Source organism: Lysobacter antibioticus HS124, assembly GCF_000336385.2.
Lineage (GTDB): Bacteria > Pseudomonadota > Gammaproteobacteria > Xanthomonadales > Xanthomonadaceae > Lysobacter > Lysobacter firmicutimachus.
In genome coordinates this window covers 5,193-61,986 of the sequence record NZ_HG424442.1, presented here as the reverse complement: position 1 = coordinate 61,986, position 56,794 = coordinate 5,193, and the positions used below count along the sequence as shown (strand labels likewise).

General features: G+C 70.2%; 47 protein-coding genes (1 of these 47 running past the window's edge). 22 read left to right on the top strand and 25 right to left on the bottom strand.

Annotation, left to right across the window (positions count from 1 at the left end; translation table 11 throughout):
* The 7 genes from TX83_RS00645 to TX83_RS00615 form a co-directional block, all read right to left on the bottom strand.
* A protein-coding gene (locus TX83_RS00645) for a V4R domain-containing protein (RefSeq protein ID WP_064745977.1) crosses the window boundary here: on the bottom strand, positions 1-33 show its start. Its footprint begins 774 nt before the window's first position; 33 of the gene's 807 nt are visible here — the first part of the coding sequence; the start codon lies at positions 31-33; its stop codon lies off the left edge, out of view.
* A 219-nt stretch (positions 34-252) separates the two neighbouring features.
* The gene (locus TX83_RS00640) at positions 253-1,260 is read right to left on the bottom strand and encodes a pyridoxal-phosphate dependent enzyme (RefSeq protein ID WP_064745976.1); all 1,008 of its coding nucleotides are present in this window, start codon (positions 1,258-1,260) and stop codon (positions 253-255) included.
* A gap of 107 nt (positions 1,261-1,367) precedes the next feature.
* Positions 1,368-2,618 carry an ABC transporter permease gene (locus tag TX83_RS00635; protein ID WP_064745975.1) on the bottom strand — a complete coding sequence of 417 codons (1,251 nt, stop codon included), beginning with the start codon at positions 2,616-2,618 and terminating at the stop codon, positions 1,368-1,370.
* Positions 2,615-3,964 (bottom strand): efflux RND transporter periplasmic adaptor subunit, encoded by a 1,350-nt coding sequence (locus tag TX83_RS00630; RefSeq protein WP_186442480.1) that lies wholly within the window; start codon positions 3,962-3,964, stop codon positions 2,615-2,617. Before TX83_RS00630 ends, TX83_RS00635 begins: the two co-directional genes overlap by 4 nt.
* Positions 3,961-4,935 (bottom strand): HlyD family secretion protein, encoded by a 975-nt coding sequence (locus TX83_RS00625; protein WP_064745973.1) that lies wholly within the window; start codon positions 4,933-4,935, stop codon positions 3,961-3,963. The genes TX83_RS00630 and TX83_RS00625 overlap by 4 nt, the downstream gene beginning before the upstream one ends.
* Positions 4,932-5,906, bottom strand: coding sequence for an HlyD family secretion protein (locus tag TX83_RS00620; RefSeq protein ID WP_064745972.1), 975 nt, complete (start codon positions 5,904-5,906; stop codon positions 4,932-4,934). Before TX83_RS00620 ends, TX83_RS00625 begins: the two co-directional genes overlap by 4 nt.
* Entirely contained in the window at positions 5,890-6,564 is a 675-nt protein-coding gene (locus tag TX83_RS00615) for an ABC transporter ATP-binding protein (RefSeq protein ID WP_064745971.1), read from the bottom strand. Before TX83_RS00615 ends, TX83_RS00620 begins: the two co-directional genes overlap by 17 nt.
* 613 nt (positions 6,565-7,177) lie before the next feature.
* Between TX83_RS00615 and TX83_RS00610 the strand changes: the two genes are divergently transcribed.
* Together TX83_RS00610 and mnmG are read left to right on the top strand one after the other, a co-directional pair.
* A complete protein-coding gene (locus TX83_RS00610) occupies positions 7,178-7,681 on the top strand; it encodes a hypothetical protein (protein WP_064745970.1) in 504 nt (167 codons plus the stop codon).
* A gap of 600 nt (positions 7,682-8,281) precedes the next feature.
* Positions 8,282-10,171, top strand: a complete 1,890-nt coding sequence (gene mnmG, locus TX83_RS00605) for a tRNA uridine-5-carboxymethylaminomethyl(34) synthesis enzyme MnmG (RefSeq protein WP_064745969.1) — start codon at positions 8,282-8,284, stop codon at positions 10,169-10,171.
* A 442-nt stretch (positions 10,172-10,613) separates the two neighbouring features.
* On the opposite strand, the gene TX83_RS00600 is transcribed toward mnmG, so the two are convergent.
* Positions 10,614-12,203 (bottom strand): glucan biosynthesis protein, encoded by a 1,590-nt coding sequence (locus tag TX83_RS00600; protein WP_064745968.1) that lies wholly within the window; start codon positions 12,201-12,203, stop codon positions 10,614-10,616.
* A 308-nt stretch (positions 12,204-12,511) separates the two neighbouring features.
* On the opposite strand from TX83_RS00600, the gene TX83_RS00595 reads away from it, so the two are divergent.
* From TX83_RS00595 to TX83_RS00585, 3 genes are all read left to right on the top strand, one after another.
* Positions 12,512-14,203 carry an NAD(P)/FAD-dependent oxidoreductase gene (locus TX83_RS00595; RefSeq protein WP_064745967.1) on the top strand — a complete coding sequence of 564 codons (1,692 nt, stop codon included), beginning with the start codon at positions 12,512-12,514 and terminating at the stop codon, positions 14,201-14,203.
* Between the two features lie 395 nt (positions 14,204-14,598).
* Entirely contained in the window at positions 14,599-16,500 is a 1,902-nt protein-coding gene (locus tag TX83_RS00590; protein ID WP_064745966.1) for a M61 family metallopeptidase, read from the top strand.
* 235 nt (positions 16,501-16,735) lie between these two features.
* On the top strand, positions 16,736-17,038 hold the full coding sequence (locus TX83_RS00585; RefSeq protein ID WP_064745965.1) for a putative quinol monooxygenase: 303 nt from the start codon (positions 16,736-16,738) through the stop codon (positions 17,036-17,038).
* Between the two features lie 156 nt (positions 17,039-17,194).
* Here the strand turns inward: TX83_RS00585 and TX83_RS00580 are convergent, their stop codons facing one another.
* Both TX83_RS00580 and TX83_RS00575 read right to left on the bottom strand, forming a co-directional pair.
* A complete protein-coding gene (locus TX83_RS00580) occupies positions 17,195-17,767 on the bottom strand; it encodes a cytochrome b (protein WP_064745964.1) in 573 nt (190 codons plus the stop codon).
* Complete coding sequence (locus TX83_RS00575) at positions 17,764-18,840, bottom strand: catalase family peroxidase (protein WP_064745963.1); 1,077 nt, start codon at positions 18,838-18,840, stop codon at positions 17,764-17,766. Before TX83_RS00575 ends, TX83_RS00580 begins: the two co-directional genes overlap by 4 nt.
* Before the next feature lie 273 nt (positions 18,841-19,113).
* On the opposite strand from TX83_RS00575, the gene TX83_RS00570 reads away from it, so the two are divergent.
* From TX83_RS00570 to TX83_RS00560, 3 genes are read left to right on the top strand one after another with little or no spacing between them, the layout of a single operon-like run.
* On the top strand, positions 19,114-19,629 hold the full coding sequence (locus TX83_RS00570) for a sigma-70 family RNA polymerase sigma factor (protein WP_064745962.1): 516 nt from the start codon (positions 19,114-19,116) through the stop codon (positions 19,627-19,629).
* A 58-nt stretch (positions 19,630-19,687) separates the two neighbouring features.
* Positions 19,688-20,443: an anti-sigma factor family protein gene (locus TX83_RS00565; RefSeq protein ID WP_064745961.1), complete on the top strand. Its 756-nt coding sequence runs from the start codon at positions 19,688-19,690 to the stop codon at positions 20,441-20,443.
* 23 nt (positions 20,444-20,466) lie between these two features.
* Positions 20,467-20,709: a hypothetical protein gene (locus TX83_RS00560; RefSeq protein WP_064745960.1), complete on the top strand. Its 243-nt coding sequence runs from the start codon at positions 20,467-20,469 to the stop codon at positions 20,707-20,709.
* A gap of 67 nt (positions 20,710-20,776) precedes the next feature.
* Here the strand turns inward: TX83_RS00560 and TX83_RS00555 are convergent, their stop codons facing one another.
* Positions 20,777-24,472 (bottom strand): indolepyruvate ferredoxin oxidoreductase family protein, encoded by a 3,696-nt coding sequence (locus TX83_RS00555; protein WP_064745959.1) that lies wholly within the window; start codon positions 24,470-24,472, stop codon positions 20,777-20,779.
* Between the two features lie 335 nt (positions 24,473-24,807).
* On the opposite strand from TX83_RS00555, the gene TX83_RS00550 reads away from it, so the two are divergent.
* The 4 genes from TX83_RS00550 to TX83_RS00535 all read left to right on the top strand — a co-directional run bounded on the left by TX83_RS00550 (position 24,808) and on the right by TX83_RS00535 (position 26,682).
* Entirely contained in the window at positions 24,808-25,173 is a 366-nt protein-coding gene (locus TX83_RS00550) for a hypothetical protein (protein ID WP_064745958.1), read from the top strand.
* Between the two features lie 34 nt (positions 25,174-25,207).
* Positions 25,208-25,795 (top strand): GNAT family N-acetyltransferase, encoded by a 588-nt coding sequence (locus tag TX83_RS00545; protein WP_261369968.1) that lies wholly within the window; start codon positions 25,208-25,210, stop codon positions 25,793-25,795.
* A gap of 207 nt (positions 25,796-26,002) precedes the next feature.
* The gene (locus TX83_RS00540; protein ID WP_064745956.1) at positions 26,003-26,299 is read left to right on the top strand and encodes a cyclic-phosphate processing receiver domain-containing protein; all 297 of its coding nucleotides are present in this window, start codon (positions 26,003-26,005) and stop codon (positions 26,297-26,299) included.
* A gap of 44 nt (positions 26,300-26,343) precedes the next feature.
* Entirely contained in the window at positions 26,344-26,682 is a 339-nt protein-coding gene (locus tag TX83_RS00535) for a hypothetical protein (protein ID WP_075574913.1), read from the top strand.
* A 13-nt stretch (positions 26,683-26,695) separates the two neighbouring features.
* On the opposite strand, the gene nagA is transcribed toward TX83_RS00535, so the two are convergent.
* From nagA to TX83_RS00520, 3 genes are read right to left on the bottom strand one after another with little or no spacing between them, the layout of a single operon-like run.
* On the bottom strand, positions 26,696-27,829 hold the full coding sequence (gene nagA, locus TX83_RS00530; RefSeq protein ID WP_064745952.1) for an N-acetylglucosamine-6-phosphate deacetylase: 1,134 nt from the start codon (positions 27,827-27,829) through the stop codon (positions 26,696-26,698).
* Positions 27,830-27,839: 10 nt separating this feature from the next.
* On the bottom strand, positions 27,840-28,850 hold the full coding sequence (locus TX83_RS00525; protein ID WP_064745981.1) for an SIS domain-containing protein: 1,011 nt from the start codon (positions 28,848-28,850) through the stop codon (positions 27,840-27,842).
* Between the two features lie 35 nt (positions 28,851-28,885).
* Positions 28,886-29,638 carry a GntR family transcriptional regulator gene (locus tag TX83_RS00520; RefSeq protein ID WP_064745950.1) on the bottom strand — a complete coding sequence of 251 codons (753 nt, stop codon included), beginning with the start codon at positions 29,636-29,638 and terminating at the stop codon, positions 28,886-28,888.
* 150 nt (positions 29,639-29,788) lie between these two features.
* Here TX83_RS00520 and zwf point away from each other — a divergent pair, with 150 nt between their 5' ends.
* From zwf to eda, 5 genes are all read left to right on the top strand, one after another.
* Entirely contained in the window at positions 29,789-31,306 is a 1,518-nt protein-coding gene (gene zwf / locus TX83_RS00515; protein ID WP_064745948.1) for a glucose-6-phosphate dehydrogenase, read from the top strand.
* On the top strand, positions 31,290-32,045 hold the full coding sequence (gene pgl, locus TX83_RS00510; RefSeq protein ID WP_186442479.1) for a 6-phosphogluconolactonase: 756 nt from the start codon (positions 31,290-31,292) through the stop codon (positions 32,043-32,045). Before zwf ends, pgl begins: the two co-directional genes overlap by 17 nt.
* A gap of 333 nt (positions 32,046-32,378) precedes the next feature.
* Positions 32,379-34,211: a phosphogluconate dehydratase gene (gene edd, locus TX83_RS00505; protein ID WP_064745946.1), complete on the top strand. Its 1,833-nt coding sequence runs from the start codon at positions 32,379-32,381 to the stop codon at positions 34,209-34,211.
* 54 nt (positions 34,212-34,265) lie between these two features.
* Positions 34,266-34,946: an HAD family hydrolase gene (locus TX83_RS00500; protein ID WP_064745944.1), complete on the top strand. Its 681-nt coding sequence runs from the start codon at positions 34,266-34,268 to the stop codon at positions 34,944-34,946.
* A 32-nt stretch (positions 34,947-34,978) separates the two neighbouring features.
* Positions 34,979-35,623, top strand: a complete 645-nt coding sequence (gene eda, locus TX83_RS00495; protein ID WP_064745943.1) for a bifunctional 4-hydroxy-2-oxoglutarate aldolase/2-dehydro-3-deoxy-phosphogluconate aldolase — start codon at positions 34,979-34,981, stop codon at positions 35,621-35,623.
* Between the two features lie 152 nt (positions 35,624-35,775).
* Here the strand turns inward: eda and TX83_RS00490 are convergent, their stop codons facing one another.
* From TX83_RS00490 to TX83_RS00480, 3 genes are all read right to left on the bottom strand, one after another.
* Positions 35,776-36,831, bottom strand: a complete 1,056-nt coding sequence (locus TX83_RS00490; protein WP_064745942.1) for a LacI family DNA-binding transcriptional regulator — start codon at positions 36,829-36,831, stop codon at positions 35,776-35,778.
* 64 nt (positions 36,832-36,895) lie between these two features.
* A complete protein-coding gene (locus TX83_RS00485) occupies positions 36,896-37,348 on the bottom strand; it encodes a hotdog fold thioesterase (RefSeq protein WP_064745941.1) in 453 nt (150 codons plus the stop codon).
* A gap of 215 nt (positions 37,349-37,563) precedes the next feature.
* Positions 37,564-37,749, bottom strand: coding sequence for a hypothetical protein (locus TX83_RS00480; RefSeq protein WP_064745940.1), 186 nt, complete (start codon positions 37,747-37,749; stop codon positions 37,564-37,566).
* A gap of 728 nt (positions 37,750-38,477) precedes the next feature.
* On the opposite strand from TX83_RS00480, the gene TX83_RS00475 reads away from it, so the two are divergent.
* Positions 38,478-41,336 (top strand): hypothetical protein, encoded by a 2,859-nt coding sequence (locus TX83_RS00475; RefSeq protein WP_141233294.1) that lies wholly within the window; start codon positions 38,478-38,480, stop codon positions 41,334-41,336.
* Positions 41,337-41,389: 53 nt separating this feature from the next.
* Positions 41,390-41,902 (top strand): hypothetical protein, encoded by a 513-nt coding sequence (locus TX83_RS00470; RefSeq protein ID WP_141233293.1) that lies wholly within the window; start codon positions 41,390-41,392, stop codon positions 41,900-41,902.
* 130 nt (positions 41,903-42,032) lie between these two features.
* On the opposite strand, the gene TX83_RS00465 is transcribed toward TX83_RS00470, so the two are convergent.
* The 5 genes from TX83_RS00465 to TX83_RS00445 form a co-directional block, all read right to left on the bottom strand.
* Complete coding sequence (locus TX83_RS00465) at positions 42,033-44,027, bottom strand: phospholipase D family protein (RefSeq protein WP_064745937.1); 1,995 nt, start codon at positions 44,025-44,027, stop codon at positions 42,033-42,035.
* Positions 44,024-44,731, bottom strand: a complete 708-nt coding sequence (locus TX83_RS00460; protein WP_261369967.1) for a YceI family protein — start codon at positions 44,729-44,731, stop codon at positions 44,024-44,026. Before TX83_RS00460 ends, TX83_RS00465 begins: the two co-directional genes overlap by 4 nt.
* The gene (locus TX83_RS00455; RefSeq protein ID WP_064745936.1) at positions 44,728-45,204 is read right to left on the bottom strand and encodes a SixA phosphatase family protein; all 477 of its coding nucleotides are present in this window, start codon (positions 45,202-45,204) and stop codon (positions 44,728-44,730) included. Before TX83_RS00455 ends, TX83_RS00460 begins: the two co-directional genes overlap by 4 nt.
* Before the next feature lie 157 nt (positions 45,205-45,361).
* On the bottom strand, positions 45,362-45,991 hold the full coding sequence (locus TX83_RS00450; protein ID WP_064745935.1) for a ParA family protein: 630 nt from the start codon (positions 45,989-45,991) through the stop codon (positions 45,362-45,364).
* 105 nt (positions 45,992-46,096) lie between these two features.
* A complete protein-coding gene (locus TX83_RS00445; RefSeq protein WP_064745934.1) occupies positions 46,097-47,005 on the bottom strand; it encodes an AEC family transporter in 909 nt (302 codons plus the stop codon).
* Positions 47,006-47,305: 300 nt separating this feature from the next.
* Between TX83_RS00445 and TX83_RS00440 the strand changes: the two genes are divergently transcribed.
* Positions 47,306-48,793, top strand: a complete 1,488-nt coding sequence (locus tag TX83_RS00440; RefSeq protein WP_064745933.1) for an AAA family ATPase — start codon at positions 47,306-47,308, stop codon at positions 48,791-48,793.
* A 130-nt stretch (positions 48,794-48,923) separates the two neighbouring features.
* On the opposite strand, the gene TX83_RS00435 is transcribed toward TX83_RS00440, so the two are convergent.
* Both TX83_RS00435 and ggt read right to left on the bottom strand, forming a co-directional pair.
* The gene (locus tag TX83_RS00435) at positions 48,924-49,277 is read right to left on the bottom strand and encodes a gamma-glutamylcyclotransferase family protein (protein ID WP_064745932.1); all 354 of its coding nucleotides are present in this window, start codon (positions 49,275-49,277) and stop codon (positions 48,924-48,926) included.
* A 49-nt stretch (positions 49,278-49,326) separates the two neighbouring features.
* Positions 49,327-51,066, bottom strand: a complete 1,740-nt coding sequence (gene ggt, locus TX83_RS00430) for a gamma-glutamyltransferase (protein WP_087960643.1) — start codon at positions 51,064-51,066, stop codon at positions 49,327-49,329.
* A gap of 235 nt (positions 51,067-51,301) precedes the next feature.
* Here ggt and TX83_RS23100 point away from each other — a divergent pair, with 235 nt between their 5' ends.
* Positions 51,302-52,807 carry a hypothetical protein gene (locus TX83_RS23100; protein ID WP_064745931.1) on the top strand — a complete coding sequence of 502 codons (1,506 nt, stop codon included), beginning with the start codon at positions 51,302-51,304 and terminating at the stop codon, positions 52,805-52,807.
* A gap of 356 nt (positions 52,808-53,163) precedes the next feature.
* Positions 53,164-53,826 (top strand): ankyrin repeat domain-containing protein, encoded by a 663-nt coding sequence (locus TX83_RS00420; RefSeq protein ID WP_064745930.1) that lies wholly within the window; start codon positions 53,164-53,166, stop codon positions 53,824-53,826.
* Positions 53,827-54,291: 465 nt separating this feature from the next.
* Here TX83_RS00420 and TX83_RS00415 read toward each other — a convergent pair.
* The coding region (locus TX83_RS00415) for an ATP-binding protein (RefSeq protein ID WP_186442478.1) at positions 54,292-56,794 on the bottom strand (2,503 nt) is incomplete at its 5' end.

Sequence of the window (56,794 nt, the reverse complement as noted above, 5' to 3'; positions counted from 1 at the left end):
GTCGGACACCACGCGGAATTCGACATCCACCATGTGTAACTCCCCTGGCCTGTGCATGTTCCTGAAGACGCTCGCTGTCCGAGCGGCGCGTCATGACAGGGACTGGCGCGCGATGGCGCAGCGTGCCAGCTGCGTTCACAAAAAACGCAAACCAAGATCACAGATGAAGGGAGTTTTTCCGCGTTTTATGCGGCCGTACGCGTCCGTAGAAAACGCTGCCGCATAACAAACGCGAAACCGTTCGCGAACCGGTCAGGAGGCGTCGGCGAACCAGGCGGACGCCAATCCCAGATCGACATTGCCGCCGGACACGATCAGCCCGACCCGGCGTCCGGCGAAGCGTTCGCGCTGGGCCAGGACCACCGCCAGCGGCACCGCGCCGGAGGGCTCGACCACCAGCTTCATGCGTTCCCAGATCAGCCGCATCGCCGCGATCACCTGGGCGTCGTCGACCAGCAGGATCTCGCGCACGTGCCGGCTCAGGATAGGAAAGGTGAGCGTGCCCAGCTCGGCGCGCAGGCCGTCGCAGATCGTGTCCGGGGTGCGGCCGGTGATCCTGCGCCCTTCGCGCAGCGAATCGTGCGCATCGCGGGCGCCTTGCGGTTCGGCGCCGTAGACCTCGATCGCCGGATCGACGCCGTGCGCCGCGATCGCGGTGCCGGACAGCAATCCGCCACCGCTGACCGGGGCGATCACCGCGTCCAGCTGCGGTGCATGGCCGAGCAGTTCCAGGGTCGCGGTGCCCTGGCCGGCGATCACCTTGGGATCGTTGAACGGATGCACCAGCACCCCGCCGGTGTCGGCCAGCACCTGGGCGGTGACCGCGTCGCGCGAGGATTGCAGCGGCTCGCAGGGCACGATGCGCGCGCCGTAGGCGCGGATCGCGGCGAGCTTGACCTGCGGCGTGTTGTGCGGCGCGACCACGGTCGCGGTGGTGCCGCGCAGGCGCGCGGCCAGCGCGATCGCGCCGCCGTGATTGCCCGAGCTTTGAGTGACGATGCCGCGTGCGGCGTCTTCGTCGCTGAGGGCGAACACCGCATTGCAGGCGCCGCGGAACTTGAACGCGCCGCCGCGCTGCAGGTTCTCGCATTTGAAGTGCAGCTCGCAGCCGGCCAATTCGTCGATCGCGCGCGAGCGCAGCACCGGCGTGGCGTGCGCGTGCGGCGCGATGCGCGCGGCGGCGGCGAGGATGTCGGCGAATTCCGGCGCGGCCGGGGCGAGGGCGGCATCGGCCGCGGGGGAGACGGTCAGGTCGTTCATGGCCCAAGCGTAGCGCAGGGGCGGCGAACGCAGCGTGCGGGGCGTGGCGGGTGCGTCGGGACGGCTGCGAAGTGTGTGCCGGGTCCGGCGCCGGGCCCGGCGGAGGATCAATCGTGGCGCAGGGCGGCGATCGGGTCCAGGCGCGCCGCCTGGCGCGCGGGGTAGACGCCGAAGGCCAGGCCGACGGCGGCGCAGAACAGCGCCGAGGACAGCACCGGCAGCGGCGCCCAGGCCACCTGCCAGCCGGCGAAGAAGGCGATCAGATAGGCCAGCGCGATGCCGAACAGCAATCCCAGCGCGGCGCCGGCGACGCAGATCACCGTGGCCTCGCGCAGGAACTGCGCGATCACGTCGCGCCGGCGCGCGCCGAGCGCCCGCAACAAGCCGATCTCGCGCCGGCGTTCGAGCACGTTGGCGAGCATGATGTTCATGATGCCGATGCCGCCGACCAGCAGGCTGACGCCGGCGATCGCCCCCATCACCACGCGGAAGATGCGCTGGGTCTTCTGGTGCTGCTGGAACAACTGCTGCGGCACCACCAGGCGGAAATCGGCCATGCCGGCGTGGCGCTGGGTCAGCACGGTCGACAGCACGCGCGCGCCGGCGGCGAGTTGCGACGGATCGCGCAGGCGCAGCAGGAAGCGGTCGACTTCGTCCTCTTGCGGCTGGAAGCGGAAGCGCGCGCGGGCGCTGGCCAGCGGCAGGTAGACGCGGTTGCTCTCCAGTCCCAACTGCACGCCTTCGAACTGGTCCTTGCTCAGGTCGCGGTCGGCCAGCACGCCGACCACTTCCAGCCAGACGTGATTGACCTTGAGCAACTGCCCGATCGGGTCCATGCCGGGAAACAGATCCGCCGCGGCCTGATGGCCGAGCACCGCGACCGCGGCCAGGCGCTGGTCGTCCTGGGCGCCGAGGGCGCGTCCGCGGGCGATGCGCAGCGAGGACAGGGCGAAGTAGTCCGGGCTCACGCCGCTGGTCTGGGCGTCGCTGCGGCCGTAGTCGCTGAACACCGAATGGGTGCGCACCGGCTTTTCCGCGGCGTAGCGTTCGGCGCCGGGCACCACCGCCAACGCGGCGTCGGCGTCGGCCAGGCTCAGGCCGAGGCTGCGCGCGCGGGTCTCGCGCAGGCTGTTTTCGTCCTGGGCCTTGGCTTCGGCGATGAGATTGTTGAGGCCTAGGCTCTCGACCAGACGCAGCGCTTCGCGCCGGCTGCCTTCGCCGACCGCCTGCATGGCGACGATGGCGCCGACGCCGAAGATCAGGCCGAGCAGGGTCAGCAGCGTGCGCAGGCGTCGCCGCCACAGCTCCTCGACCGCCTCGCGCCAGATCGGCGGCAACGCCTTCAACAGTGCGCTCATGGGTGGGCCTGGCGCGGACTGCGCGCCGCCGCGGCGGGAGCGTCGGCGGCCGTACTGGCCGGCGCCGCGTCGCCGCCGGCATCCGTGTCGTCGTCGCCGGCTCCGTCGTGACCGGCGACCGCGCCGGCCGCGGCCAGCAGCACTTCGTCGCCGTCGCGCAAGCCGGACAGCACCTGCGACCGCGCCGGCCCGCGCGCGCCCAGGCGCACCTCGCGGCGCAGGAAGTCGCCGCCCTGGCGCACCCTGACGTACTCCTTGCCGGCATCGCCCTCGATGGCGACGTTGGCGACGCTGAGCGTACGCGGCGCGTCGAACAGAATCACCCGCGCGCGCAGGCGTTGTCCCGGCACCAGCTTGTAGCGCGCGATCGCTTCGGCCGGGATCGGCGCCTTCATCGACAGATACTTCACCGGACTTTCCTGGCTGCGGACCTTGGCCGCACTGGCGACCCACGACAGCTTGGCGACGATGCGCTGCTCGGGGCGGCCGACCGGCGCCATCTCGACCGCGTCGCCGACCTCGACCCCCTGCGCCTCGATCTGCGGCAGGCTCAGTTCCAGTTCCATCGCCGAGGCGTCGGGCAGGCTGCCGTAGTCGAAGCCGGCGCGCAGGGTGGCGCCGACGCTGGGCTTGTCGCCGGACCAGTTGGCGCTGAGCATCAGCACGCCGTCGTTGGGCGCGCGCAGTTCCAGCGCGTCCAGGTCGGCCTGGCGCGCTTTGGCGGTGATGTCGAAGGTCGCGCGTTGCGCATCGAGCACCGCCAGCTCGGCGCCGCCTCGCACGCCGGCCTGGTCGCGCTGCCATTCCAAGGTGTCGCGCTTGGCGTGCAGGAAGCGTGCGTCCTCGACCGCGTCCAGCACCTCGTTGCGCGCCATCGTGCTCAAGTCGGCGCCGGCGTAGCGCTCGGCGATGCCCAGTTGCACCGCGACCTGGGCCAGGTCGACCGCGACCTTGCTTTGCGCGGTGTCGAGATCGCCCTGCTTGGCCGCGCGGGCGAGTTCGTTGCGCTGCAGGTCGATCAGGGTCTGGGCCAGTTCCTGTTGGCCTTGCGCAGCGGAAAAACGCGCGATCAGGTCGCCGCGCTTGACCGCGCTGCCCTCCGGCAACATCCACTCCAGTTGCCGCGCCGACCAATTGCGCCCGGGCACCTGCAAGGGCGTGGCTTTGGCCGGCTTGAGCTCGCCTTCGCCGGCGACACTGAGCCGCAGCGGCGCCGCGGCCACGATTTCGGTCGCCGCCGGGGCCTGCTCGGCGGTGCAACCGGTCGTCGATGCGACGCCCAAGCCGCCGGCCAGCGCCAGGCTCGCTGCCGCGACGGCGCGCAATCGAAGCCGGTACGCGCTCATGGCCGCGCGCTCCGCGTCGGCGCCGGAATCTCGACCCGCACCGCCTGGCCCGGACGCAACGGCGCGCGCGGATCGTCCAGGCGTACGTCCAGGTCCAGCACCGGCACCGGCTGTACTTGCGATTTGCTGCGCACCGCGCGTCCGACCGACTCGATCCGTCCGCGCAGCACGCTGCCGGCGCCGCCTTCGACCACGATCCGCACCGGCGCGCCGACCGCGACGCGCTGCAGCTCGCGCTCGGGCAGTTCGGCGCGCACCGCCAGCGTGCTCATGTCGGGAATCTCGGCCACCGTCTGGCCGACCCAGGCCTGCGAGCCGACGTCGTACTTTTCGCCTTCCCAATTGCTTCGGTGCATCATCAATCCGTCGCGCGGCGCGCGCACTTCCAGCGCCGCCAGCGAGCGCTGCAGGCGGTCGACGTCGGCCTGCAGCTGCGCGCGCTCGGCGGCGAGCAGGCGCCGCTCCTGCCGGCGTTGCTCGGCGGACAAGGTTTCGCGGCGCTGCGCCAGGGCCAGCTTGCGCTCGGCCTGGCTGCGTGCGATCAGCAGCTTGCGGTACTCGATGCCGGCGATCAGCTCGGCCGGTTGCTGGGTCTTGCGTTGCGCCTTGTCGAGCGCGGCGCGCGCCTCGTCGGTGGCCAGGCGTTCGGTGCGCTCGCGCTCGGCCAGTTCCAGGTCGAGTTTGTCCAGCTCGACCTGCTTTTCCTTGAGCCGGCTGCGCTTCTCCACAAGCTGCTTGACCACCTCGTTGCTGTCGAAGGCGATCACCGGCTGGCCGCGCTTGACCGGCGCGCCGTCGGGGGCGAGCTGGGTGATGTTGAACTGCCACATGCGCTCGACCGTCGGCGGCATCAGCGCCGACGTGCGGCGTGCATAGACTTCGCCGTCCACGCGCAACGGCGCGGCCGCGGCCGCGGCCGCGGTGGCGCCGGCGGCCAGCGCCAAGGCGAGGAAGCCGCGGCGCGGATTCATCGCGCCGCTCCGGGTGCGGCCAGGGGGCTGACCCGCACGCTCATGCCCGGCAGCAACTTGAGCGCATGCCGTTCGGGCAGGGCGATGTCGACGCTGAAGTAACGGCCTTCGCCCCATTCGGGTTTGCGGTCGGGTGCGCCGGCGATCGCGGTGATGCGTCCCTGCAGGCGTTGCCGCGGCAGAGCGTCGAAGGCCAGTTGCACCGGCTGGCCGACGCGCAAGCCGCGCCGGTCCGGCTCCAGCGCCCAGGCGCGGATTTGCATGCCGCTGCCGCCGCTGGCGATCTCGCCGGCTTTGCTGCCGGGCATGGTGGAGCTGCCTTCGTCGATGCGGCCACCGCTCCAACTGGTATTGAACCCGTGCAGGACGATGCCGTCGCGTTCGGCGCGCACCTCCGACTGGCGCAGCAGCAGGGCGTAGTAGTCGCGTTGGCCGCTCAGCTTGGCCAGCTCTAACCGCGCGTCCTCGCTCCGGCGCGCATGGGCGGCGCGCGCGGCGGCGAGTTGCTCGCGCTTGAGCTTGAGCTCGCGGGTGGTCTTGTCCAATTCGCCCTGATGGCGGTCGTAGTCGAGCTGCGAGATCAGGCCGCGCGGAATCGCCGCTTCGATCCTGGCGGTGGCCAGCGCGGCCTCGGCGTCGGCCAGCGCGACTTCGGCGTCGACCGTCTTGACCTCAAGTTCGACCAATTCCTTGGCGGCCTTGGCCCGGGTCTGTTCGAGCTTGGCGTCGAGCTCGGGAATCTGGGTGCCGGCCTGGCCGGGGTCGATGCGCAGCACCACTTCGCCGGCCTTGACCGCCTGGCCTTCGGGTACGAAGTAGCGGATCGTCACCGGCGCGGTGCTGGATTGCGGGGTGTAGATCGGCTGCGCGCCGACCGAGCGCACCTCGCCGGTCAGCACGGCCGCCGCCGCCGGCGCGCAGGCCAGCAGCGCCAGCGCCGCGGCGCCGTAGCGATCAGGCCGCCGAGTCATGTTCGATCCTGCCGTCGTGCAGACGCACCTCGCGCGGCGCGCGCGCGGCGAGGTCGCGGTCGTGGGTCACCAGCACCACGGTCTGGCCGCCGGCATGGACTTCGCCGATCAGGTCGAGCACGTCGGCGGCGCTTTTCGAGTCCAGGTTGCCGGTGGGCTCGTCGGCGAGCAGCAGCGCCGGCTGCAGCAGCAGGGCGCGGGCGATCGCCGCGCGTTGTTGCTGGCCGCCGGATAGCTCGCTGGGCCGATGCCCGCTGCGCGCGCCCAGGCCGACCCGGTCGAGCAAGTGCCGCGCCCGCTGCGCACTGTCGGCCGGCGGCGCGCGATGGAAGCGCAGCGGCAGCAGCACGTTCTCCAGCACGCTCAGCCGCGGCAGCAGATGGAAGCTTTGGAACACGAAGCCGATGCGGCGGTTGCGGATGTCGCTGGCGGCTTCGTCGTCGAGCGCGGCGACGTCGCGGCCTTCGATCAGATAGCGGCCGCGGGTGGGGCGGTCGAGGCAGCCGAGGATGTTGAGCAGGCTGGACTTGCCCGAGCCGGAGGCGCCGGTGATGGCGACGAATTCGCCGGCTTCGATGCTCAGGTCCACCCCATCCAATGCGTTTACCGCCTGCCCATTCATCTCGTAGCGACGATGGACCGCTTCCAATTCGATCATCGAGAACTGCCGGGCCAAAGATGAGGTGGTGCGCGACGGCGCCGCTCCCGGCGCCGCGATACAGGACCGGCCGCAGACGCGGAAGGTTCCCGCCGGCGGATCGCCTCCGCGCATCGCGCGGACGGGCCGGTCGACCGTGGCGGCAATCTACCTCAAGCCCAGGGGCGCGCGGCAAGTGTGCCGATCGCGGCCGCGCGCGGCACGGCCGCGCCATGCGAATCTGTGAGCCCGTACCGGAATTCGCGCCCGGCCGCGGCTAGTTTGGATCTCATCGTGCGCCGATCCGGTCACGGAACGACGCCGGAGTGCGGTTGGCTATACTCCGGGCGACGCGCCACGATGGCCCAAGCGAACCCACGGCGCGGTATTCCGTCGACGCCCAATAAAACAGGGGATGCATCATGCTCCGCAAATTATCGGTATGCCTGCTCGCGGTCCTGCTCGTCGGATGCATACCGCCCCGCCTCGACCCGACCATGGTGTCGGCCCCCAACGCCCAGGCCACGGCCGACGCCCAGGCCGCGGGCTGAACCGTACAGGCCGGGCCGGGCCGAATTAAGCCCGAGTTCAAAACGCCGGATCGAAGCTGGACCCCTGATACCGGGGGTCCGACATGATTCGCAAACTGCTATTGCCCTTGCTCGCAACCGCCCTGCTGGCGGGCTGCGTCACCGACTATTCCCTGCGCGGCGGCAGCGGCGGCGGTTCGTATTACTACGGCCGCCCGAGCGTCGATTATCGCTACTACGGCGCGCCGTACGGCTACGGCTATTACCCCTACGGCTACGGCAGCTCGTACTACCGCTACGGCGGCTACTACGGCAATCCCTACCGTTACGGCGGTTATGGCTATCCCTACGGCTATTACCCGTCGCCGTATCCGCGCCACTACTACCCGAACCGTCCGCACCGCCCGCCGACCACCCGGCCGTCGCTGCCGGACCATCCGCGCGGCATTCCGTGGCGCGACGCGCGTACGGACCGCGGCCAGCGCTGGAGCGGCCCGGGCCCCAGCGGCATCCCGCAACCGAGCAGCATCCCGCAGCCGCGGCCGCAGCCGTCGAGCCCGCCCGCCAGCGGCCGGCGCGGCGTGCCCTGGCGCGAGGTCCAACGCTGAACGGAGCCCTGCCGGGGTGCACGGTCGTGCGCCCCGGCACTGCAAAGTGGAACGGTGCGCACTTGCGTTCAGGCCGAAGTGACCGCAATCTACCGCTACTGACCGCTTACGTCGTATTTGGACGTTTTCGGTAAGCAAGACTTCTATGTCGGCGCCTGGCGAGGAATCACGGATCCCCCCTGTTCCGTCCCCGTCAGGCGTCGGCGCCCATTCCCCCGCAAGCCGGGGACACAGCCAAAGCGCACGCATCGGCGTGCGCTTTTGCTTTATGCGATTCAAGGACTTGCGCGTCGCGAGCGACTCGGCGGCGGCGGCCTCGCAGTGGCGGCGATGGCGCAGCGAGCGCGCCGCGCGCGCAAAAAACGCGCAATAAAAAAGGGGCCGAATGTCCCCCGACATTCGGCCCCCCGGCTTCCCCCGCGAGCGCTTGGCCAGCCCCTGTTCCAATTCCAGCCGGCGTCTAGCGCCTGCCCCGCAAGGTGCACTTCTATCCCAAGCATGAAGTGTGCCAACTCTGGGTGAAGCCCCGGGCCGCGCGCCTGGCCTAAAATTGCGACCGGGTCGTCCGCGGGCGACGACCGCAGCCACGACGACGATGCGATGAGCGACTCCTTCTACCAATACGACGTGATCGTGGTCGGCGGCGGCCACGCCGGCACCGAGGCCGCGCTGGCCGCGGCGCGTGCCGGCGCGCGCACGCTGCTGTTGACCCATTCGGTGGAGACGGTCGGCGCGATGAGCTGCAACCCGGCCATCGGCGGCATCGGCAAGGGCCATCTGGTCAAGGAGATCGACGCCCTCGGCGGGATCATGGGCCGCGCCGCCGACGCCGCCGGCATCCAGTGGCGCCGGCTCAACGCCAGCAAGGGCCCGGCGGTGCGCGCCACCCGCTGCCAGGCCGACCGCGCCCTGTACCGCAGCTTCATCCGCCGAGCGGTCGAGGCCCAGCCCGGCCTGACCCTGTTCCAGGCCGCGGTCGACGACATCGCATTCGACGCCGGCCGGGTGGTCGGCGTGCTGACCCAGACCGGCCTGCGCTTCCGCGCGCCGGCGGTGGTGCTGACCGCCGGCACCTTCCTCGCCGGCAAGGTCCATGTCGGCCAGACCACCTACGCCGCCGGCCGCGCCGGCGATCCGCCCGCGGTGGCCCTGGCGGCACGGCTGCGCGAAGGCCCGTTCGTGGTCGACCGGCTCAAGACCGGCACCCCGCCGCGCATCGACGGCCGCAGCCTGGACTACTCGGTGATGGAGGAGCAGCCGGGCGACGATCCGCGTCCGGTCATGTCCTTCCTCGGCACGCGTGCCGACCATCCGCGTCAGGTGTCGTGCTGGATCACCCACACCAGCGAGCGCACCCACGAGATCATCCGCGGCGCGCTCGACCGCTCGCCGCTGTACACCGGCCAGATCGAAGGCATCGGCCCGCGTTATTGCCCCTCGATCGAGGACAAGGTGGTGCGCTTCGCCGAGAAGGCCAGCCACCAGATCTTCGTCGAGCCCGAGGGCCTGGACGTGGCCGAGATCTACCCGAACGGGATCTCGACCTCGCTGCCGTTCGACGTGCAGTTGGACCTGGTGCGCTCGATTCGCGGCTTCGAGCGCGCCCACATCACCCGCCCGGGCTACGCCATCGAATACGACTTCTTCGATCCGCGCGGGCTCAAGAGCACGCTGGAGACCAAGTCGGTCGCCGGGCTGTTCTTCGCCGGCCAGATCAACGGCACCACCGGCTACGAAGAAGCCGCCGCGCAGGGCCTGTTGGCCGGCGTCAACGCCGCCGGCTTCGTGCTCGGCCGCGAAGGCTGGAGCCCGCGCCGCGACGAGGCCTACCTGGGCGTGCTGGTCGACGATCTGATCACCCACGGCACCAGCGAGCCGTACCGCATGTTCACCTCGCGCGCCGAGTACCGGCTGCAACTGCGCGAGGACAACGCCGACCTGCGCCTGACCCCGTTCGGGCGCGAGCTGGGCCTGGTCGACGACGCGCGCTGGGACGCGTTCGCGCGCAAGCGCGAGGCGATCGAGCGCGAGACCGCGCGCCTGGGCGCGATCTGGGCGGCGCCGAACAATGCGCTGGGGCGCGAGATCGCGCAGGCGCTCGGGGTCGAGGTCAGCCGCGAAAGCAGCGCGCGCGATCTGCTCAAGCGCCCCGAACTGGACTACGCCAAGCTGATGCAGGTGGCCTCGCTGGGGCCGGCGGTGGCCGACGACGAGGTCGCCGAGCAGGTGGAGATCGGGGTGAAGTACGCCGGTTACCTGGACCGCCAGCGCGACGAGATCGAGCGTCAGCAGCGCAACGAGAGCACGCCGATTCCGGACGGCTTCGACTACGCCGCGGTGCGCGGCCTGTCGGCGGAAGTGCAGCAGAAGCTGGATCGGGTGCGCCCGCAGACCGTCGGCCAGGCGCAGCGCATTCCCGGCATGACCCCGGCGGCGATTTCGCTGTTGCTGGTGCACCTGGCCCGAGCGCGGCGTACGCGAGTGGCTTGAGGGCGGGGATTAGGGAGCCGGGATTGGGGATTGGTTGAAGCGGAGCCGGGCTTGGCGAGGGCTTCGCTGCTGCGGGTTCGCCGCGTTGCGCGACTCAGGCAAATCCCCCAGCGCAGGCCGTGCGTCCGCATGCCGGGCCAGCGCGAGCGCCAGCCGCTTTTTTTCAAAGGGCGAACTGGCGCGCTCCGTCGAAGAGGCGAAACGGTATGGCTAACGGCTAACGGCTAACAGCCAACGGCCGGTCGCTCGCGGCCAAGCACCGATCGTCGACCGCCAACGGCAACCAAGCGCCCAGGCCAGCGGCTGACGGACAACGCAACGCGCTGCCAACGTCGGCGTCGCCGTGCCGCGGCATGTCTGCACGAGCGACGATGCTTGGCGTTGCACTTCCCCCCGTTGAAGACGGGGGATTCGTTCCTGCTCGTGCTGCGCGTTCCCGGCCTCAGTACAAGCGCCGCTCGCTCTTGCTCGGCGGCGACCACTGATACAGCCAGGTCTCGCTCAGCGCCCCGCTGGCGTCGCGCAGGAACAGGCGCAGATCGATCTGCTCGGTCGAGTCGTCCGGCGGCACCGCATCGAACATCGCCCGGTAGCCGCCGATCTCGTGCAGGGGCCGGCACGACACCGTTTCCAGTCGGCCGCCGCGGCCGATCTGCACCACCGGTTCGACGCTGGCGTTGCGCTTGGCCAACTCGGCCAGGCGGCCGCCGGCGAAGTCGACCGCGAAGCGCCAGGAAAAGTAATCGCGCTTGAAGCCGATGCGCCCGCCCAGACCGGTGCGGGTGGCGACGCAGCGCGCCAGGGGCGGCGTCGCCGGCGGTTGCGCGCCCCAGTACAGGCGATAGCCGTACAGCAGTTCCTGCCCAGGCTGCGGCTTCTCGCGCGGGTTCCAGAACGCGACGATGTTGTCGAAGGATTCGTCGACGGTCGGGATCTCGACCAACTGCACCGACCCGGCGCCCCAAGCCTGCTTGGGCTCGACCCACAGGCAGGGGCGCTTCTCGTAGAACACGCCGTCGTCCTGGTAATGATCGAAGTTGCGGTCGCGCTGCAGCAGGCCGAAACCGCGCGGGTTTTCGTCGGCGAACATGTTGAAGCGCAGTCGCTCGGGATTGCACAGCGGCCGCCAGATCCACTCGCCGCGGCCGGTCCACATCGCCAGGCCGTCGGTGTCGTGGATTTCCGGACGCCAGTCCCAGTCCATGCGGCGGTCGTTCTCGCCGACCTGGTACATGCTGGTGCACGGGCCCAGGCCCATGCGCTCGATGGTCTTGCGCGGATACAGCGCGCAGTCGATGTCCATCAGCAACACCTCGCCCGGGGTGATCGCGAAGCGATAGGCGCCGGCGATGCTGGGCGAGTCGAGCAGGGCGTAGACGATCAGCGTGTCCGAGCCCGGGGCGGGGCGCTCCAGCCAGAACGCGGTGAAGTCCGGGAATTCCTCGGGCCGGCCGGTGCCGGTGTCGATCGCCAGCCCGCGCGCGGACTGGCCGTACTGGCCTTCGCCGCCGACCGCGCGGAAATAGCTGGCGCCGAGGAAGGCGGCGAAATCGCGGTCCGGGTCGCGACGGGTGTTGAGGCGGAAGCCGGCGAAGCCCAGGTCGGCCGGCAGCGGCTTGCCGTCCAGGCCGCTGCGGCGGCGATCGAACATCGTCGGGTCGTAGCCGATCTCGCGCGCCTGGCCGTCGGCGACTTCGTACATGCGCACCGCCGACTTGAAGAACAGGCCGAGGTGGAAGAACTGGGCCAGGAACTTGCCGTCGTCCGCGCCCCACAAGGCATGGTCGCGCTGGAAGCGGATCGACTGGTACTGGTCCCAGTCCATCGCCGCCACCGGCGCCGGCAGGGTCGCGTTGCGGGCGACGTAAGCGCGCTCGGCCAGGGCCCGGGCCTGGCCCTTGAGCGCGGCGAAATCGAACGGTTGCGGCGGACCCAGCCGGGCCGAGGGCGCAGCGAAGGCCAACAGGGGCAGCGGCAGGCCGGCGGCGGCGAGAGCGCCGGCGGCGCGCTTGAGGAACTGGCGTCGGATCATGGGGCAGGCGACGTCGTGGCAACGGGACGCAGCATGCTAGCCAATCCCGCTGCGGCGATGGTTATGCGGGCGTTGAGAGCGGGGCATCCCGAGCCAATGGGCTTGAAGGGCCGGCCGTTCTTGCGCGAAGGGGGCAGGGACGTCGATGGCTTGCGACCGCTCCGACGATCGCTTCCGGCGCACGCTCCGCGTCGGCGATCGCAGGACGTGCGACGCCAAGAGGGCCGGGGCGGCCGCCCGGCGCCGCGAAAACCGGGTCCCGCGCCGCGGCAAAAACCGCTCGCGACCGAAGCCTCTAGAATATCGCCATGCTTCGACTCACCGACCTCCGACTGCCGCTGGACCATCCGACCAGCGCGCTCACCGACGCCATCCTCGCCCGCCTGGGCATCGCCGCGGCCGAACTGAGCGGCTACACCGTCGCCAAGCGCAGCTACGACGCGCGCAAGCGCGGCGGCATCGAGCTGATCTACTCGATCGACGTCGATACGCCGCGCGAGGCCGAGATCCTGCAGCGCGAACACGCCGCCGCGGCCGGGCCGTCCCCAGGCCCGCGCCAAGGCGCGGCCGGCGCCGACAAGGTCAAGGTCCTGCCGACGCCCGACACCGAATACAAGTTCGTCGCCCGCGCGCCGGCCTCGCTGCCGCTGCGGCCGATCGTGATCGGCATGGGCCCCTGCGGCCTGTTCGCCGGCCTGGTGCTGGCGCAGATGGGCTTCCGCCCGATCATCCTGGAACGCGGCAAGGCGGTGCGCGAGCGCACCGTCGACACCTTCGGCCTGTGGCGCAAGCGCGTGCTCAACCCGGAGTCGAACGTGCAGTTCGGCGAAGGCGGCGCCGGCACCTTTTCCGACGGCAAGCTCTACAGCCAGATCAGCGACAAGCAGCACCACGGCCGCAAGGTGCTGACCGAGTTCGTCAAGGCCGGCGCGCCGGAGGAAATCCTCTACGTCAGCAAGCCGCACATCGGCACCTTCCGCCTGGTGTCGATGGTCGAGAACATGCGCGAGACCATCCAATCGCTCGGCGGCGAGATCCGCTTCTCGCAGCGGGTCGACGACGTGCTGATCGAAGACGGGCAACTGCGTGGGGTGCAGCTCGCCGACGGCACGCAACTGCGCGCCGACCACGTGGTGTTCGCGCTCGGCCACAGCGCGCGCGATACCTTCGCCATGCTGCACGCGCGCGGCGTGTACATGGAGGCCAAGCCGTTCTCGATCGGATTCCGCATCGAGCACCCGCAATCGCTGATCGATCGCGCCCGCTTCGGGCCGCAGGCCGGCCACGAGATCCTCGGCGCGGCCGACTACAAGCTGGTCCATCACTGCCGCAACGGCCGCTCGGTGTACAGCTTCTGCATGTGCCCCGGCGGGACCGTGGTCGCGGCCGCGAGCGAGCCCGGGCGGGTGGTCACCAACGGCATGAGCCAATACTCGCGCAACGAACGCAACGCCAATGCGGCGATCGTGGTCGGGATCACGCCCGAGGACTATCGCGCCTACGACGACACCGCCGACCCAGGCGGCAGCCCGCTGGCCGGCATCGCCCTGCAGCGGCATTGGGAGGCGCAGGCCTTCGCCCTGGGCGGCGGCGAATACGAAGCGCCGGGGCAGACCGTCGGCGACTTTCTCGCCGGCCGGCCCTCCACCGCGCTCGGCGCGGTGCAGCCGTCGTACACGCCGGGCGTGCGCCTGACCGACCTGGGCAACTCGCTGCCCGAGTACGCGATCGCGGCGATCCGCGAAGCGCTGCCGGCGTTCGACAAGCAGATCAAGGGCTTCGCGATGCCCGATGCGATGTTGACCGGCGTCGAAACGCGCACGTCCTCGCCGGTGCGCATCGCCCGCGGCCCCGACGGCCACAGCCTCAATACCCGCGGCCTGTTCCCGGCCGGCGAAGGCGCGGGCTACGCCGGCGGCATCCTGTCGGCGGCGGTGGACGGGATCAAGACCGCCGAAGCGGTGGCGTTGAGCATTCTGGCGGGAGTGGCGCGCGGCTGAGGCCGCGCCCAGGCTCGAGCGGGCGTCGCCGGCGGCGCTGCCGCCGGGCCCTTCCAGTTCGCCCGGCTCCGCAGATCGGAGCGTCCGGCCGGAATGACCGCTGGGCTCCCGCCTTCGCGGGATCGACGCTGGATGGGCTTGATCGCATCGCGGCGAACCCGTCATGCCGGCGCAGACAGGGCATCCAGAGACTTCAGCGCCATGCTGGGATGAAGTCTCGATGTCCCGCCTTCGCGGGCACGACCGCAGGAGGCTCGCCTTGCGCCCTCGTTGCGCATGCCGTGTGCGCGATCGGGCCAAGCACGGCCCGGTCGGCGCGGTCATGCCGAATGGCAGGGGGCAGGGCGGGTGCGATGGGTAGGATGCGGGATCGTCTTCGTGCCACCGGACTCGCCATGCCCCGACTCGCCGCCGCCGCCTTGCCGCTGTTGATCGCCTCGGCCCTCGCCCCGGTTCCGTTCCCGACCGCCGCGCAAACTGCGCCGTCGACGGCGGCGGCCGCTGCCGACGTCATGCGCCTGGACGTCGACGCCAGCGACCTGTCGCGGCGCGTGCTGCACGCGCGCCAGCGCATTTCGGTACGGGCGGGCGCGCTGACCCTGCTGTATCCGCAATGGATCCAAGGCAACCATTCGCCGACCGGGCCGATCGAGAAGCTGGCCGGCCTGCGCATCCGCGGCAACGGCCAGGCCATCGCCTGGCAGCGCGATCCGCTCGACGTGTACGCGTTCAAGCTGGTCGTGCCCGAGGGCGTGAACGAGCTGGAGTTGAGCTTCGACGTGCTGACCCCGACCGCCGGCAACCAGGGCCGAGTGGTGATGACGCCGGACGTGCTCAACCTGCAGTGGAACCAGGTCGCGCTGTACCCGGCCGGCGTGCCGGCGCGCACGATCGAGGTCGCGCCGAGCCTGACCCTGCCGGCCGGCTGGCAGGCCGGCACCGCGCTCGAGCTGGAAGCGCGCGACGGCGACCGCCTGCGCTACCGCACGGTACCGCTGCATACCCTGCTGGATTCGCCGGTGTTCGCCGGCCGCCATTTCAAGCAGTTCGATCTGGCGCCGGGGGCCAAGATTCCGGTGCGGCTCAACGTGGTCGCCGACGCGGCCAAGTATCTGGAAGCCAAACCCGAACAGCTCAAGCCGCATCGCGAGCTGGTGGTGCAGGCCGGGCGTCTGTTCGGTTCGCAGCCCTACGATCGCTACGATTTCCTGTTGTCGTTGTCGGGCCAGCTCAGCGGCATCGGCCTGGAGCACCACCGCTCCAGCGAGAACGGCGTCGACACCGACTATTTCACCGGTTGGGATGGCGGCAGTGCGACCGGCCGCGACTTGCTCGCGCACGAATTCGTCCACGCCTGGAACGGCAAGTCGCGGCGCCCGGCCGGGCTGGTGGTCGACAACTTCAACCAGCCCTTGAACGACGAGCTGCTGTGGGTCTACGAAGGCCAGACCCAGTACTGGGGCTATGTGCTCGCCGCGCGCTCGGGCCTGTGGAAGCAGGAGTTCGCCCGCGACGCGCTGGCCCAGGTGGTGGCGCGCTACGCGCACGATCGGCCGGGCCTGGCCTGGCGCTCGCTGCAGGACACCACCTACGACCCGGTGATCGCCCAGCGCCGGCCCAAGCCCTACGGCAGTTACCAGCTCAGCGAGGACTACTACAGCGGCGGCCAACTGGTCTGGCTCGCGGTCGACGCCAAGCTGCGCGAACTCAGCGGCGACAAGCGTTCTCTCGACGATTTCGCGCGCGCCTTTTTCGGCGGCGAGAACGGCGACTACCGGGTCCGGCCGTACGCGTTCGAGGACGTGGTCGCGGCCTTGAACGGCGTCGTCGCGTTCGATTGGGCCGGCTTCCTGCGCGCGCGCCTGGACGCCCATGCGCCGCCGCTCGACGGCCTGGCCGCGAGCGGCTGGAAACTGAGTTTCGCCGACACCCCGAGCGAGTACCAGAAGCTCGCCGAGGGCGAACGCAAGGCGACCGACCTGACTTATTCGCTGGGCATGAGCGTGGCCAACAGCGACGCCAACGTGGTCTCGGTGCGCTGGGACGGGCCGGCGTTCAATGCCGGCATCGCTCCGGGCAGCCACCTGCTCGCGGTCAACGGCTATGCCGCCAACGGCGAACGGCTCAAGGACGCGGTGACCGCGGCCAAGGACGGCAAGCCGATCGAGTTGATCGTCAAGAACGCCGATGTGGTGCGCACGGTGCGGATCGATTACCGCGAAGGCCTGAAGTACCCGCGGCTGGAGCGCGTCCCCGGTACGCCGGATCGCCTGGGCAAGATCTTCGCGCCGAAGTGAACGGCGCCCGGCATGGCGACCTGCCGCGGGTCGCCGTCTCCCGACGCGCCGGGCTTGTCCGCGATCTGTCCTCGGTTCGGCGCTACAGTTCGGCGCGACAGTCGCGGCGGCCCCGGCCCACGCCGCGCGCGTCCGCTTCGGTTGCCGCGACCGGCCCGCAGATAACGCTTCCGCCGCACCGCCACGACCGGCGCACGCCGCCGACGTCGCCCCTTCCTCTTCGGATGCTCCCGCCATGTACGGACTGATCGGAAAAATGACCGCCGTCGCCGGCCAGCGCGACGCGCTGACGGCGATCCTGCTCGACGGCATCGAGGCGATGCCGGGTTGCCTCAGCTATGTCGTCGCGCGCGATCCCAAGGACGCCGATGCAATCTGGATCACCGAAGTCTGGGACAGCGCCGACAGCCACCGCGCCTCGTTGGCGTTGCCGCAGGTGCAGGCGGCGATCGCCCGGGCCCGGCCGCTGATCGCCGGCTTCGATTCGCACATCGAAACCGAACCGGTCGGCGGCCATGGGTGGGCGCCGACCGGTTAACGCCGGTGCGCCGCGTGTGGTTGCCGATGCCGGCGAATGCACCGGCACTGGGGTAGGAACGGCGCAAGCCGCGGCCGCGAAACCGCAGCGACGAGGCCGGCGCGGTTCGCGAACGCAGGCTCGCGGGAGCGTCCCGCGCTGCGCGAGCGCGATCTTTCAATCCGCATCGCCTTCGGCTGCCGCGACGGCATCGCGGCGTCGCCACAACATGCTGCGCAACACCCCGTCGCGTCGGATCAGTCCGTGATGCAGGGCCGCGCCGAGGTGCAGCAGCACCAGCGCGAACAGCGCATAGGCCAGAGTCCGATGCAGCCAACGCAGCGTCGCGAACCCGCTCGGGTCGAACGGCGCGATCGGCGGCAGCCGCCAGCCGCCGCCGAGCTCGACCGGGTACCCGCCGGCCGACAGCATCGCCCAGCCGATCAGCGGCATCGCCAGCATCAATGCGTACAGCAGCCAGTGCGAAGCCTGCGCCGCCAGCCGTTGCGCCGCGCCGAGTTCGCGCGGCAACGGCGGCGGCCGGCGCCACAGCCGCAGCGCCAGGCGCAACACCGCCAGCGCCAGGATCGCGATCCCCAGCGGCTTGTGCAGCGCCAACAGCCAGGCGTGCCGCTCCGACACGCTCGCCACCATGCCCGCGCCGACGAACAGCATGGCCAGGATCATGATCGCCATCAGCCAGTGCAGCACGCGCGCCGGCCACCAGAACATCGTCTCGTCGCGGTTCATCGTGCGCTCTCCTTGGGCGGACGGCCGCCGGCGCGCGCTTCCTCGAGGGTGCGGCGGCGATAGGACTCGGCATAGGCGGCCGAGCGCGCCGGCAGCAGCGGATCGGCCGAGGCGACGATGCCGTCGGGCAGCACCAGCGGGTCGTAATTGATGTCGCGGCATTCGCCGCTGTCCTGGTCCTGGGCGCGTTCGATCACCACTGTGCCGGCGTCGATCCGTTGGCGTTGCGCGGGCCAGGGGCGGGTGGCGTCGTCGATCGGATCGCCGGGCGCGGCCAAGGTCGCCCACAGGCGCCAGCGCAGCGGCCCTCGCGCCAGACGGCGCTCGAGCTCGCCGGCGAGCGCGTCGACGTCCTGCGCGCCCAGCGGCGCGGCGGCCGCGCCGTTGTCCGGTTCGACCTGCCAGCGCACCGCGTGGCGCGCGCCGTCGGCGGCGACGAAATAGAACGCGTTGAGGCCGTAGTAGGGTTCGGTCGCGTAGCTGGCCGACGGACGTTGGTCCTTGATCCAGGCGCGGAACGCGGCGGTTTCCGGGTGCGCCTGGAAGAACGCCTTCTGCCGGGCCGGATCGGGCTTGCCGGTGGCCGGATCGGGCGCGGTGGCCTGCAACTGTTCGAAGAAAGCCTGCGGCGTGGCCACCGGAAACACCGGCATGTTGTTCATGCCGGTCCGCCACTGTTGGCCGTCGGCCTGGGTCAGGCGCAGGGCGAAGCTGCGGATCGGCACGCCGCCGTCGGGCGCGTAGGGGTTGCCCCCGGGCAGGGCGAAGCGGCCGACCAGCGGCGTGCGCGCGCCGGCCGCGAACAGCGCGGCGCGCGAGTAGGGCGCCGCCGCGCCGCTGCTGTCGAAGCGGCCGATCACGCACACGCCCTTGGCGTGATTGCGGCGATAGCCCGGATGCGTGCCGCCGTTGGCCTGCAACCGGTCGACCAGGCGATGCGGCGTCAGCCGCTGCGGGTCGAGCGGGCCGGCGACGTAGGCGAAAGCGGTGCCGAGGCCGCCGACCGCGAGCGCGATCAGGGCCCAGCGGGCGAAGGGGAAGGGCGGTCGGGGCGGGGCGAGGGGCTGGTTCATGGCGAAGGCCGTGGCTGCGATACCGGGTAGGACGCGTACGGGCGCGGTTTATTCCCGCCGGGATCGGGGATGCGCGGGGATTGGCCAGGCGCGACGCGGCCCCGGTAGGGGCGGCGCAAGCCGCGGCCGCGTCGCCGCCGTCGGCGACGCTTCGATCCCCGCGCCGTCGGCCGGTCGCGAACGCGGACGTCGCCGGCGCGGCGAGCGCCGCGGGAATACACTGCGCTCGGCGGCGTCCTACGGACGAATCCCTTCCGAACCGGCCCTGCGCCCATGTCCCCGCACGAACTCGATCAGGCCTTGCGCGAACAGCTGCCCTCGCTGCGACGCTTCGCGCGTTGGCTGGCGCGCGACCCGCACGCCGCCGACGACCTGGTCCAGAGCGCGCTCGAACGCGCGATCGCCGGCTGGGGCCAGCGCCGCGACGAAGCCGCGCTGCGGCCGTGGCTGTTCTCGATCCTGTATCGCCAATTCCTCGACGGCCAGCGCCGCGCCCAGCGCTACGCCGGCCTGCTGGCGCGGATCGGGCTGGGCGCGACGGAAAGCCAGCCCTCGGCCGAACGCGAGTTCATGGCGCGTTCGGCGCTGGAAGCGTTGCAGCAGTTGCCGGTGGAGCAACGCAGCCTGCTGCTGTGGGTGTCGGTCGAAGGACTGAGCTATCAGGAGGTGGCCGACATCCTCGAGGTTCCGATCGGCACGGTGATGTCGCGCCTGTCGCGCGCGCGACAGGCGCTGCGCCGGCTCAGCGAAGGCGAGACCGCGGCGCCGCCGTTGAGGCTGTTGAAATGACCATCCCGTCCCGCCGTAACCCGCGCCGCCGCGCTCTGCTTCCGTTTGCGAGTTCCGTATGACGCCCCAAGCCCCCGACGAACACGACCTGCACGCCTACATCGACGGGCGCCTGGACCCCGAGCGCCGCGCCGAGGTCGAGGCCTGGCTGGCGCGCCAACCCGAGCGCCTGGCCGAACTGCAGGCCTGGCAACGCGACGCGCAGCAACTGCGCGCCGGACTCGCCGGCGCCGTGCCGCCCCCCGAGCCCATGCTCGACCCCGCGCGCCTGCGCAACGGTCTCGCGCGCAGGCGCAGCGCGCGCTACGCGGTCGCCGCGTCGGTGCTGCTGAGCCTCGGCGTGGGCGGCATCGGCGGCTGGCAAGCGCGCGAATGGAGCCGCCCTGCGCCGCGGTCGATGATCGCGGCCGCGCCGATGGCCGACGCGATCGCCGCACACCGATTGTTCGCTGCGCGCCGCGATCTGCGCACCGACGCGGCCGGCGGCGAGGTGCAGTCGTGGCTGGATGCGAATTTCCGCGAACCCATGCGCCTGCCCGATCTGAGTGCCGCGGGCTATCGCCCGGTCGGCGCGCGCGCCCTCGCCACCGACCAGGGCCCCGCGGCGCTGGTGCTTTACCAGGGGCCGGCCGGCGCGGCGATCAGCTTCTACATCCGCCCGCCGGGCCCGCGCCATTACCTGCTGCCGCGCGGCGACCGCCGCGACGGCGGCCTGCTGGCCCAGTATTGGTCGCGCGGCGCGTACAACTATGCAATGGTGAGCGACGGAGCGTCGGCGGCGGTCGTCAGGCGGGCGCTCGCCGGCGCCATCTGACGCATTCAGCCAAGGCCACGACGATGATCTCTGCGCACACCCCGGAAACGCGCGACGCGTTCGAAACGTTTTTGCGCTCGCTGGCGGAAGGCTCGGCGACGCAGCAGGACTGGCGCCGCTTCACGATCGCGCAGTATCAAGACCCGGCGCTGGAACTGGCCCGGGTCGCGCTGGTCCGCGCCTCGCAACACCAACCGCAGATGCCGACCGAGTCGGCCAAAGTGCAGGCGCTGGCGGACGAGATCGGCCGCCGCTTCAACGCCTGAGGCATCGCGCGCGTCCGGCGGCCAAAGAAAAAGCCCCGCGAGCGGGGCTTTTTCGCTGCCTGCGGGCTTACGCTGCCTGCACGATCCGCAGCGGATTGCGGAATTCCTTCAGCAGCTCCGCCTCGCGCGCCTTGGCCTTGTGCAGGTGGTCTTCCTTGACGTGGCCGTAGCCGCGGATGTGCTCGGGGATGCTGGCGATTTCCGCGGCCAGGTCGACGTTGCCGCCGTCCAGCGACGACAGCAGGTCGCCGACGGTCTTCTCGTAGTCGGCGATCAGGCGGCGCTCCATCTTGCGCTCTTCGGTGTAGCCGAAGAGGTCGAAGGTGCCGCCGCGCAGCTTGCGCAGCTTGGCCAGCCACTTGAACGCGGTGAACACCCAGGGACCGAACTCCTGCTTGATCAGCCGGCCCTGCGCGTCCTTCTTCGCCAACAGCGGCGGAGCGAGGTGGAACTTGAGCTTGTAGTCGCCGTCGAACTGCTGCTGCAGGCGGCGCTGGAACTCGCCGCTGGTGTACAGGCGCGCGACTTCGTACTCGTCCTTGTAGGCCATCAGCTTGAAGAAGTAGCGCGCCACCGCCTCGGCCAGATCGGTCGAGCCCGGCGCCTTGACCTGCTCGGCCTCGCGCACCTTGGCGACGAAATCGCTGTAGCGCTTGGCGTAGGCGGCGTCCTGGTAGTCGGTGAGGAAGGCGACGCGGCGCGCGATCAGTTCGTCGAGCGAGCGCGACAGGCGCAGGTCGTCGAGCGGCAGGAAGGCGACGCCGTCGCCGTCGGCGGCCTTCGCCGGCACGTGGCGCAGCTCGTCCTCGTTGCGGGTCGCGCGCGGCGCCGAGGTCGCGCCCCATTCGTTGCCCTCCCACTCGCCGGGCTTGAGGTGCGGCAGATCGTGCGGGGTGGCTTCGGCGGCGGTCGGCACCTTGCGGGTGACGCCGGCGGCTTCGGCCACCGCCAGCGGATCGATCGCGGCCAGGCGGCCCCAGGCGAAGGCGGTCTTGTTCATCTCGATTGCCGCGCCGTTGAGCTCGATCGCGCGCATCAGCGCGTCGAAGGCGATCGGCACCAGCGCGCGCTGCCAGGCGTAGCCCAGGATGAACAGGTTGGCGGCGATGGCGTCGCCGAGCAGGGCGGTGGCGAGCTGGGTCGCGTCGACCAGGTGCGGGTCCTGGTCGCCGAGCGCGAGCTTGATCGCGGCGACGATGTCGGTGGCCGGGAACTGCATGTCCGGACGGGTGGTGAAGGTGCCCGGCATCGCCTCGTAGCTGTTGAGCACGACCTGACTGCGGCCGGCGCGGATCTTCGACAGCGCCCAGTAGTCGTTGACCACGACCATGTCGCAGCCCAGCACCAGGTCGGCCTCGCCGGCGGCGATGCGCACGGCGTGGATGTCGTGCGGGGTCTTGGCGATGCGGATGTGGGTGGTCACCGCGCCGCCCTTCTGCGCCAGGCCGGTCTGGTCGAGCACGCTGGCGCCCTTGCCTTCCAGGTGGCCGGCCATGCCGAGCAGGGCGCCGATGGTGACCACGCCGGTGCCGCCGACGCCGGTGATGAGGATGTTCCAGGGCTGGTCCAGCGACGGCAGGACCGGCATCGGCAGATCGGACAAACGGTCCTTGGCCGAGGAACCCTTCTTCTTCTTCAGCCCGCCGCCCTCGACGGTGACGAAGCTGGGACAAAAACCATTCACGCAGGAATAGTCCTTGTTGCAGTTCGACTGGTCGATCTCGCGCTTGCGGCCGAACTCGGTTTCCTTCGGCAACACCGAGACGCAGAACGACTTCTTGCCGCAGTCGCCGCAGCCTTCGCAGACCAGGGTGTTGACCATGACCCGCTTCTGCGGGTCGACCATCTTGCCGCGCTTGCGCCGGCGGCGCTTCTCGGTGGCGCAGGTCTGGTCGTAGATGAGGACGCTGACGCCCTTGGTTTCGCGCAGGCGCTTCTGGATCGCGTCGAGTTCCTTGCGGTCGTGGAATTCGACGTCGCTGGGGAACAGCTCGCGTCGGTTCCACTTGCCGATGTCGTCGGACAGCAGGACGATCGTGTGCACGCCTTCGGAGCGCACCTGGTGGGCGATCTGCGGCACCGACAGGGTGCCGTCGACCGGCTGGCCGCCGGTCATCGCCACCGCGTCGTTGTAGAGGATCTTGTAGGTGATGTTGACGCCGGCGGCGACCGACTGGCGGATCGCCAGCGAGCCGCTGTGGAAATAGGTGCCGTCGCCGAGGTTCTGGAATACGTGCTCGGTCTCGGTGAACGCCGACTGCCCGCACCAGGTCACGCCTTCGCCGCCCATCTGGGTGAAGGTGTCGGTGGCGCGGTCCATCCAGGTGACCATGTAATGGCAACCGATGCCGCCGAGCGCGCGCGAGCCTTCCGGCACCACCGTGGAGGTGTTGTGTGGGCAGCCCGAGCAGTAGTGCGGCACGCGCGGGAACGCGGCGCGCGGCAGCGCCAGTTCGCTTTCCTTCTCCTCCATCCAGCGCAGCACGTTCTGCATCTGCTCGGAGTTGTGGAAGCGCTGGATGCGGCGCGCGATCACGCCGGCGATGCGCGCAGGGGTCAGTTCGCCGGTCGAGGGCAGGATCCACTCGCCGTTCTCGTCGTACTTGCCGACGATCGACGGCCGGCGGCCCTCGTCCCAGTTGTACATCGACTCCTTCATCTGGCTTTCGATGAAGGCGTGCTTCTCCTCGACCACGACGATGTCGTCCAGGCCGCGCGCGAATGCGCGCAGGCCGACCGGCTCCAGCGGCCAGGTCATGCCGACCTTGTACACGCGGATGCCGAGGTCGGCGCAGGCGCGCGCGTCCAGGCCCAGGTACTCCAGCGCCTGCAACACGTCGAGGTAGCTCTTGCCGGTGGTGATGATGCCCAGGCGCGGGTTCGGCGAATCGATCACGATGCGGTCGATCCGGTTCGCGCGCGCGAACGCCTGCGCGGCCTTGACCGCGTACTGGTGCAGGCGCATCTCCTGGTCCATCGGCGGGTCCGGCCAACGGATATTGAGGCCGCCCGGCGGCATCACGAAGTCGTCGGGGGTGACGATCTGCAGCGCCAGCGGATTGACGTCGACCGAGGCCGAGGATTCGACCGTCTCGGCGATGGTCTTGAAGCCGACCCAGCGGCCGGTATAGCGCGACATCGCCCAGCCGATCAGGCCCATGTCGAGGATGTCCTGCACCCCGGCCGGATTGAGGATCGGCATCATCGCGCTGGTGAACTCGCCCTCCGAGCCGTGCGGCAGGGTCGAGGAGCGGCAGGCGTGGTCGTCGGCGGCCAGCGCCAGCACGCCGCCGTACTTGCTGGTGCCGGCGGCGTTGGCGTGCTTGAACACGTCGCCGGTGCGGTCCACGCCCGGGCCCTTGCCGTACCACATGCCGTACACGCCTTCGACCTTGGCGCCCGGGAACAGGTTGGTCTGCTGGGTGCCCCAGACCATGGTCGCGCCCAGGTCCTCGTTGAGGCCCGGGGTGAACTTCACCCCGGCCGCCTCCAGATGCTTGCGCGCGCGCCACAGTTCCAGGTCGAAGCCGCCCAGCGGCGAGCCGCGGTAGCCGGAGATGAAGCCGGCGGTGTTCAGCCCCGCGGCCTGGTCGCGCAGCCGCTGCATCAGCGGCAGGCGCACCAGCGCCTGCACGCCGGACAGATAGATGCGGCCTTCCTGACGGGTGTACTTGTGCTCCAGGGTGTAATCCGGATCGAGTACGGAGTTGGTCAGTTCGGTGTTCGCCGAGGACGGCGAGCTGAGTTCTGCGGTGCTGGTCATGGCGGGCTCTCGCGGCGGTGCCGCGGGTTGGCTGGCGGGGCGGGGCGGCGTCCGGCGGGACGGCGGTGGCGCGCCGAGGCCCGAACAAAGACTCGGAATTATAGCCTTTGTGCCGAATCGGGCCGCCAGGCGACGCCGGGGCGCCCGACGGGGGCGGCGGGCGTTGGCTGAATGCGACGTCCGTACCGAAGCGCATTGCCGGGCCTGCGCTTTCGGTTGCGTGGATGCCATGATTCGCGGCCGCGCTGGCGAGGCGGCGACGGGCACGGCGGCGCGAGCGCGCCGGTCCGGTTCGGCCTCGCAGCCTGCGCGATGTACGACGCCGAGGAGGAGGCGTGACCCAGGACCTGTATTGCTGGCGATGCAAGCGCGTGGTGCCGATGCTCGACGAAGCCGAGTGGGCGCGGTACCGGGCGCTGGTCGAAGACTATGTTCGCGATTTCAAGCGCGAAGGCAGCCGCGACGCCGCCGGCCGGCGCTTGCCGCAGCCGGCGAAGAGCCTCATCGAAGTCGTCGCGGACTTCTACCAGAGCCTGGTGGGCTATCCGGTGGTCGACCCGGACTGCAATTTCTTCGAGGCCTATGCGATCGATCACCATCGGCTCAGCGAGATCGGCCCGCCCTGCGCCCACTGCGGCAAGCCCCTGCGCACGCAGCGCGCGAGCTTTTGCGCGAGTTGCGGGACGCCGCGCGCGGGCTGAGCGCCGGCAGCGACGGCGCGTTGCCTGATCCGCTATGCCCGATCCCGGGCGCAGCTACCATGCGCGCATGGCCGCCTTCGATTCCGTCGTCCTGACCACCCCGCGCCTGTCGCTGCGGCCATTGCGGCCTGGCGATGGGGCGGCCTTGCTGGCGATCTGCTCCGATCCGCAGGTGATGCGCTACTGGAGTTCGCCGCCGTGGAAGGCGATCGACCAGGCGCGGGCGCTGATCGCACGCGACCGCGAGGCGATGGCGGCCGGGCAGTACCTGCGCCTGGGCCTCGAGCGCGACGGCCGCCTGATCGGCTACTGCACCCTGTTCCAGCTCGACGCGCAGAACCGTCGCGCCGAACTGGGCTACGTGCTCGCCGCCGCGGCCTGGTCGCAGGGCTACATGGGCGAAGCGCTGCGCGCCCTGCTCGACTACGGCTTCGACGCGCTCGACCTGCACCGGGTCGAGGCCGACACCGACCCGCGCAACCGCGCCTCGGTGCGTTGCCTGGAGCGTCTGGGCTTCGTCCGCGAAGGCCTGCTGCGCGAGCGCTGGATCGTCGCCGGCGAAGTCTCCGACACCGCCCTGTACGGCCTGCTACGTCGAGACTGGCGCGCTAGTCCCCTGTAGGAGCGGCGTGAGCCGCGACCACCGAAGAGGTGGACGTAAGCATATTTCGGCGAAATTCGGACCTGCGGCTGCGATTTGCCCTTCCCGGATTTCGGCGAATGGCGTGGTATCTCACCGCTTCGGTGGTCGCGGCTCACGCCGCTCCTACAAGGGTACCGTGAGCCGCGCTCCTGGCGGCGCGCCGGCCGCATCGACTAGATTGCCGTCATGCGTGTCTATCTCGACGACGAACGCTCCACGCCCGAGGGCGGGGTGCGGGTGTACTGGCCCGATGAGGCCATCGCCCTGCTGCGCCAGGGCGGGGTGACCGAGATCAGCCTGGATCACGACCTCGGCGACGACGCGCGCGGCACCGGCTACGACGTGATCGCCTGGATCGAGGAGGCGGTCGCCCTGGACGGGTTCGTGCCGCCGTCGATCCGCGTGCATTCGGCCAATCCGTCGGCGCGGTTGCGGATGCAGGCGGGTATCGCCGTGATCGAGCACCTGGCGCGGATCCCCTGAACCGAATCCATGACCCGAGTCCCATGACCCAAGTGTTGTACCCAATGCGCGCCGCCGATGCCCGCGTGCGCTTCGAACTGACCGGGCTTGGCGCGGACGGCCGGCGTAGGCGCGTGCTCGACGGCTACCGGCCGCACTACCGCATCCGGCCGGATTACCACACGTCCGCTCAGCATCGTTTTCTCGATGCGACCGAAGTCCTGACCGGGGAATCCGCCGAGGCTGAAGTGTGGCTGCTGACGCCCGAACACTACCCGGGCACGCTCTGGGTCGGACGCCGCCTGGATATCAGCGAGGGCGCGCGGCCGGTCGGCTTCGCGACCGTGCTGGAGGTGTTCAACCCGATCCTGCTCGGCGCCGAAGCCGCGCCGGAACGGATCTAGCGCCCGGCAGCGCTCAAGGCAAGCCGCCGATCCAGGTCCCGGTCACCTGCAGGTCCTCGTCCAGCGCGACCAGGTCGGCGCGGTAGCCCGGCGCGATCCGGCCCAACTCGTCGCCCAGGCCGAGGAAGTCGGCCGGGTAGGCCGAGGCCATGCGGCAGGCTTCGTCCAGCGGCAGGCCGAGCCGGCGCACGCTGTTGCGCACCGCGCTGGCCATGTCCAGCGCGGAGCCGGCCAGGGTGCCCTCGGCGGTGCTGCACTTGCCGTCGCGGCAGGTCATGGTCTGGCCGTAGAGGACGAAGTCCTCCCGCTCGCCGCCGACCGGCGGCATCGCGTCGGTGACCAGCATGATCTTGCCGCGCGGCTTGGCGGCGATGGCGATGCGCAGCGAGGCGTCGTGCACGTGTTCGCCGTCGACGATCACCCCGCACCAGCTGTCCGGGTCGTCGATGCAGGCGCCGACGCCGCCGGGCTCGCGGCTGCCGAGCGGGGTCATGGCGTTGAACAGATGGGTCACGCCGCGCACGCCGTGGGCGAAGGCCGAGCGCAGGCGTTGGTAATCGGCGGCGGTGTGGCCGGCGCAGACCAGCACGCCGCGCGCGGCCAGGGCCTGCAGGACGGCGTCGTCGAAACGTTCCGGGGCCAGGGTCAGCACGGTCTTGCCGATGCCGAGCGAGGCGACCAGCTCCAGTTCGTCCTCGCCCGGGGTGTGGAACTTGTCCGGGTCGTGCACGCCTTTGCGCGCCTGCGCCAGGTAAGGGCCTTCCAGATGGATGCCGAGCACGCCGGGCAGGCCTTGGTGCATGGCCTCGCGCACTGCGCCGATCGCGTCGCGCATCACCGCGACGTCGTCGCTGATCAGGGTCGGCAGCAGGCCGGTGGTGCCGAACTTGCGGTGCGCCTGGGCGATGCGGCGCACGCCTTCGACCGTCGGCTGGTCGTTGAACAGCACGTCGCCGCCGCCGTTGACCTGGGTGTCGATGAAGCCGGGCACCAGATAGCGGCCGCGCAGGTCGATCGTGTCGGCGCTGCGCGGCGCGGGGCCGGGCAGCACCGCGACGATGTGGCCTTCCTCGACGATCACGCTGAGGTCGGATTCGAAGCCGCGCTCGCCGAGCACGCGGCCGTTGACGAAGGCGGTGGCCGTCATGGCAGCGTCCTCAAACCGTTTCGGTGACTTTGTTGAGATGCGGCGGCAGGTCCGGGTTGTGCCCGCGCGCCACGGACAAGGCGTTCACCGCTTTGTAGAAGCTGGCCACGGTGATCAGCGGCGTCATCGCCGGATGCAGCGAGCGCGCCAGCGGCAGGCTGTCGCCGCCGTGGATGCCCGGCGCGGCCAGCCATACCGGCGCGCCGCGCTGGCGGAATTCGCGCGCCACCGCGACCGTGCCGTCGCCGGTGCCGTCGTCCTGGGCGAAGGCCAGCACCGGGAAGCCCGGGCCGACGATCGCCATCGGCCCGTGCTTGACCTCGGCGCTGCTGAACGCCTCGGCGTGCAGGCCGCAGGTTTCCTTGAACTTGAGCGCCGCTTCCTGGGCCGCGCCGAGGCCGAGGCCGCGGCCGATCACGAACAGATTGCGCGCATCGACCAGGCCGTCGACCAGCGCCGACCAGTCCTGGCGCGAGGCCTCGCGCAGCGCGTCGGGCAGGGCGTGCACGGCGTCGAACAGGCGCGCCTCGTGGCTCCAGCGCGCGGTCAGCTGCAGCAGCGCGGCCAGCGAACACAGGTAACTCTTGGTCGCCGCCACGCTGGTCTCCGGCCCGGCGTGCAGGCCGAGCACGGTGTCGGCGATCTGGGCCAGCGGCGAATCGGTCACGTTGACCAGGGCGACGACGTGGGCGCCGGCGGCTTTGGCGATCTCGGCGTTGCGCACCAGGTCCGGGCTCTTGCCCGACTGCGAGACGGCGACGAACAGCGCGTCCTGCAGCTGCGGCTTGACCGCATAGACCGAGCCCACCGAGGGCGAGGCCGAGGCGGTGACCAGGCCGAGCTGGGTTTCGAACAGGTACTTGCCGTAAGTGGCGGCGTGGTCCGAGCTGCCGCGCGCGCAGGTGACGATGAAGCGCGGCGGGCGCTGGCGCAGACGGTCGACCAGATCGTCGACGAGGTCGGCATTGGCTTGGAACTGGCGCGCGACTGCGTCGCCGGCCTCCTGCGCCTCGGCGTACATGCGGGTACCGGTCGGGTCGAGCAGGGTCTGGGTGGTCACGGCGTGGTTTCGCTCTGTAGTTCGGCGACGAAGTCGTAGGCGTCGCCGCGGTAGAAGGACCGGGTGAATTCGACGACGCGGCCGTCGTCGAGGAAGGTGCGGCGTTCGATGAACAATCCGGGCGCGCCTTCGGGCAGGTTCATCAGCCGCGCCTGCTCGGCGTCGAAGGCGATCGCGCGCAGCCGCTGCAGGGCGCGGCTGGGGCGGATGCCGAGCTTGGCGAAGGCTTCGTACAGCGAGTTCTCGACCATGTCGGGCGTGGTCAGCACCGATGCGGGAACCACCGTGCGCTCGAGCGCGAGCGCCACGCCGTCGGCGGTGCGCAGGCGGTAGTAGCGGATCACCTGCGCACCCGGCGACAGGTTCAGCGCCATCGCTTCTTCCGGCGTGACCTCGCCGACGCCGCGCTCGAGGAAGGTCGAACGCGGATCGAGGCCGCGCGCGCGCAGGTCGTCGGTGAAGCTGGTCAGGCGCGAGAACGATTTGACGATGCGCTCGGCGACGAAGGTGCCGGCGCCCTGGCGCTGCACCAGCAGGCCGTCGGCGACCAGGCCGGCGATGGCCTTGCGCACGGTGACCCGCGACAGGTCCAGCCATTTGCCGAGCTCGCGCTCGCCGGGCAGGGCCTGGCCGGCGGTCAGCTCGCCGTTCTCGATCGCGTGCTGCAGGGTCCGGCGCAGGTGCTGGTAGGCCGGCGCGCGTCGCGCGTCGGACTGCCGGCGGAACTCGTCGAGCAGGTAGGGCTGCATAGTGTGAAAAGATACCAGTGCAAGACCAATGGCGGCAACAAAGGCGCGTAAGTCGCGTCTAAATGGTTGAATTATGGTTAATTTGTCGGAGTGGTATCTTACTGGTATCTTTGCTGGTATGGTTTCACCCAGACCAGTCCGAGCCCGACCATGAGCGTCTACTCCGTGCCGTCCCCCTCCCAGGCCCCGCATTCGGCGCCGCTGGCCCCGTTCGATCTGGTGATCTTCGGCGGCACCGGCGACCTGGCCCTGCGCAAGCTGCTGCCGGCGCTGTTCCATCGCTATGTCGACGGCCAGATCGTCGCCGGCACCCGCCTGGTCGGCATCGCCCGCGACGAGCGCAGCGACGAGGACTACCGCGGCAAGGTCCGCGACGCGCTGCGCAGCTTCGCCGGCGAGCAGGCGCAGCAGGGCGAGGCCTTGGACGGTTTCCTGGCGCTGCTGCATTACCGCCGCCTGGACCTGAGTTCCGATGCCGGCTGGCCGGAGTTCGCGGCCGAGTTTCCCGACCAGGAACGCGTGCGGGTGTTCTATCTCGCGGTCGGCCCGGACCTGTTCGGCGTGGTCGGCGACCGCCTGCAGTCGCACGGCCTGGTCAACCCGAAGACGCGGGTGGTGGTGGAGAAGCCGCTGGGCAAGGACGGCCGCAGCGCCGACACCATCAACGACGCGCTGGCGCGGGTGTTCGCCGAAACCCAGATCTTCCGCATCGACCACTACCTCGGCAAAGAGACGGTGCAGAACCTGACTGCGCTGCGCTTCGGCAATGCGCTGTTCGAGCCGCTGTGGAAGGCCGAGCACATCGACCACGTGCAGATCACCGTCGCCGAAACCGTCGGCGTGGAATCGCGCGCGCCGTACTACGACAAGTCCGGGGCGTTGCGCGACATGGTCCAGAACCATCTGCTGCAGTTGCTGTGCCTGGTGGCGATGGAACCGCCGTCCTCGCTCGCCGCCGACGCGATCCGCGACGAGAAGCTGAAGGTGCTGCGCGCGCTGCGCCCGATCGAGAACGGCAACGCCGCGCAATTGACCGTGCGCGGCCAGTACAAGGCCGGCGCGGTCGAAGGCCGCGCGGTGCCGGGCTATGCGCAGGAACTCGGCGCGCAGTCGCTGACCGAAACCTTCGTCGCGCTCAAAGCCGAAGTGAAGAACTGGCGCTGGGCCGGGGTGCCGTTCTACCTGCGCACCGGCAAGCGCCTGGCCGAGCGCGTCTCGGAGATCGTGGTCACCTTCCGCCAGGTGCCGCATTCGATCTTCGAAGACCTGACCGAGCAGGACCCGTCCAGCCGCCTGGCGCCGAACAAGCTGGTGCTGCGTCTGCAGCCCGACGAAGGCGTGAAGCTGTGGCTGATGAACAAGGTGCCGGGCCCCGGCGGCCTGCGCCTGCGCCACGTGCCGCTGGACATGAGCTTCGCCGCCGCGTTCGGCGGGCGCCAGGCCGACGCCTACGAGCGCCTGTTGATGGACGTGGTGCGCGGCAACCCGATGTTGTTCATGCGCCGCGACGAAGTCGACGCGGCCTGGAAATGGATCGACCCGATCCGCGCCGCCTGGGCGGCGAGCGCCGACGCGGCGCGTCCGTACACCGCCGGCAGCTGGGGCCCGAGCGCCGCGGTGGCCTTGATCGAACGCGATGGGAGGACCTGGCATGAAGATGCAGGCTGAGCGACTGAAAGTGATCGAACCCTTGCCGCTGCCGCTGCACGAACGCCTGTTCGACGACGGCGAACACCTGGCCCAGGCGCTGGCGCGCCAGGTCGCCGCCGACCTGCGCGGTGCCCTGGCTCGCCACGGCGAGGCCTGCATCGCCCTGTCCGGCGGCAACACGCCCAAGCGCTTCTTCCAGGCATTGTCGACCCAGACCCTGGACTGGGCGCGGGTCACCGTGCTGCCGATCGACGAACGCTGGTTGCCGCCGGAGCATCCGCGTTCGAACGAACGCCTGCTGCGCGAACACCTGTTGCAGCACAACGCCGTCGCGGCGCGCCTGCTGCCGCTGTACCGGCCGACCGAGACGCCGGAAGCGGCGCTGATGCCGGTGCTGACCAAGATCGCCAACGAAGGCCTGCCGCTGGACGTCGCGGTGCTCGGCATGGGCGACGACGGCCATGTCGCCTCGCTGTTTCCGGACCTGGGCCGCGACAACCCGGCGCTGCGCGAAATCGGCCTGCAGCCGCGCGGCCGCGCGCCGGTGATGGCGATCCGCACCGAGGCCATGCCGGAGCCGCGCATGACCCTGACCCTGAGCGCGATCTTCACCGCGCCGGCGCTGTACCTGCACATCGAAGGCGAGAAGAAGCGCGCGGTGCTCGACAACGCCCAGCGCGACCCGCGCAACAACCTGCCGATCCGTTCCGTGCTGCTGGGCGCCCCGCACCCCCCGACCCTTTACTGGAGCCCGTGAGCGAGAGCCGTCCGCTCTGCTCTGCCAATCCCTAATCCCGAATCCCTAATCTCGGACTCCTTGGCGCCCGCCACAGCTTGGGCGCCCAAGACAGCCAAGCCCTGACTCCCTCCCCTCCCAAGTTACGGCTTTTGCTGTCGCCCCTTTCGACGAAAGGGGCAGCGCCCGCTTCGCGGGCGTGGGGGGATTTGCTTTTGCCTTTGCTTCTGCGGAAGGTGTAGGAAGAGCACATCCCCCCTACCTCCTTTTCGAAGGGGGAACCGGTCGGCCTCTGTCGCTGGAGAGAGGATCGTCCGGCTTCTTCCGCCAGCGCCTGGCATTGACCGAGTACCCGTGAATACCCAACTGCACCCCGTAGTCGCGCAAGTCACGCAACGCATCGTCGAACGCAGCCGAGCGCGCCGGACCGCCTATCTGGCCCGCATCGAGGCGGCCAGCGGCAGCGGTCCGCACCGGCGGCGTCTGTCCTGCGGCAATCTGGCCCACGGCTTCGCCGCCTGCACGGTCGGCGACAAGCAGGCGCTGCGCAGCGGCGTCGCGCCCAACCTGGGCATCGTCAATTCCTACAACGACATGCTCTCCGCGCATCAGCCGCTGGAGCGCTTTCCCGAACTGATCAAGACCGCGGCGCGCGATTGCGGCGCCACCGCCCAGGTCGCCGGCGGCGTGCCGGCGATGTGCGACGGCGTCACCCAGGGCCGCGAAGGCATGGAGCTGTCGCTGTTCTCGCGCGATGTGATCGCGATGTCGACCGCGATCGCGCTGTCGCACGACATGTTCGATGCGGCGCTGTACCTGGGCGTGTGCGACAAGATCGTGCCCGGCCTGCTGATCGGCGCGCTGCAGTACGGCCACTTGCCGGGCATCTTCGTGCCGGCTGGGCCGATGACCTCGGGCCTGCCCAACGACGAGAAGTCGCGCGTGCGCCAGCGCTACGCCACCGGCGAGGCCAGCCGCGAGGAACTGCTCGAGGCCGAGGCGCGCAGCTACCACGGCCCCGGCACCTGCACTTTCTACGGCACCGCCAACTCCAACCAGATGTTGATGGAGATGATGGGCCTGCACCTGCCGGGTTCGAGCTTCGTCCATCCCAATACGCCGCTGCGCGATGCGCTGACCGCGCAGGCGGCGCAGCGCGCCGCGCAGATCACCGCGCTGGGCGACGACTACCGCCCGATCGGCCGGATCGTCGACGAGCGCGCGATCGTCAACGGCGTGATCGGCCTGCACGCCACCGGCGGTTCGACCAACCACCTGCTGCACCTGATCGCGATGGCGGCGGCGGCCGGCATCGAATTGCGTCTGGAAGACTTCGACGCGCTGTCCTCGGCGATTCCGCTGCTGGCACGGGTGTATCCGAACGGCAGCGCCGACGTGAACCATTTCCACGCCGCCGGCGGGCTGGCCTTCCTGATCGGCGAACTGCTCGACCACGGCCTGTTGCACGGCGACGTCGAAACCGTCGCCGGCCCGGGCCTGGCGCGCTACCGGGTCGAAGCGCGATTGGCCGACGACGGCACGGTCGCTTATGTGCCCTCGGCGCCGGCCAGCGCCGACACCGCGGTGCTGCGCCCGGTCGCCGAGCCGTTCCGCGCCGACGGCGGCCTGCGCGTGCTGAACGGCAATCTCGGCACCGCCGCGATCAAGGTCTCGGCGGTGCCGGAAGACCGTTGGACGGTGCAGGCGCCGTGCCGGGTGTTCGCCGAGCAGCACGAGGTCAAGCAAGCCTTCGAACGCGGCGAACTCGACCGCGACGTGGTCGTGGTGGTGCGCTTCCAGGGCCCGCGCGCCAACGGCATGCCCGAACTGCACCAGCTCACCCCGACCCTGACCGTGCTGCAGAAGCGCGGCCACCGCGTCGCCCTGGTCACCGACGGGCGCATGTCCGGCGCGTCGGGGCAGGTGCCGGCGGCGATCCACGTCACCCCCGAAGCCAGCGCCGGCGGCCCGCTGGCCAAGCTGCGCGACGGCGACGTGGTGCGGGTGGATGCGGTCGCCGGCACGCTGAGCGTGGTCGAACCGGGCGACTGGGCGACGCGCGAGCACGCCACGGTCGACCTGTCGGCGCACCATGTCGGTTTCGGCCGCGAACTGTTCGCCGCCTTCCGCGGCTACGCCGCACCGGCCGATCAGGGCGCCGGCGTGTTTCCGCCGCTGCCGCTTTGATCGCCCGCTCGAGTCCTGAATCCCGAATCCCCTCATCCCCAATCCCGGCCGCCCATGCCCGCCCCCGTACGTACCACCTTCCTGTTCGACCTCGACGGCACGCTCGTCGACAGCGTTTACCAGCATGTGCTGGCGTGGAAGCACGCGCTCGACGCCGACGGCATTCCGCTGTCGGTGTGGCGCATCCACCGCAAGATCGGCATGAGCGGCGGCTTGTTCACCAACATCCTGCTGCGCGAGACCGGGATCGACATCACCCCGGAGCGGGTCGAGCGCCTGCACCGTCTGCATGCGCAGGCTTACGCCGCGCAGGCGACCCAGATCCGGCCGCTGCCGGGCGCGGTCGAGCTGCTGGCGTATCTGAGCGACAACGGCATTCCTTGGGCGATCGCGACCAGCGGCCGGATGGAGACCGCGCGCCATAATCTGGTCGCGCTCGGCGTCGATCCGGAGCGTTCGGTGGTGATCACCCGCGACATGGTCAAGCACGCCAAGCCCGACCCGGACCTGTTCCTGGCCGCGGCCGACCAGGTCGGCGCCGACATCGAGCATTCGGTGGTGGTCGGCGACAGCATCTGGGACCTGCTCGCCGCGCGCCGCGCGCGTGCGCTCGGCGTGGGGTTGCTGTCGGGCGGTTACGGCCAGGAAGAACTCGAGCGCGCCGGCGCGTTCCGGGTCTACGAGGACCCGGCCGACCTGCTCAAGCACATCGACGAAGTGGCTGCGCGTCCGTAAGCGCGGCGCCCGTGAATCCGGAGTTTCAATCCATGAGTTCGATCCAGGATCTGCAAAAGCGCGTCGGCGCGGTATTGGCGCTGGCGCCGGTGGTGCCGGTGTTGGTGATCGAGGACGTGAAGGATGCCGTGCCGCTGGCGCGCGCCCTGGTCGCCGGCGGCTTGCCGGCGATCGAAGTCACCTTGCGCACGCCGGTGGCGCTGGACGCGGTGCGCGCGATCGCGGCCGAAGTCGAAGGCGCTGCGGTCGGCGTCGGCAGCGTGCGCCGGCCGTCGGATTTCACCGACGCGTTGAAGGCCGGCGCGACTTTCGCGGTGTCGCCGGGCAGTTCGCCGGGCCTGCTCGCCGCCGCGCGCGACATCGACCTGCCGTGGCTGCCCGGCGCGGCCACCGCCTCGGAAGCGATGGCATTGTTGGAGCAGGGGTACACCCAGCTCAAGTTCTTCCCGGCCGAATCGATCGGCGGCGCGACCGCGCTCAAGGGCATCGGCGGGCCCCTGCCCGAGCTGCGCTTCTGCGCCACCGGCGGGATCGGCGCGCACAACGCCGGCGAGTATCTGGCGTTGAAGAACGTGCCCTGCGTCGGCGGCTCCTGGGTGGCGCCGGCGGCGGCGGTGCAGGCCGGCGATTGGACCAAGATCGAAGCGCTGGCGCGCGAGGCGGCGGCGTTGAAGTGAGTGTGTTTTCCTCTCTCGCGTATGGGAGAGGGGACGGATGCGCCGCCCGGGGAAATTGCGGCGAAGCCGGCCGGTCTCCCTCTCCCGCCTGCGGGAGAGGGACGGGGTGAGGGCGCGCGACGACCGGTTCCGGTTCCGACCGCTGCGCCGGCTCAGGCGCCCCCGGGGCCCCCGGCCGGCCGCGGCGGCGCGGTCGAGCCGCGCACCACCAGGATCGGGCTGAAGCCCTCGTTGGCCGGCGCTTCCACCGGCTGGTCGGTCTCGCGGCGCAGCTCGGCGATCAGCCGGTACGCTGCATGCCGGGCGATTTCTTCGGTGGCCTGCCGCGCCGTGGTCAACGTCGGCCAGGACTGCTTGGAGAACGGGCTGTCCTCGAAGCCGGCGATCGACAGGTCGTAGGGCACGTGCATGCCCGAGGATTTGGCCGCCGCCAGCACGCCGGCGGCGATCTCGTCGTTGCTGCCGAAGATCGCGGTCGGCCGGTCCGGCAGGGCGAACAGGCGGCGCGCGCCGCGGAAACCGTCGTCGAAGGAATAGTCGCCCGGCAGGACCAGGTTTTCGTCCTCGCCGATGCCGTAGTCGGCCAGCGCCTGCGCATAGCCCTTGTAGCGCTCCCAGCTGGAGCGGTGCGATTTGCCGCCCCACAGGAAGCCGATGCGCTGGTGGCCGAGCTGGATCAGGTGCTCGGTGATGTCGTAGGCGGCGTCGCGGTCGTCGACCCAGACGCAGGGCGAGCCGTCCTTGGGGTCCTCGGCGGCGGACACGATGCGCACCAGCTTGATGCCGTGCGCGACCAGTTCGCTGACCAGCTCCATGCGCTCGGACATCGGCGGCGCCAGCACCAGCCCGGCCAGACGCGCGCCCTGGACCAGGTCGATCAGGTCGGCGGCCAACAGCGGCGAGGACGAATCGCAGGGATGGATCTGCAGTCCGTAGCCGGTCTCGCGGCAAGCGGCGAGCACGCCGTTCTGCACGCTGATGATGTAGTACGGGTTCGGATTGTCGTAGACCACGCCCAGCGCATACGGCTGAGCGCTGCGCAGACTGCGCGCCGAGGGGTCGGGCCGGTAGTCGAGCTCGGCGATGGCCTCGTGCACCCGCGCGCGGGTGCGCGCGCGGACGCCGGATTCGTCGTTGATGACCCGCGAGACGGTCTTCAGCGAGACCTGGGCGAGTTCGGCGACGTCTTTGATGGTGGGTCGGCGCACGGGGCTCCTGCGGCGGCGCGGCCGGCGCGGACGGCGCCGTCGGAGGTCTAGCCTACTCGCCGGCTCAGACCTTGGGTACCACGGCCAGGGTCAGGCGCGAGATGCAGGCCAGGCGGCCGGCCTCGTCTTCGATACGGATCTCCCACACCTGGGTGCTGCCGCCGATGTGCAGCGGCCGCGCGGTGCCGGTGACCAGGCCGCGGCGCACGCCGCGCACATGGTTGGCGTTGATCTCGATGCCGACGCAGACCTTGCCCTCGGGGCAGCACAGGTTGCCGGCGCTGCTGCCCAGGGTTTCGGCGAGCAGGACCGAGGCGCCGCCGTGCAGCAGGCCGTAGGGCTGGTGGGTTCGGGCGTCGACCGGCATGGTGCCGCGCACGTAGTCGGGGCCGATTTCGGTGAAGACGATGCCGAGCGGTTCCATCGCGGTGTTGCGCGAAAGCCGATTGAGGTCGTCGACGGTGGTGGTGCCGCGGAACACAGGGCGCGCGGCGGAAGCGGAGTCGGGGGCGTTCATCGCGCCACGATAGCGGCGCGGGCGGGGCCCGGCCAGCCGCGATGCGGCGGAACGCGTTGCGACGGAAACGGCAGCGGCGCGGAACCCGCGCGGTGGATCAAGAAGCCCGGATTCGGCGCGCCGGGCAGTGACTGCGAGGGCGCGCCGATCCGGGTCGGGGTGAAAGGGGCAGGGGTATTGCTGCGATCGGCCGGTCCATGGTCGGCGACCGGCGATCAGGCGAAGCGGAAGCGCGGCTGGACCCAGTTGCTGGTGTAGCTGCGGTTGCTGGCGTAGCCGCTGCTGTTGCCGTAGCCGACGCCGAAATCGCGCTGGCGGTGCAGGTGGCGGACCGGAGCGGCGGTCTTGGCGTTGGTCGGGGCGGTCGTGGTGGCGGTGCGGTTGGTGGTCAGAGCGTTCATGGCGGTTTCCTCTTCCTCGTGTTGTGGAGTCGTAGTGCTTCGGTGTATTGGTAAAGTACAACACCTAACGTAGTTCCCACCCGTGCCGTAAGTCATGGTCCTTTCGGCGAGATCCTGAACGGGGGGCCGGACCGGGCGGCGGGTGCGGCGCACCTGCCAGGGTTCGTAGATAGAGATGTCTGCTGGAGCGGCTTGGTTGCATCGCCGCGCCTATGACTGAAGACCTAGCAAGGGCGGAAAATGTGACCGCCTGGGCGCGCGGCCGCTGCACCCGGGCCGCCTGCGACGCCCCCCGCCCGCTGCCTTTCGCCCCTGTGCCGAGCCCTCCGGGCCGTTTGGGCCCGCATCAGGCCGCGTCGGACGAGGGCTGTGCCCGGTCCGGCATCTAAGAGTATTCCGTATACGATTTTGCGCGCAGGTCTGCCCTAATGGGATCGGGCTCGAAGGCCCCGGAGCGGAACATCGTCCCGGGGAACGCAGGATCGACGGACGCCGTCGAGCGAGGCCCTGAGCGCGCAGTCGAACGTCGGAGCCCGGCCCGGGTGCGCCGGCCGACGCTCGATCCGCGCTTGGGCGTGTCGCCGCGGCATCGGAACCGGCTGTGCCACCCAGCCGGGGGGAGGCTCCGAAACGGATAGCGGATCCGGCTACCGCATGTGCCCAAAACGCGTTTCTCCACGTATCCGAGACCGGGCCACGCCCGGGGCCTCGCCAACAGGGGTTCGATCATGCGAGCGAAAAGTGGTTCATTGGCGTTGTTGCTGATGGCGGCGGGGGCCGTTCCGGCGGCAGCGACCGCGGCTGCGGTAAGCAATCCGCGCGACGACACATGCAGTCGTCCGGAAAACAACGTCGCCAAGTTCTGGAACGATTCCAACTTCGCCGCCAAGGTGGCGCAGATGAATTTCAGCGGCGGAATCGTCTGCATCAATTCGAATGTGGGGATGGGCGCGGGCCAGGTTTCGGCCAGCGACGTCTATACCGCGGACCACCTGTACTGGGTCGCGGACGCGATCGCCGGCAAAGCGCGGGAGCTGCCGGGCCTGAGCGGCGACGCCGATGCGTTCGATTCCAAGCTCAACGAGCTCAACAGCCTGGTGGCGTTCCTGCGCATGGGGCTGGTCAACCAGCCGATCGACCGGCCCATCTCGAGCCAGCCGAGCTGGCTGATCGAGAAGATCCAGGCCGCCATGGACGTGCTGGTCTACAGCTCGGGCACGCCGAACCGCTCCATCTACGCGTTCAACAGCGACGCGCCGGCGAACTTCCCCACCGCGACCAACAGCGAACTGGTCCGCAACATCGCCCTGTTGTTCGCCGACGGCGCCGATACGCTGCCCTACGACGCCGCGCGCAAGGACTATCTGATCACCACCACCCAGGCGGTGATCGAGCGTCTGAAGTACATGAACAACTATGTGTCCTTGTTCGTTCCGGCCGACGCGCCGGGACATCGGGCGCACGAATACCTCAACGCCAACGCGTTCATGAGCCGCTTGCCCGGCTATCTGATGAACGTGCTGCGCAACAGCCTGTTCTCGACCAAGCTGGCGCACAACGCCCAGCCGTTCACCACCGAAGTGCGCTACCCGAAGCGCAAGACCGACTCCGGCGCCCTGCCGGGCGCGGACGACCGGGTCGACGTCGCGTTCGCCGCAGGCACGGATAAGGGCTATCGACAAGCGATTTCGACCGGGAGCTGGGTCAGCTTCAGCATGTCGAACCGGGCCTACGATCAGAGCTACCAGAACCCGAACGTCGAGGTGAATGCGGTCGCGCCGCATTGCGACAGCGTGCAGTTCGAGATCGTCTATAAGCCCAACTACACGCCGAAGTCCGTCGGCGACAACCCGTTGTACTTTCCGTTGAGCCTCAGCGTGGGCTCGGCCGGGTACTACGACGCCAAGGACAAGCGCAATATCGCCACCAACACCAGCTATGGCACCACGCCTGGCGGCCTGCCGCAGAAGGTCTATCTGCAGGCTACGGACGCGCGCAACGGCAGCTACACCTATTCGGCGACCTTCAAGCTCAACGCCGGCAGCGGGATCGATGCGGTCGAATATCCCCTGACCATGTTCGACGTCCAGCTGCTGCAAGGGCTTCCGGTGTATCGCAATAGCGACGGAACCCTGCTGGTCACCGACAGCCGGGGCAGCTACAGCCAATCCGAAGTCAGCATCGGCAAGTTCAAGTACCAATGCCGGACGACGAGGGGGCAGGTGGCCGCCGAACGGATCCGCAACGAATCGACGTTGCGCAACGCCTTCTACAACACCTACGGCGCGGCGTTCGACGCCGCCAACAGCGCGATCCTGTCCGAGAGTCCTTACCAATCGGGCGGGGCGCAGGCCGCACTGATGCGCGAGCTGATGGAGGCCTACGGTACGTACCAGTTCTCCTCGCGCTACCAGGCCGCTCTCCAGTACGACGTGCTGCTGGCCTGGTGGAGGGATCGGATCAAGCCGATCACCGCCACGGTCAGCAACGCGATCCTCGCCGGCAAGACGCGGCACAAGGGCATGGTCATGGCCTTGAGCTACGTACTGAGCAAGACCGGTCTGCTGGGGGGCTGCGAGCAATACAGCATGTGCCGGCCCTATCGGGACCGGGCGGGCGCAGACGACTATTACTTCGACGTCAAGTTCACCTACAACCGCGGCGGCTACGATTGGCGCGTCTGGGCGCAGAAGCCGAGCGATTTGGTCGCAGCTTCATCTACCTACATCATGGATCGGATCGTCAAAGAGTTCGATCTGGCGCACGAGCACTTCTACAAGAAGGTGTTGCGGAACCGCTGGAGCGAATCGGAGAAGAACGGCCATAACTATCGCGCCGGCGATTTCTACGTAACCGCGAACTCCTACAACTGGCAGGAAAGCTTCTCGCCGTTCGTCGAAGGGATCATCGATTTCAACGAATATCACCAGAACGCGACGTTCGCAGGCGGCACCTCGTACGGCGAGGTGTCCGACCGGTCGGAGGCGGGCTTGAACCGAGCCTTCTGGATCTATGCCTTCGCCGACAATCCGTCCTACCGCGCCGGGATGTACGTCCCTTGGGAGCTTGGGCACGAAATGGCGCACGAGTTGGATCGCAAGAGTTTGTTCCTGAGTCACGCGGGCAACAACGGTTGGCCGAGCACGGCGATCACCGAAGGCCTGGCGGAAGTCGTGCAGACGTACCTGAACGAAGATCTGGACCGGCTGGCCGATAGCCGGTATCTCACCACCAAGGCCACCGGCCGCCCGATCTCGTTCCTGGCCCATGCCGCCTACGGCACGGTGTCGGCGAAGTCGACGACGGAAATCTGGCGGGCGGGCGTCCTGCACGACGACAGCGCGTACTGCAAGAACCGCGGCGGCTGCGTTTACGACATCAATACCAGCATCTACAAGTATCTGATCGACAAGGACCCGGCGCAGCTCGATTACCTCAACGACCGCAAGCGAGCGGGCGCGTACGCTACGGCGAACGACTACTACGCGGGCGGTTTGCGCAACATGTACGAGGCGCCGTTCTCGCAGGGCATGCGCAGCGCCAAGGAGCAGTTCGTACGGGAAAATCCCGGCAAGCTGGTGGAGTGATCGCGCGCAGCGCCCCGGCGACGGGGCGCTGCCTACCAATGAGGCAGCGAATCATGCAAGCGAAATGGGTCTGGGGCGCCGCGCTGGCGGCGCTGTTCGGAGGGTTGCTCTTGGTGGCTTGCGAGCCGCTGCGGGGCAAGCTCGCGGGGTGGTTCGGGCAAGACGCCACCCGATCGGCCACCGGCTCGGCGTCCGTCCCGGGAGCGCAGCGCAGCGGCGATGGATCCGAGCGCGCGGGGCGGTCCGAGGTGCGCGACCAGGAACTGCTGAACCGGCACCTGACCGACCACGACCCGGGAACGCCGGCGCGCGCTGCCGCCGAGGAACCGATCGCGCCGGCCGATCCCGAAACGCTGCCGGAAGCCGAACGCATGGCCTACGTGGCCCGCGAGCGGTTCGGTCCCAGGGTTGCGCCGACGCCGGCCGAAAGCGTCCGCTCCAACATTCCCAGGGCGCGTATCGAAAAGCAGAGGGACGGCCGCTACTGGGTGATCACCGACGACGGCCCGGCTCGGCCCGATCTTCCCCCGGGCACGATCGTCGAACGCGACCCCGGGCGGAGGTAGCGCCCGGCGGCGGACCCCGGGCCATGCCCGGGGCGCGTCCTTGCGTTCGAAGCGGCTGCGCTCGCGCCCCGCTGCAGCAACGCCGCAGCGTGCGGACGGTCGGGCGCCGCCGCGTCTACGATCCGCGCTTCTAAAGAATCGGCGCCAAGCCCGCTCCGAAGGCGGTGAACATGCGCGTGGTCAGGCTCTTCACGCCGAGGTTGACCTCGGGGAAGTCGCCGACCGGCTTGTAGCAGGCGCGGAAGCCCGGGTCGTTGCGGTACAGCGGGTGCGGGCAGTTCGGACCCGGCACGAATTCGTAGCTGGTCGCGTAACGCACCGGCCACAGGTCGAAGATCGGCAAATGCTCGGAGATCTTGGCCAGCGAATACTCCAGGCCCGAGAACACCGGCGGTTTGTCGCGGCGCGCGATCACCCAAGAGTTGGCCGGGGCGATGTCGCGGCGGATGCTGTCCGCCAATGCGCGGGCGAAGGCCGGATCGTCGATCACCACCGCGCTTTCGGTATTGTAGTGATCGCCGCGCGGGTCGAAGTTGTGGGTGCCGATCACGCCGATGCGTTCGTCGATGACCATCGACTTGGCGTGCATGCCGATGCGCACGCCGGCGCGCTTGAGCGGCACCGGCTCGTTGCTGCGCCGGCGCGCGTAGCGGATCGCGGCGTACTCGCGCGCCAGCGGCTGGCGGTAGCGCTGGCCGTAGAGCACGCTGCTGCGGTCGGGCAGGCTGCCGCGCGATCCGCTGCCCTGCAACGCGACGCGGCTGGGTCGGCTGCGATCGCGGCGCACGCTCTGGTCCGCGCCGTCCGAGTCGGGCAGGCCGGGCAGATCCAGGTCGGGCAGCTGCGCGCCGGTGGCGGCGATGTCGATCGGCGCATCGGCCGGGAAGGGCTTGTACTCGTAGATATCGAAGCCGAACTCGCGCAGGTAGCGGCGCTTGTACTTGTACGACAGCGCGTAGGCGATGAAGGCGTCGGTCGCCGCCAGGCTGTTGGTCGAGACGATCACCCGCGGCGCGTCGGGACGTTCGTGCAGGGTGCGGAACAATTGCTGCGCCGACTTCGACAGCACCAGGTAGGGCGTTTGCAGCATCACTTCGCTGCGCGAGTTGGCGATCAGGTTGCGCAGCGAATCGGAGGCCAGCGCGGCAGCGGCGCTGTCCTCGCGATGCTTGTCCGGCGTGTCGGAGATGTAGCGCACCGCGCCGACCTCCAGCGCGTGCGCGGCCAGCCGCTGGCGCACCTGCTCGGTGTCGGCGGCGTCCTCGCGCATGCGCGCGGCGCGCTGCGGGCGTTCGAACTCGGCCTTGGGCAGTTCCGGCACGCCCTGCTTGAGCAGGCGCCGGCCGACATCGCCGAGGCGCTCGACCGGCACGCTGCGGCGGTCGTTCCAGAACAGTTCGAAGTCGTCGCCCATCAGGTCGGCGACCGGACCGGCGACCAGCACGTCGCGATCGCGGAAGTTGTACTCGTCGTCCCAGTCGTAATAGTCGTCCTGGTAGTTGCGCCCGCCGGCGATGCCGGTCTGGCGATCGGCGAGCAGCAGCTTGGTGTGCATGCGCTGGTTGAGCCGGCGCCAGCAGCAGGCCGCGGCGAGCACGTACTGCGGATAGCTTATCCGGGCGCGCTGCAGCACCGGGTTGTACAGCCGGACTTCGAAGTTGACGTGCGCGCCCGACAGCGCGGCCAGGGTGTCGACGTGGCGCAGCGCCGACAGTTGGTCCAGCAGCAGGCGCACGCGCACGCCGCGGCGCGCGGCGGCGAGCAGTTCGTCCAGCACCAGCTTGCCGGCGTCGTCCTCGTCGAAGATGTAGGTCTGCAGGTCCAGGCTGCGGCGGGCGCCGCGGATCAGGTCCAGCCGCGCCAGCATCGCGTCGGGGCCGCGGTCCAGGATCAGGGCGTAATGGCGCGGTTGTTCCGGGGTCGAGGCGGCGCGCGCGCGCAGACCCAGTTCGCGCAGCGGCGAGGGCTGGGCGCAGGCGTCGGCGGCGGTGCAGTCGAGCTGCTGCGAGCGGGCCTGCGCGGCGATCTCGCTGGCGCGGTCGCGCTGCGCCGGACTCAGGGTCGCGCAGGCGGACAGGCTCAAGGCCAGCAGGGCGGCGGCCAGGCCGCGCGGCACGGGGTTCAACGGGACGGCTCCTTGCGTTCCGCGCCGTCGCCGGCCGGAGTCTTGCTGTCGCTGGGTTTCGGGTCGGCCATTCTGAGGCCTGCAGGCTTCAACCGTACCTGCATGGTGAAACGGACCCGGTCGCCGAGCGCGAGCTGCCAGCCGTCCAGGCGGTAGTCGTAGCGGCTGACGCTGCCGTAGGCGTAAGCGTCGCAGTCTTCGCCGGGGCGGGCGCAGGCGCCCGGCGGCAGGACGAAGGTTTCCCAGCGGCTGACCCCATGCAGGGTCAGCCGGCCGCGCAGCGGGCCGCCGGTGCGGACCAGGTCGGCGGCGTGCGGCTCGGACACGAATTCGATGGTCGGATAGCGGGCGGCATCGAAGAAACGCTCGCCGCGCGCCAGCCGGGTGTAGCGCTCGGAGTCGCCGACCACCACCGCGGCGGTGGCGAGGCGGATACGGACCTGGTGGCGACCGTCGGCGAGGGTCGCGACCTCGCCTTCGTAGCGCGGGAACTCGCCGCTGACCTTCTGGCCCCAGCGGGTGCGCAGTTCGAAGCCGAAACGGGTGTGGAGCGGATCGAAGCCCTGGCTCGACGGCGGGTTGTGCGGCGCGGCCGGGGGCTGCGCCGCGCCGGCCGCTGCGGCGCACAGCGCCAGCGCGATACCGCCCAGGACGCGCAGGGCCCGGCCCCGCCAGCGCCTCGGCGCCGGCGCCGATGGGCTCACGGCCACCAGAACTGGCTGAGCTGGGCGATGCCCGGTTCCAGGCTGGTGCCGGGCGGCACGGTGAGCACGGCGATGCCCGCCGGCGGCATGCCGCGGTAGTCGCCGGACTGGCCGCTGTGCAGCAGCGCCGCCAGCCGCTCCAGGCCCGGGTTGTGGCCGACCAGCATCAGCCGGTCGGCCTCCGGGTGGGTATCGGCCAGGCCGATCAGGGTGCCCGGCGTGGCCTCGTAGATCGACGGCTCGATGCGCTGCTCGACATAGCCGACCGCGCCGAGCACGGCCTCGAGGGTCTCGCGGGTGCGCCGCGATGGCGAACACAGCACGCAGTCGGGGACCAGTTTGTTCTGTGCCAGCCAGCGTCCGGCGGCTTCGGCTTCGGCCAACCCCTCGGCGGACAGCGGGCGGTCGAGGTCGGCCTGGCCTTGGGCGGCGGGCTCGGCGTGGGCGTGACGCAACAGGATCAATTCGCGCATGAGAGCCAGTGTGGTGAGGAAAGGAAACGGACCGCGGCGGGGGCGCGAACGTGGTCGAAGCATGCCTGCCGGCGTCGCCCAAGGGTAGCGGCGCGTCGGCGGCAGGCGCGTGAACGCGCGCCGCAGGCGGCGACGCCGGCGCGCGCGGGCGAAGGGCTTACTTGCGGATCCACTTCAGCAGCGGCTGCCAGTCGGCCTGGTGGTCGCGGATCTGCTGCGAGTGGTAGTCGAACAGGCTCTTGCCGAGCGCGGTCATGACCACATAGGCCTGGCTGTCGCGGATCTGCCCGACCACCGGGTAGGGCCATTCGCGCAGCAGTTCCACCGCCTGCTGCGAGGCGTTGGTCCAGGGCTTGAGCTTGTTGCCGAGCAGGCCGACCCGGAGCTGGCCGCGGCGCACCCGCGGGTGCTGGGCCAGGGTGTCGAGGAAGGGCACGGTGGCCTCGATGTCGAGCGTCGAGGGCTGCACCGGCACCACCACCGCGTCGGCGATTTCGAGAAAGCCGTCGAGGTCCTCGGCCATCGCCCCGGCCGGCGCGTCGATGACCGTGCGCTGGGCGTCTTCGGGCAGGTGTTTGCGCCAGGCCTTCCTGCGCGTGCCGTCCACCGGCAGGACCGCGCTTTCCAGCACCGAGCGGCGCTGCGCCCAGCGGGTCGAGGAGCCCTGCGGATCGGCGTCGATCAAGGCCGTGCGCAACCCGTCCAAGGCCGCCTGTGCGGCGAGATGGGTCGCGATCGTGGTCTTGCCGACCCCGCCCTTGGAACTGGCCACCAGCACGGTCTTCATGCGAGCTCCCCTCCGGAAGGAACCCGCAGCGTACACCGGGGGCGGGGACGGGTCATCACAGGGGCGGGGTGGGGTGTGACCGGTAACGCCAAGCCGGCGCCGACCTCAGCCGGTGCCGACGCCGGCCCACAACGGCAAGGTCAGCAGGGACAGCAGCAAGCCGTAGCCGACCATCGCCGCGGCCAGGCGCGGGGCCAGGTTGTGGGCAATGGCGAGGGCGCCGGCGGTGACCATCGACGGCATCGCCGATTCCAGCACCACGGTGCGGGCCGCTTCGCCGTGCAGGCCCAGCCAGGGCAGCAGCAGCCAGGCCAGGGCCGGCATCAGCGCCAGTTTCAGCGCCAGGCCGGCGGCCAGCGGTTTGAGTTCTTCGCGCGGCAGGGTCAGTTTCACCGACAGGCCGATCGTCAGCATGGCCAGCGGCAGCAGGGCGTCGGACAGGCGCTGCAGTCCGCCGGCGATCCAGCCCGGCGGCTCGGCGGGCATGACGCCGAAACCGATCAGCAGCGCCCACAGCGGCGGGAAGCGCAGCACCCGCCGCAGCATGTCGCGCGGGCCGGGGCGGGCGTCGCCGCCGTAACGGGCCAGCACCCACAGGCCGAAGGTCGACAGGATCAGGAAGGCGCCGAACTGGTCGTAGACCACCGCATAGGGCAGGGCGTGTTCGCCGATCAGGGCGCGGGTCAGCGGGTAGCCGAGGAAGCTGGTGTTGCCCAGGGCCACGGTCAGCAGCAGCACCGCTTGTTCGTCGCGGCGCAGCTTCAGCAGCCGAGCCAGGGCGCCGACCAGCAGGACGGTCGCGCCGAGCAACAGCCACGGTACCGCGGCGACGCCGAGCAGGGCCGGCTCCAGCTGCAGCCGCGGGGCGTAGCGCAGCACCGCCGCCGGCAGGCAGACGTAGAGCACGACCAGGTTGAGGGTCTGGGCGGCGTTGTCCGGCAGCGCGCGCAGGCGCTGGAACAGGTAGCCCAGGACCAGCATGGCCAGGACCAGGGCGAAGGCGTCGAAGGCCATGGGCGGGAGTCGTCGGTGCGCAACGGTAGGACGATGGTCGCGGTTGCGCGGCGCGGGCTCAAGGCGGCTTTCGGCTCGGGCGCGGTAGGGGGGCGCTCGGACGGAGGGAGCAAAAGCGAATCTCTCCCGGCCTGCTATCGCTCACCGCCGCCGGTTTGGCGTCGATGCGGACGTTGCCGTCGCCCGCTTCGCAAGAAGCGGCGGCGACCGCGCAGCGGGCGCGGGCATTGGCGCTGCCCTGGCTTTCGGCGGCCCCGTCCCGCCGCCGTATCATGTCCGCTCCACGGAAGAACTATCCCGATGAGCGACCTGCAAGACCTGACCGCGCTGATCCGTTCCAACACCGCCCTGATCGTGATCGAGACCCGCGACGAAGCGCGGGTGGTCGAACTGTTCCGCCAGGCGCTGATGAACGTCTGGCGCGCGCTGCATCGCTGGTCGATCACCGAAGGCCTGCGCCGGATCGATCTGGACCGCGAGGACGAGGCCGATGTCGCGCCGGACATCTCCACCACCTTGCAGGCGATCCGCGATGCCGACCAGCGCGGCATCTATCTGCTGTTCGACGCCCACCCTTACCTGGGCTACGCCAGCACCCAGCGCCAGCTGCGCGAGATCGCCCAGCGCCGCGACTGCGAGCCGCACGTGCTGGTGCTGGTCGGGCATCAGGTCGAGTTGCCGGCGGATCTGGACTCGCTGGCGGTGCGCTTCGCGCCGCGCCTGCCCGACGCCAACGCGCTGCTCAAGCTGGTGCGCGAGGAAGCGGCCAACTACATGCGCGAGCACGGCGGGCGCCGGGTCGAGAGCGATGCCGAGGCGGTCGGGCAGATCGTGCGCAATCTGCGCGGCCTGGACCTGGTCGATGCGCGCCGTATCGCCCGCCACCTGATCTTCCGCGACGGTGCGATCGGCGCCGACGACCTGCCGGAGTTGGCCAAGCTCAAGTTCGAACTGCTCAACCGTTCCGGCCATCTGCATTACGAATACGACAGCGCGCGCATGAACGAGGTGGCCGGCGCGCGCCGGCTCAAGCGCTGGGTCGAACAGCGCCGCAGCGTGTTTACCGGCGCCGAACCGCCGCCGGGCCTGGACCCGCCCAAGGGCATGTTGCTGCTGGGCGTGCAGGGCTGCGGCAAATCGATGCTGGCCAAGGCGGTGGCTTCCGGCTTCGGCGTGCCGCTGCTGCGCCTGGATTTCGGCACCCTGTACGACAAGTTCCACGGCGAAACCGAAAAGAACCTGCGCGCGGCGCTGGCCTCGGCCGAGCAACTGGCGCCGGCGGTGCTGTGGATCGACGAAATCGAGAAGGGACTGGCCTCCGGCGGCGGCGATGGCGACGGCGGCGTGTCGCGGCGCGTGCTCGGCTATCTGTTGACCTGGATGGCCGAGCGCAAGTCCAGGCTGTTCCTGGTCGCGACCGCGAACCAGATCGAGGCCTTGCCGCCGGAACTGCTGCGCAAGGGCCGCTTCGACGAGATCTTCTTCGTCGACCTGCCGGTGGCCGAGGTGCGCGAGGCATTGTTCGCGACCCATCTGCGCAAGCGCGCGCTGGAACCGCAGCAGTTCGATCTGCCGGCGCTGGCCGCCGCCAGCGAGGGCTTTTCCGGCGCCGAGATCGAACAGGCCATCGTCGCCGCGCTGTACGCCGCGCATGCGGCCGGCGCGCCGCTGTCGGATTTCGTGCTGCGCGGCGAACTCAAGCAGACCCGGCCGCTGTCGGTGACGATGGCCGAACAGGTCGAGGCCTTGCGCGAATGGGCGCGCGGCCGCACCGTCGCGGCGGATTGAGCGCGCGCCGTTTTCGGGCGGGATGCAGGAGGCAATGCGGCGATCGCGGCGACGACCGCCATGGCCACGATCGTCGCTGCGGCGTTGAAGGGGCGCGGATCGTTGCGGCGCCGAATGCCGCGGCGCGGCGTCAACCGCGCCGCTTGACGTATACCCAGGCGCGTTGCCCGGAGGCCAGTTCGGCTTGGACGCGTTCGTACTCGTCCACTTCGTACGCGTCGGCCTGCGCCAGTTCCGCGGCGCTGATCGCGAACACCGTGCCGTCGACGCGGTCGTGCGGGTCGCCGCTGGCCTCGACGATGGGGTGATAGGCCTCGCCGCTGGTGGCGACGACCTGCGGATCTTCGATCCCGACCATCGTGCGGCGGAAGCCGGTCAACGCGTCGGCGCGGCCCTGCAGCAGGCGGCCGAAGGTGGCCTGCTGCACGGCCGGCAGTTGCAGGGTGCCGTAGGAGAACAGGCGTTGGTCGTATGTGTCGGTCATGTCGGAGTTCGCGGTAAAGGAGCGACGTACCCGCCGAGAAGGCCGCGGATCAATAGCCGGCCGCCTGACCGTCCTTGCGCGACTCGCTGGCGCCGATGTAGCCGCCGTGCGGGTTGACCATGATCGCCTGGTAGCCGCCGTAAGGCCCGTGCGCGAACCGCACGCTGTGGCCGCGGCGCATCAGTTCGCGCACGGTTTCGTACGGGTAGCCGGTCTCCAGGTCGAGCTCGCCGCCGTCGCTCATCGCCGTGGCCTGCCCGGCCGGTTCGGTCGAACCGTCGTGCTGGATCCGCGGCGCGTCGCCGGCTTCCTGCAGGTTCATGCCGAAGTCGATCAGGTTGATCAGGATCTGCGCATGCCCCTGCGGCTGCATCGCCCCGCCCATCACCCCGAACGACAGCCAGGGCTTGCCGTCCTTGGTCACGAACGCGGGAATGATGGTGTGGAACGGGCGCTTGCCCGGCGCGAACGAGTTCGGGTGCCCTTCCTTGAGTACGAACTGCTCGCCGCGGTCCTGGAAGATGAAGCCCAGCCCCGGCGGGGCCATGCCGCTGCCCATGCCGCGGTAGTTGGATTGGATCAGCGAAACCATCATGCCGTCGGCGTCGGCCACGGTCAGGTAGATGGTGTCGCCCTGGTCGAGCTGCGCCGGCGTCGCTGGCTGCGCCTCGCGCAGCGCCTTGTCCATCGAGATCAGCTTGCGGCGTTGCGCGGCGTAGTCCTTGGAGATCAGCTTGGCCACCGGCGAGGATTTCTCGAACGCCGGGTCGGCGTACCAGCGCGCGCGGTCGGCGAAGGCCAGTTTCTTGGCCTCGGCGAACAGGTGCACGTGCTCGACGCTGCCGAAGCCGTGCGCCTTCAGGTCGTAGCCTTCCAGGATGTTGAGGATCTGCAGCGCGGCGATGCCCTGGCCGTTGGGCGGCAGTTCCCAGACGTCGTAGCCGCGGTAATTGCTGCTGACCGGCTCGACCCATTCGCCGCGGTGCTCGGCCAGGTCCTCGTAGCGCAGGAAGCCGTCGTTGGCCTTGAAATAGGCGTCGATGGTACGGGCGATATCGCCCTGGTAGAACGCATCGCGGCCGCCGCGCGCGATCTGTTCCAGAGTGTCGGCCAGATTCGGGTTCTTCCATATCTCGCCGGTGCGCGGGGCGCGCCCGTCGACGGTGAACTGCTCCTTGAAGCCCGGCCACTTCGACAGCCGCGGCACCGAGGCGTTCCAGTAATAGGCGATCACCTCGTGCACCGGGTGGCCTTCGCGGGCATAGCGGATCGCCGGCGCCAGGTTCTCGGCCATCGGCTTGCGGCCGAAGCGCTGGTGCAGGGCGAACCAGGCGTCGACCGTGCCGGGGACGGTGACCGGCAGCGGGCCGTGCGGCGGAATGTCCTTGAGCCCGCGCTTTTCGAACTCGGCCAGGCTCAGCGCCTTGGGCGAGCGGCCGGAGCCGTTGTAGCCGTGCAGCTTTTTGCTCTTGGGGTCCCACACGATCGCGAACAGATCGCCGCCGATGCCGTTGCCGGTCGGTTCCATCAGCCCGAGCGCGGCGTTGGCGGCGATCGCCGCGTCGATCGCGCTGCCGCCGGCCTTCATCACGTCCAGCGCGATTTGGGTGGCCAGCGGGTGCGAGGTCGCGGCGATCGCGTGCGGGGCGTAGACCTCGCTGCGGGTGGCGAACGGCTGGCCGCCGATGCGGTCGGCCGCCGGCGCGGTGCCGGGCAGGGCGAGGGCGCAGGCCAGGGCGAGCGCGGCGCGCAGCGCCGGCCGGCGTCGCGCGATGATCGGTCGGGACATGAAGGTTCTCCGGTGGACGAGCGACGATAGCGCAGTCGGCGCCGGGCCCGCCCGGGCCGAAGGCAAGGGGGCGAAGGGGCTCAAGCCGCCCGGCTCATGCCGGCCGATTCCGCGGCCGGCCCCTCCGTCCCCCAGGGGGCGACCTAGGGTCGACCCTAGCTGGGGAAGGCACCAGCTGTTTGCCGATCTTGTCAGTACATACGCTGCCGTCCAGATAACGGAACAGGGTCGCGCCATGAGCTTTCCCGAATTCTCGAATCCGCTGCTGCGCTTCGCGCAACTGCCCGGGCTGATCGACCAGCTGCTGCACCAGCAGCAACCGCAACAGCCGGCGACGCCGGCCCCGGCGGTCGAGCAGGCGCCGGCGGCGCCGATCGAACTGCCCTACAGCCCGTACGCGCCGGTGCCGAAGGCCGAGACCAAGCCTTTCAGCGAACAGCTCTACGGCCAGCAGCCGCAGAAAGAGATCGACACCGCGCTGGCCGAATTGTCCAGCGATGTCTACGACACCGAAGGCAAGGGCGCCGCGGGCTGGACGCGCCTGAGCCCGGAGCAGGTCAGCGCGCTCAAGACGCCGGACGGCCAGCCGGCGGGCATCGACCCGAACGATCTGGAAGTCGAAAGCTCGGGCTTCCGCGCCGCGATCTACACCAACGGCAACGGCCAGTACGTGGTCGCCTTCGCCGGCACCAACGGCTACAACCCGCTCGGCGACGGCGACATCGCCAACGACGTCGGCCAGGGCCTGGGCTTCAACACCAGCCAGTACAAGCAGGCGGTGGCGCTGGCCAAGGAAGCCGAGGCCGCGTTCGGCGACAACGTGGTCTACACCGGACACTCCCTCGGCGGCGGCCTGGCCTCGACCGCGGCCCTGGCCACCGGCAACACCGCGGTGACCTTCAACGCCGCCGGCCTCAGCAACGACACCCTGCGCGACCTGGGCTTCAGCCCGCACGAGGCGCGCTCGCAGGCCGAAGACGGGCAGATCCGCCGCTACAACGTCGACGGCGATCCGCTGACCGGCGTGCAGCAGAGCGTCGAAGTGCTCAACGGCATGCCCGATGCGGTCGGCTTCGAGCTCAACCTCAAGCATCCGGAAGGCTGGCCCAACGTGCTCAGCGCGCACGGCAGCGCGACCGTGATCGAGGCGATGAAGACCCAGACGCCGACCCCGACCGAAAGCATCGAGGGCGACGAACTCGGCGCGCTCGACGCGATGGCCGAAACCGTGTCCGAAACCGGCATCGACCTGCTCGGCGACGGCATCCAGGAAGTGGTCGACCTCGGCGTCGACGCTTTCAACGTCGGCTACGACTTCGGCGGCGACCTGGACGGCGTGATCAACAACGAATACGCCAACGGCCGCTACATCGACGGCACGCTGAAGCTGGCCGGCGACGTCACCGAAGGTCTGGTCAATCTGACCGGCGACGTCGCCGAAGGCGCGTTCGACCTGACCGGCGACGTGCTGCAGGGCGCCGGCGAACTGAGCGGCGGGCTGATCCGCGACCTCGGCGAATACGTCGGCCTGGAAGGCGCCGGCGACACGGTCGGCGGTTGGCTCGAGGACAGCGGCCAATGGTTGGGCGCGCGCGCCGAGGACCTGGGCGACGTCAGCGAGGCGGTGATCGACGGCGTCGGCACCGTGGCCGAGGCGACCTTCGACGTGGTCGGCGACGTCGCCGAGGGCACGGTCAATGTGGCCAAGGACGTCGGCAGCTTCCTCAACCCCTTCGATTGAGTCGCGCCGCCGTCGCTTGTCGGGCCAAGAGCGGAAGCCCCTCCCCGTACCTGCATTGAAAAAGGGGGAGGGGGCGGTTTCGGCCCCGCTCCGGGGTTACGAGCGCATGCTCTTCCCGGCCCGAGATTCGTTCGGCGGGCTGGGGATCGCGACGGGGGGCCGGACGGCGCGACGAGACTGACTTCGCAGCCGTCGGCGCCGGCCTGCGCTAGCATCGGCCGACCCAGCGAATCCAGGTGATCGCCATGCCCGCGCACTCTCCGATCCTGCGGCGCCTGCCCTCGCGCGTGATGGCCGCCGCCGTCTTGCTTATGCTGTCGGTCTGCACGGCGTGTGCCGGCCCTGGGAGCGGATCGATGCAAGCCAGCGAAGTTTTCCCCGACCTGCGCAACGCCGAGCTGGCCGAGGCGGCCGCCGAAGGCAACGGCGCGCGCGTGCGCGAGCTGGTCGCCGCCGGCGCCGACCCCAATGCCCGCGGCGCCAAGGGAGTGACGCCGCTGCAGTGGGCGCTGTACCACCGCAGCACCGACGGCCTAAAGGCGTTGCTCAGCGCCGGCGCCGACCCTGCGGTCGGCAGCGACGACGGCATGACCGTGGTCCATCTGGCGGCGATGGCCAACGACCCGCGGCTGCTGCGCGCGCTGCTCGACCAAGGCGTGGACCCGAACCTGCCCAACACCGTGACCCGCGCCAGCCCGCTGGCGTCGGCGTTGATGGGCGAGCGCGAGGAAAACTTCGAGGCGCTGCTGGCCGCCGGCGCCAAGCCCGACCTCGCCGACCGCACCGGCAACACGCCGCTGCACGAGGCGGCCAAGGTCAACGAATTCGGTCATGCCCTGACCCTGCTCAAGGCCGGCGCCAGTCCGAACGCGCGCAACGTGCAGGGCGCGAGCTTCCAGCGCTTCATGTTCATGACCCCCAGCAAGCTGCTCAACGCCCGCACCCGCGATCAGCGCGAGGCGGTGGTGGAGTGGCTGCGCGAGCATCGCATCCCGGTCGAGGACGCGCAGGCCAAGTGAGCCTGCGCCGAGCGCGTTTCGGGCAGCGTTCCGGGTAGGGGCGGCGTAGCGCGGGGATTTTTCCGGTCATAAGCCGCGACGGGAGATGCGCAGCCGTCCTGACGGCCGCGTTCTGGTTCGGAACGGTGTTCCCGCCTTTGGGCAGGAGCGGTGTAACCGCTGCCCGCCGCTGCGCCGCGCAGTTGGTCAGCCACCGACGCCGGGGCAATCGGGTGTTCTTTGGGCCGATGGCGATTTTCGGTCGGCGGCGTGGCATTCCGCTGCTTCGGTTGTCGCGGCTTACGCCGCTCCTACCGGCGGGCGTTTGCGGCTTCGTTCGGCGGCGGCGGTGTTGAAGGCTCTGCCTTTTCGTGGTCGCGGCTTGCGCCGCTCCTACCCCGTGTACGCGCAGCGCGTGCCGGTTCCACCTTGCCAGGGGCGCACCGAGGGAGCTTGCTCTCAGCTCTCAGCTCTCGAGGCCCGCCCTCAAACCAGACGCCGCAAGCGTTCCAACGCCGTCTCCAAGTCGCTCAGCAGCGGCAGTACGAGGGCCCAGTCCTGGGCGCGCGCGGCCTGCTCCAGGGCCAGCGCGGCGCGTTCGAGTTCGTGCGCGCCGACCAGTGCGGCGGCGCCTTTGATCCGGTGCGCCTGGCGCTGTACGGCGACGATGTCGCCGTCGCGGTGCGCGCCGTGCAGCACGCTGTGGTCCTGGGCCATCGCAGCGAGAAAGTCGTCGAGCACGTCGCCGGCGTCGCCCTCGCCTTCGGCGAGCAGGTCGCGCAGGACCTCGCGGTCCAACACCTGCGCCTGTTCGGCCGGGTCGCGCTCGTCCGGCGCCGCTTCGGCGGCGTTCGCGGTATGCGGCAACCAGCGTTGCAGGCAGGCGGCCAGTCGCGCGACCGCGACCGGCTTGACCAGGTAATCGTCCATGCCCGCGTCCAGGCAGGCCTCGGCCTCGCCTTTCAGGGCCGAGGCGGTCAGGGCCACGATCGGCGTGCGCGGCCGGCGCTCGCGCGCCTCCTCCGCGCGCACCGCGCGCGCCAGGGCGTAGCCGTCCATGCCCGGCATGTGCACGTCCGACAGCAGCAGCGCGTAGCGGCCGCTGCGCCAGCGCTGCAAGCCGTCCTCGCCGCCGGCCGCCGGCTCGCTGGCGTAGCCGGCCAAGGCCAGTTGCCGCGCGATCACCAGGCGATTGGTCGGATGGTCGTCGATCAGCAGGATCAGGCTGCGCTGGCGCTGCGCTTGCTCGACGTCGGGCACCGTGCGCGCGGCCAGGGCCGCACCGTCGCCGATCGGCGCGGTCGCGGGCGGCAACTCGGCTTCGCGGGCGCGCGCCAAGGGCAGGCGCAACCGCAGGGTGGTGCCGCGACCGGGTTCGCTGTCGAGTTCGATCTCGCCCTCCATCAGCGTCGCCAGTCGGCGGCAGATCGCCAGGCCCAGGCCGGTGCCGCCGTAACGGCGGGTGGTCTCGTTGTCGGCCTGGCTGAAGGGTTCGAACAAATGCTGTTGCTGCTCGGCGCCGATGCCGATGCCGGTGTCGCAGACGCGGAAGCACAGCGCGTCGCGCGGCCGGCCGCCGGCGTCGGGCGCGGCCTCGCCCTCGTAGACCAGCGCCGCCTCGACCGTGCCGCGTTCGGTGAACTTGACCGCGTTGGACAGGAAGTTGCCGAGGATCTGCCGCAACCGCAGCGCATCGGCGCGATGCGCCGGCGGCACCCGCGGGTCGACCTCGCAGTGCAGTTCGATGCCGCGGCTGGCGGCGGCGCCGAGAAAGCCGGCGACGGTGGTCCGCAGCAAGGCCGGCAGCGCGGTCGGTTCCAGCGTCAGCTCCAGCCGGCCGGCCTCGATCTTGGAGAAATCGAGAATGTCGCCGATGATCTGCAGCAGCGACTGCGAGGATTGTTGGATCACTTCCAGCGCGTGCCGCTGCTCCGGGTCCAGGCGCGAATGCGCCAGCACTTCGATCATGCCGGTGACGCCGATCATCGGCGTGCGGATCTCGTGGCTCATCGCCGCCAGGAACGAGGACTTGGCCCGGCTCGCGTCCTGCGCGCGCGCTTCGCTGGCCCGCAGTTCGCGTTCCAGCCGCTTCAGCGCGCTGAGGTCGGCGGCGATCAGCAGCAGGCCGGGACGGTCGTCTTCGTCGGCGGTGGCCGAGACCGCGACCAGCGCCGGCACCCAGGTGCCGTTGCGGTGGCGCAGACGGATCTCGCGCGGCGCGGCGCGCAAGCGGGCGAGTTCGCGCAGCGCAGTCCAGTCGGCCTCCACCGGCCGGCCCAGGCGCATGCCCAGTTCGCTGGCCAGCGCGCGCAGCGCGCGACCTTCGAACACCGAGTGCAGGTAATCGCGGCCGATCGCTTCCTCGGCGCGGATGCCGAGCAGGCGTTCGGCGAAAGGATTGACCAGGCTGAAGCGGCCTTGCTCGTCGACCGCCAGGATCGCGGTCTGCGCCGCTTCCAGCAGCGAGCGCTGGAAGCGTTCGCGCCGCTCCAGCGCGGCGCGGGTGCGCTCGTTGCGGATCAGTTGGCCGGTCAGTTCGGTCTCGAAGCCGAGCACATCGCGGCGCATGTCGATGAAGGCCTGCATGACCCCGCCGAGTTCGCCCGGCGGCAACTCGCCGGGCTCGGCGGTGTAGTCGTGCTCGCGCATGCGCCGCGCCAGCCAGGTCAGCCGGACCACGCCGCGCGAGGCGTTGCGCAGCACCCGCCGGCCGACCAGCGCCGCCAGCAACAGCGTCGCCAGCGACAGGCCGATGCGCAGCAGGCTGACCCGTTCGCTGCGGGCGATGTCGGCGCGGACCACCGCATCGGCCTGGATCAGCTCCAGGTCGGAGATGGCCTGCAGGCGCTGGGTCAGCGGGTCGATCGACGGATACAGGCGGGTGTCGGCGAAGCGCCCCAGCGCGGGCAGGTCGCGCCGGCGCAGGATCGCCTGCAGTTCGGCCGTGGCGGCGTCGGCGTCGTGCCGGGCCTGTTCGGCGGCGCGCAAC

Bases quoted from the DNA above. Each gene is read 5' to 3' on its own strand.
- TX83_RS00435 (WP_064745932.1), bottom strand. From the start codon at position 49,277: ATGACCGACACATACGACCAACGCCTGTTCTCCTACGGCACCCTGCAA.
- TX83_RS00500 (WP_064745944.1), top strand. From the start codon at position 34,266: ATGCCCGCCCCCGTACGTACCACCTTCCTGTTCGACCTCGACGGCACG.
- TX83_RS00590 (WP_064745966.1), top strand. From the start codon at position 14,599: ATGCCCCGACTCGCCGCCGCCGCCTTGCCGCTGTTGATCGCCTCGGCC.
- zwf (WP_064745948.1), top strand. From the start codon at position 29,789: ATGAGCGTCTACTCCGTGCCGTCCCCCTCCCAGGCCCCGCATTCGGCG.
- eda (WP_064745943.1), top strand. From the start codon at position 34,979: ATGAGTTCGATCCAGGATCTGCAAAAGCGCGTCGGCGCGGTATTGGCG.
- TX83_RS00480 (WP_064745940.1), bottom strand. From the start codon at position 37,749: ATGAACGCTCTGACCACCAACCGCACCGCCACCACGACCGCCCCGACC.
- TX83_RS00595 (WP_064745967.1), top strand. From the start codon at position 12,512: ATGCTTCGACTCACCGACCTCCGACTGCCGCTGGACCATCCGACCAGC.
- mnmG (WP_064745969.1), top strand. From the start codon at position 8,282: ATGAGCGACTCCTTCTACCAATACGACGTGATCGTGGTCGGCGGCGGC.
- TX83_RS00535 (WP_075574913.1), top strand. From the start codon at position 26,344: ATGCGCGCCGCCGATGCCCGCGTGCGCTTCGAACTGACCGGGCTTGGC.
- TX83_RS00520 (WP_064745950.1), bottom strand. From the start codon at position 29,638: ATGCAGCCCTACCTGCTCGACGAGTTCCGCCGGCAGTCCGACGCGCGA.
- TX83_RS00615 (WP_064745971.1), bottom strand. From the start codon at position 6,564: ATGATCGAATTGGAAGCGGTCCATCGTCGCTACGAGATGAATGGGCAG.
- TX83_RS00420 (WP_064745930.1), top strand. From the start codon at position 53,164: ATGCAAGCCAGCGAAGTTTTCCCCGACCTGCGCAACGCCGAGCTGGCC.
- TX83_RS00545 (WP_261369968.1), top strand. From the start codon at position 25,208: ATGCCCGATCCCGGGCGCAGCTACCATGCGCGCATGGCCGCCTTCGAT.
- TX83_RS00470 (WP_141233293.1), top strand. From the start codon at position 41,390: ATGCAAGCGAAATGGGTCTGGGGCGCCGCGCTGGCGGCGCTGTTCGGA.
- TX83_RS23100 (WP_064745931.1), top strand. From the start codon at position 51,302: ATGAGCTTTCCCGAATTCTCGAATCCGCTGCTGCGCTTCGCGCAACTG.
- TX83_RS00575 (WP_064745963.1), bottom strand. From the start codon at position 18,840: ATGAACCAGCCCCTCGCCCCGCCCCGACCGCCCTTCCCCTTCGCCCGC.
- TX83_RS00555 (WP_064745959.1), bottom strand. From the start codon at position 24,472: ATGACCAGCACCGCAGAACTCAGCTCGCCGTCCTCGGCGAACACCGAA.
- TX83_RS00570 (WP_064745962.1), top strand. From the start codon at position 19,114: ATGTCCCCGCACGAACTCGATCAGGCCTTGCGCGAACAGCTGCCCTCG.
- TX83_RS00635 (WP_064745975.1), bottom strand. From the start codon at position 2,618: ATGAGCGCACTGTTGAAGGCGTTGCCGCCGATCTGGCGCGAGGCGGTC.
- TX83_RS00475 (WP_141233294.1), top strand. From the start codon at position 38,478: ATGCGAGCGAAAAGTGGTTCATTGGCGTTGTTGCTGATGGCGGCGGGG.
- TX83_RS00620 (WP_064745972.1), bottom strand. From the start codon at position 5,906: ATGACTCGGCGGCCTGATCGCTACGGCGCCGCGGCGCTGGCGCTGCTG.
- TX83_RS00610 (WP_064745970.1), top strand. From the start codon at position 7,178: ATGATTCGCAAACTGCTATTGCCCTTGCTCGCAACCGCCCTGCTGGCG.
- TX83_RS00580 (WP_064745964.1), bottom strand. From the start codon at position 17,767: ATGAACCGCGACGAGACGATGTTCTGGTGGCCGGCGCGCGTGCTGCAC.
- TX83_RS00450 (WP_064745935.1), bottom strand. From the start codon at position 45,991: ATGAAGACCGTGCTGGTGGCCAGTTCCAAGGGCGGGGTCGGCAAGACC.
- TX83_RS00485 (WP_064745941.1), bottom strand. From the start codon at position 37,348: ATGAACGCCCCCGACTCCGCTTCCGCCGCGCGCCCTGTGTTCCGCGGC.
- TX83_RS00560 (WP_064745960.1), top strand. From the start codon at position 20,467: ATGATCTCTGCGCACACCCCGGAAACGCGCGACGCGTTCGAAACGTTT.
- TX83_RS00640 (WP_064745976.1), bottom strand. From the start codon at position 1,260: ATGAACGACCTGACCGTCTCCCCCGCGGCCGATGCCGCCCTCGCCCCG.
- TX83_RS00625 (WP_064745973.1), bottom strand. From the start codon at position 4,935: ATGAATCCGCGCCGCGGCTTCCTCGCCTTGGCGCTGGCCGCCGGCGCC.
- TX83_RS00600 (WP_064745968.1), bottom strand. From the start codon at position 12,203: ATGATCCGACGCCAGTTCCTCAAGCGCGCCGCCGGCGCTCTCGCCGCC.
- TX83_RS00585 (WP_064745965.1), top strand. From the start codon at position 16,736: ATGTACGGACTGATCGGAAAAATGACCGCCGTCGCCGGCCAGCGCGAC.
- ggt (WP_087960643.1), bottom strand. From the start codon at position 51,066: ATGTCCCGACCGATCATCGCGCGACGCCGGCCGGCGCTGCGCGCCGCG.
- TX83_RS00630 (WP_186442480.1), bottom strand. From the start codon at position 3,964: ATGAGCGCGTACCGGCTTCGATTGCGCGCCGTCGCGGCAGCGAGCCTG.
- TX83_RS00565 (WP_064745961.1), top strand. From the start codon at position 19,688: ATGACGCCCCAAGCCCCCGACGAACACGACCTGCACGCCTACATCGAC.
- TX83_RS00525 (WP_064745981.1), bottom strand. From the start codon at position 28,850: ATGTACGCCGAGGCGCAGGAGGCCGGCGACGCAGTCGCGCGCCAGTTC.
- TX83_RS00455 (WP_064745936.1), bottom strand. From the start codon at position 45,204: ATGCGCGAATTGATCCTGTTGCGTCACGCCCACGCCGAGCCCGCCGCC.
- nagA (WP_064745952.1), bottom strand. From the start codon at position 27,829: ATGACGGCCACCGCCTTCGTCAACGGCCGCGTGCTCGGCGAGCGCGGC.
- pgl (WP_186442479.1), top strand. From the start codon at position 31,290: ATGAAGATGCAGGCTGAGCGACTGAAAGTGATCGAACCCTTGCCGCTG.
- TX83_RS00540 (WP_064745956.1), top strand. From the start codon at position 26,003: ATGCGTGTCTATCTCGACGACGAACGCTCCACGCCCGAGGGCGGGGTG.
- TX83_RS00445 (WP_064745934.1), bottom strand. From the start codon at position 47,005: ATGGCCTTCGACGCCTTCGCCCTGGTCCTGGCCATGCTGGTCCTGGGC.
- TX83_RS00440 (WP_064745933.1), top strand. From the start codon at position 47,306: ATGAGCGACCTGCAAGACCTGACCGCGCTGATCCGTTCCAACACCGCC.